51 protein-coding genes and 1 pseudogene (1 of these 52 cut by a window edge) are annotated in these 57331 nt (G+C 60.3%); 32 read left to right on the forward strand and 20 right to left on the reverse strand.

Annotated elements, in window-relative coordinates; all coding sequences use genetic code 11:
- Window positions 1–148: 148 nt before the first annotated feature.
- Both ACXAH0_RS00005 and ACXAH0_RS00010 read left to right on the forward strand, forming a co-directional pair.
- A pseudogene (locus tag ACXAH0_RS00005) lies at window positions 149–382 on the forward strand (glutathione S-transferase N-terminal domain-containing protein); the annotation flags it as partial.
- Window positions 383–427: 45 nt separating this feature from the next.
- Window positions 428–787, forward strand: a complete 360-nt coding sequence (locus ACXAH0_RS00010; RefSeq protein WP_475188127.1) for a glutathione S-transferase family protein — start codon at window positions 428–430, stop codon at window positions 785–787.
- 147 nt (window positions 788–934) lie between these two features.
- On the opposite strand, the gene ACXAH0_RS00015 is transcribed toward ACXAH0_RS00010, so the two are convergent.
- Window positions 935–2221 carry a cyclic nucleotide-gated ion channel gene (locus ACXAH0_RS00015; protein ID WP_475188129.1) on the reverse strand — a complete coding sequence of 429 codons (1287 nt, stop codon included), beginning with the start codon at window positions 2219–2221 and terminating at the stop codon, window positions 935–937.
- Between the two features lie 195 nt (window positions 2222–2416).
- On the opposite strand from ACXAH0_RS00015, the gene ACXAH0_RS00020 reads away from it, so the two are divergent.
- Window positions 2417–2542 (forward strand): hypothetical protein, encoded by a 126-nt coding sequence (locus ACXAH0_RS00020; RefSeq protein WP_475172955.1) that lies wholly within the window; start codon window positions 2417–2419, stop codon window positions 2540–2542.
- Between the two features lie 224 nt (window positions 2543–2766).
- Here the strand turns inward: ACXAH0_RS00020 and alaS are convergent, their stop codons facing one another.
- Window positions 2767–5424 (reverse strand): alanine--tRNA ligase, encoded by a 2658-nt coding sequence (gene alaS / locus ACXAH0_RS00025; RefSeq protein ID WP_475188133.1) that lies wholly within the window; start codon window positions 5422–5424, stop codon window positions 2767–2769.
- A gap of 406 nt (window positions 5425–5830) precedes the next feature.
- Window positions 5831–6901 (reverse strand): recombinase RecA, encoded by a 1071-nt coding sequence (gene recA, locus ACXAH0_RS00030; protein WP_475172951.1) that lies wholly within the window; start codon window positions 6899–6901, stop codon window positions 5831–5833.
- A gap of 404 nt (window positions 6902–7305) precedes the next feature.
- On the opposite strand from recA, the gene ACXAH0_RS00035 reads away from it, so the two are divergent.
- The 6 genes from ACXAH0_RS00035 to ACXAH0_RS00060 all read left to right on the forward strand — a co-directional run bounded on the left by ACXAH0_RS00035 (window position 7306) and on the right by ACXAH0_RS00060 (window position 14109).
- Window positions 7306–8265, forward strand: a complete 960-nt coding sequence (locus ACXAH0_RS00035; RefSeq protein ID WP_475188135.1) for a PfkB family carbohydrate kinase — start codon at window positions 7306–7308, stop codon at window positions 8263–8265.
- Between the two features lie 90 nt (window positions 8266–8355).
- Entirely contained in the window at window positions 8356–9294 is a 939-nt protein-coding gene (locus tag ACXAH0_RS00040; protein ID WP_475188138.1) for a pseudouridine-5'-phosphate glycosidase, read from the forward strand.
- Between the two features lie 414 nt (window positions 9295–9708).
- Window positions 9709–10914, forward strand: a complete 1206-nt coding sequence (locus tag ACXAH0_RS00045) for a cell surface protein (protein WP_475188142.1) — start codon at window positions 9709–9711, stop codon at window positions 10912–10914.
- Window positions 10915–10977: 63 nt separating this feature from the next.
- The gene (locus ACXAH0_RS00050; protein ID WP_475172939.1) at window positions 10978–11916 is read left to right on the forward strand and encodes a DUF6384 family protein; all 939 of its coding nucleotides are present in this window, start codon (window positions 10978–10980) and stop codon (window positions 11914–11916) included.
- Between the two features lie 79 nt (window positions 11917–11995).
- A complete protein-coding gene (locus tag ACXAH0_RS00055) occupies window positions 11996–13450 on the forward strand; it encodes a hypothetical protein (protein WP_475188144.1) in 1455 nt (484 codons plus the stop codon).
- A gap of 164 nt (window positions 13451–13614) precedes the next feature.
- A complete protein-coding gene (locus ACXAH0_RS00060) occupies window positions 13615–14109 on the forward strand; it encodes a hypothetical protein (protein ID WP_475188145.1) in 495 nt (164 codons plus the stop codon).
- 124 nt (window positions 14110–14233) lie between these two features.
- Here ACXAH0_RS00060 and ACXAH0_RS00065 read toward each other — a convergent pair whose 3' ends face one another.
- Window positions 14234–15106, reverse strand: coding sequence for a LysR family transcriptional regulator (locus ACXAH0_RS00065; protein WP_475172931.1), 873 nt, complete (start codon window positions 15104–15106; stop codon window positions 14234–14236).
- Window positions 15107–15220: 114 nt separating this feature from the next.
- Between ACXAH0_RS00065 and ACXAH0_RS00070 the strand changes: the two genes are divergently transcribed.
- From ACXAH0_RS00070 to ACXAH0_RS00095, 6 genes are all read left to right on the forward strand, one after another.
- Window positions 15221–16075 carry a putative hydro-lyase gene (locus ACXAH0_RS00070; protein ID WP_475172929.1) on the forward strand — a complete coding sequence of 285 codons (855 nt, stop codon included), beginning with the start codon at window positions 15221–15223 and terminating at the stop codon, window positions 16073–16075.
- 8 nt (window positions 16076–16083) lie between these two features.
- Window positions 16084–17130, forward strand: a complete 1047-nt coding sequence (locus tag ACXAH0_RS00075) for a TRAP transporter substrate-binding protein (protein ID WP_475188148.1) — start codon at window positions 16084–16086, stop codon at window positions 17128–17130.
- A gap of 10 nt (window positions 17131–17140) precedes the next feature.
- Entirely contained in the window at window positions 17141–17674 is a 534-nt protein-coding gene (locus tag ACXAH0_RS00080; protein ID WP_475172923.1) for a TRAP transporter small permease subunit, read from the forward strand.
- Complete coding sequence (locus tag ACXAH0_RS00085; RefSeq protein ID WP_475172921.1) at window positions 17671–18951, forward strand: TRAP transporter large permease; 1281 nt, start codon at window positions 17671–17673, stop codon at window positions 18949–18951. Before ACXAH0_RS00080 ends, ACXAH0_RS00085 begins: the two co-directional genes overlap by 4 nt.
- An 81-nt stretch (window positions 18952–19032) precedes the next feature.
- A complete protein-coding gene (locus tag ACXAH0_RS00090) occupies window positions 19033–19686 on the forward strand; it encodes a DUF2848 domain-containing protein (RefSeq protein ID WP_475188150.1) in 654 nt (217 codons plus the stop codon).
- 40 nt (window positions 19687–19726) lie between these two features.
- Entirely contained in the window at window positions 19727–20995 is a 1269-nt protein-coding gene (locus ACXAH0_RS00095) for an amidase family protein (protein ID WP_475188153.1), read from the forward strand.
- A gap of 88 nt (window positions 20996–21083) precedes the next feature.
- Here ACXAH0_RS00095 and ACXAH0_RS00100 read toward each other — a convergent pair whose 3' ends face one another.
- Window positions 21084–23147, reverse strand: coding sequence for a M10 family metallopeptidase (locus ACXAH0_RS00100; protein WP_475172913.1), 2064 nt, complete (start codon window positions 23145–23147; stop codon window positions 21084–21086).
- Window positions 23148–23740: 593 nt separating this feature from the next.
- Here ACXAH0_RS00100 and ACXAH0_RS00105 point away from each other — a divergent pair.
- From ACXAH0_RS00105 to ACXAH0_RS00120, 4 genes are read left to right on the forward strand one after another with little or no spacing between them, the layout of a single operon-like run.
- Window positions 23741–24655, forward strand: coding sequence for a LysR family transcriptional regulator (locus ACXAH0_RS00105; RefSeq protein WP_475188155.1), 915 nt, complete (start codon window positions 23741–23743; stop codon window positions 24653–24655).
- A gap of 55 nt (window positions 24656–24710) precedes the next feature.
- Window positions 24711–26402, forward strand: coding sequence for a sulfatase-like hydrolase/transferase (locus tag ACXAH0_RS00110; RefSeq protein WP_475188725.1), 1692 nt, complete (start codon window positions 24711–24713; stop codon window positions 26400–26402).
- Window position 26403: 1 nt separating this feature from the next.
- Window positions 26404–28533: a TRAP transporter permease gene (locus tag ACXAH0_RS00115; RefSeq protein ID WP_475188159.1), complete on the forward strand. Its 2130-nt coding sequence runs from the start codon at window positions 26404–26406 to the stop codon at window positions 28531–28533.
- Window positions 28534–28550: 17 nt separating this feature from the next.
- On the forward strand, window positions 28551–29528 hold the full coding sequence (locus ACXAH0_RS00120) for a TAXI family TRAP transporter solute-binding subunit (RefSeq protein WP_475188164.1): 978 nt from the start codon (window positions 28551–28553) through the stop codon (window positions 29526–29528).
- A gap of 80 nt (window positions 29529–29608) precedes the next feature.
- Here ACXAH0_RS00120 and ACXAH0_RS00125 read toward each other — a convergent pair whose 3' ends face one another.
- The 8 genes from ACXAH0_RS00125 to flgB form a co-directional block, all read right to left on the reverse strand.
- Window positions 29609–29944 (reverse strand): cupin domain-containing protein, encoded by a 336-nt coding sequence (locus tag ACXAH0_RS00125; RefSeq protein WP_475172904.1) that lies wholly within the window; start codon window positions 29942–29944, stop codon window positions 29609–29611.
- Window positions 29945–29999: 55 nt separating this feature from the next.
- The gene (cckA, locus tag ACXAH0_RS00130; protein ID WP_475172902.1) at window positions 30000–32549 is read right to left on the reverse strand and encodes a cell cycle histidine kinase CckA; all 2550 of its coding nucleotides are present in this window, start codon (window positions 32547–32549) and stop codon (window positions 30000–30002) included.
- 162 nt (window positions 32550–32711) lie between these two features.
- Window positions 32712–33791 carry a flagellar biosynthesis protein FlhB gene (flhB, locus tag ACXAH0_RS00135; RefSeq protein ID WP_475172900.1) on the reverse strand — a complete coding sequence of 360 codons (1080 nt, stop codon included), beginning with the start codon at window positions 33789–33791 and terminating at the stop codon, window positions 32712–32714.
- 9 nt (window positions 33792–33800) lie between these two features.
- Window positions 33801–34574: a flagellar biosynthetic protein FliR gene (gene fliR, locus ACXAH0_RS00140; protein WP_475188168.1), complete on the reverse strand. Its 774-nt coding sequence runs from the start codon at window positions 34572–34574 to the stop codon at window positions 33801–33803.
- Between the two features lie 33 nt (window positions 34575–34607).
- The gene (gene fliQ / locus ACXAH0_RS00145) at window positions 34608–34874 is read right to left on the reverse strand and encodes a flagellar biosynthesis protein FliQ (protein WP_475172895.1); all 267 of its coding nucleotides are present in this window, start codon (window positions 34872–34874) and stop codon (window positions 34608–34610) included.
- A 23-nt stretch (window positions 34875–34897) separates the two neighbouring features.
- Window positions 34898–35212, reverse strand: coding sequence for a flagellar hook-basal body complex protein FliE (fliE, locus tag ACXAH0_RS00150; protein WP_475172893.1), 315 nt, complete (start codon window positions 35210–35212; stop codon window positions 34898–34900).
- A gap of 32 nt (window positions 35213–35244) precedes the next feature.
- The gene (flgC, locus tag ACXAH0_RS00155; protein WP_475172890.1) at window positions 35245–35655 is read right to left on the reverse strand and encodes a flagellar basal body rod protein FlgC; all 411 of its coding nucleotides are present in this window, start codon (window positions 35653–35655) and stop codon (window positions 35245–35247) included.
- A 31-nt stretch (window positions 35656–35686) separates the two neighbouring features.
- The gene (flgB, locus tag ACXAH0_RS00160; RefSeq protein ID WP_475188173.1) at window positions 35687–36103 is read right to left on the reverse strand and encodes a flagellar basal body rod protein FlgB; all 417 of its coding nucleotides are present in this window, start codon (window positions 36101–36103) and stop codon (window positions 35687–35689) included.
- Window positions 36104–36533: 430 nt separating this feature from the next.
- Between flgB and ACXAH0_RS00165 the strand changes: the two genes are divergently transcribed.
- From ACXAH0_RS00165 to ACXAH0_RS00175, 3 genes are all read left to right on the forward strand, one after another.
- Window positions 36534–38588, forward strand: a complete 2055-nt coding sequence (locus tag ACXAH0_RS00165; protein ID WP_475188176.1) for a hypothetical protein — start codon at window positions 36534–36536, stop codon at window positions 38586–38588.
- A 74-nt stretch (window positions 38589–38662) separates the two neighbouring features.
- The gene (gene fliP / locus ACXAH0_RS00170; RefSeq protein WP_475173011.1) at window positions 38663–39352 is read left to right on the forward strand and encodes a flagellar type III secretion system pore protein FliP; all 690 of its coding nucleotides are present in this window, start codon (window positions 38663–38665) and stop codon (window positions 39350–39352) included.
- Window positions 39353–39362: 10 nt separating this feature from the next.
- Window positions 39363–39755 carry a hypothetical protein gene (locus ACXAH0_RS00175; protein WP_475172882.1) on the forward strand — a complete coding sequence of 131 codons (393 nt, stop codon included), beginning with the start codon at window positions 39363–39365 and terminating at the stop codon, window positions 39753–39755.
- Window positions 39756–39768: 13 nt separating this feature from the next.
- On the opposite strand, the gene ACXAH0_RS00180 is transcribed toward ACXAH0_RS00175, so the two are convergent.
- The 5 genes from ACXAH0_RS00180 to ACXAH0_RS00200 all read right to left on the reverse strand — a co-directional run bounded on the left by ACXAH0_RS00180 (window position 39769) and on the right by ACXAH0_RS00200 (window position 47475).
- Entirely contained in the window at window positions 39769–44244 is a 4476-nt protein-coding gene (locus ACXAH0_RS00180) for a tetratricopeptide repeat protein (RefSeq protein WP_475188181.1), read from the reverse strand.
- 129 nt (window positions 44245–44373) lie between these two features.
- Window positions 44374–45114 carry a MotE family protein gene (locus ACXAH0_RS00185; RefSeq protein WP_475188187.1) on the reverse strand — a complete coding sequence of 247 codons (741 nt, stop codon included), beginning with the start codon at window positions 45112–45114 and terminating at the stop codon, window positions 44374–44376.
- The gene (locus ACXAH0_RS00190; protein ID WP_475172875.1) at window positions 45111–45725 is read right to left on the reverse strand and encodes a DUF6468 domain-containing protein; all 615 of its coding nucleotides are present in this window, start codon (window positions 45723–45725) and stop codon (window positions 45111–45113) included. Before ACXAH0_RS00190 ends, ACXAH0_RS00185 begins: the two co-directional genes overlap by 4 nt.
- A complete protein-coding gene (fliM, locus tag ACXAH0_RS00195) occupies window positions 45722–46954 on the reverse strand; it encodes a flagellar motor switch protein FliM (protein ID WP_475188191.1) in 1233 nt (410 codons plus the stop codon). Before fliM ends, ACXAH0_RS00190 begins: the two co-directional genes overlap by 4 nt.
- A gap of 8 nt (window positions 46955–46962) precedes the next feature.
- On the reverse strand, window positions 46963–47475 hold the full coding sequence (locus ACXAH0_RS00200) for a flagellar basal body-associated FliL family protein (RefSeq protein ID WP_475188195.1): 513 nt from the start codon (window positions 47473–47475) through the stop codon (window positions 46963–46965).
- Between the two features lie 280 nt (window positions 47476–47755).
- On the opposite strand from ACXAH0_RS00200, the gene flgF reads away from it, so the two are divergent.
- The 5 genes from flgF to ACXAH0_RS00225 all read left to right on the forward strand — a co-directional run bounded on the left by flgF (window position 47756) and on the right by ACXAH0_RS00225 (window position 52065).
- Entirely contained in the window at window positions 47756–48496 is a 741-nt protein-coding gene (gene flgF / locus ACXAH0_RS00205; protein ID WP_475188197.1) for a flagellar basal-body rod protein FlgF, read from the forward strand.
- 21 nt (window positions 48497–48517) lie between these two features.
- Window positions 48518–49300: a flagellar basal-body rod protein FlgG gene (gene flgG, locus ACXAH0_RS00210; protein WP_475172865.1), complete on the forward strand. Its 783-nt coding sequence runs from the start codon at window positions 48518–48520 to the stop codon at window positions 49298–49300.
- A gap of 14 nt (window positions 49301–49314) precedes the next feature.
- Window positions 49315–50298 (forward strand): flagellar basal body P-ring formation chaperone FlgA, encoded by a 984-nt coding sequence (flgA, locus tag ACXAH0_RS00215; protein ID WP_475172864.1) that lies wholly within the window; start codon window positions 49315–49317, stop codon window positions 50296–50298.
- Entirely contained in the window at window positions 50298–51047 is a 750-nt protein-coding gene (gene flgH / locus ACXAH0_RS00220) for a flagellar basal body L-ring protein FlgH (protein WP_475188203.1), read from the forward strand. Before flgA ends, flgH begins: the two co-directional genes overlap by 1 nt.
- A 211-nt stretch (window positions 51048–51258) precedes the next feature.
- Window positions 51259–52065, forward strand: a complete 807-nt coding sequence (locus tag ACXAH0_RS00225) for a lytic murein transglycosylase (RefSeq protein WP_475188207.1) — start codon at window positions 51259–51261, stop codon at window positions 52063–52065.
- A 145-nt stretch (window positions 52066–52210) separates the two neighbouring features.
- Here the strand turns inward: ACXAH0_RS00225 and dksA are convergent, their stop codons facing one another.
- Together dksA and ACXAH0_RS00235 are read right to left on the reverse strand one after the other, a co-directional pair.
- Complete coding sequence (gene dksA / locus ACXAH0_RS00230; protein WP_475172853.1) at window positions 52211–52627, reverse strand: RNA polymerase-binding protein DksA; 417 nt, start codon at window positions 52625–52627, stop codon at window positions 52211–52213.
- A 162-nt stretch (window positions 52628–52789) separates the two neighbouring features.
- Complete coding sequence (locus tag ACXAH0_RS00235; RefSeq protein WP_475172851.1) at window positions 52790–53215, reverse strand: flagellar assembly protein FliX; 426 nt, start codon at window positions 53213–53215, stop codon at window positions 52790–52792.
- Between the two features lie 332 nt (window positions 53216–53547).
- Between ACXAH0_RS00235 and ACXAH0_RS00240 the strand changes: the two genes are divergently transcribed.
- From ACXAH0_RS00240 to ACXAH0_RS00260, 5 genes are all read left to right on the forward strand, one after another.
- On the forward strand, window positions 53548–54684 hold the full coding sequence (locus ACXAH0_RS00240; protein ID WP_475188208.1) for a flagellar basal body P-ring protein FlgI: 1137 nt from the start codon (window positions 53548–53550) through the stop codon (window positions 54682–54684).
- Window positions 54684–54995 (forward strand): rod-binding protein, encoded by a 312-nt coding sequence (locus ACXAH0_RS00245; RefSeq protein WP_475172845.1) that lies wholly within the window; start codon window positions 54684–54686, stop codon window positions 54993–54995. Before ACXAH0_RS00240 ends, ACXAH0_RS00245 begins: the two co-directional genes overlap by 1 nt.
- The gene (locus tag ACXAH0_RS00250; protein WP_475172843.1) at window positions 54992–55486 is read left to right on the forward strand and encodes a flagellar protein FlgN; all 495 of its coding nucleotides are present in this window, start codon (window positions 54992–54994) and stop codon (window positions 55484–55486) included. Before ACXAH0_RS00245 ends, ACXAH0_RS00250 begins: the two co-directional genes overlap by 4 nt.
- A 241-nt stretch (window positions 55487–55727) precedes the next feature.
- A complete protein-coding gene (locus ACXAH0_RS00255) occupies window positions 55728–56123 on the forward strand; it encodes a flagellar protein FlaG (RefSeq protein WP_475172840.1) in 396 nt (131 codons plus the stop codon).
- Between the two features lie 922 nt (window positions 56124–57045).
- Window positions 57046–57331: the 5' portion of a flagellin N-terminal helical domain-containing protein gene (locus tag ACXAH0_RS00260; protein ID WP_475172838.1), read on the forward strand. The gene runs 872 nt beyond the window's last position; the window shows 286 of its 1158 coding nt (coding positions 1–286); the start codon lies at window positions 57046–57048; the stop codon falls past the right edge of the window.

Genomic DNA, 57331 nt, shown 5'->3' on the forward strand with positions numbered 1-57331 from the left:
GTCCACAAGGCAAACAACATCACCGTGCCGTTGAAACGCCTCGCCGCCGTCGCCGGAAACCACATCCACAACTTATGCGACATAACCCGACTGCTAAATCCAAACGACAGGGTCGACAAACAAAATCCGGAATATCAATTCCAATTCAATTTTCCCGGACAGTAGTGGTTCTGATTATTCCGTTTACCTGCGCTCTGCCCGGCTTGCTCTGGAAGAAAAAGGCGCAGCCTATGAGCTCGTTCCGGTTGATGTCTTCGCGCCGAACGGCCCGCCAGAGAGCTTTTTAAAGCTGAACCCGTTTGGCAAGATCCCGGTCTTCAGCCACGCAGACCTGACCCTTTACGAGACCAGCGCCATTCTGCGCTATGTGGATGAAGCCCTGGACGGCCCGCCGTTACAGCCTGAAGAGCCCCGCCAGCGGGCGAGGATGAACCAGATCCTCTCCCTTCTTGATTCCGAGGCCTACCCGATCCTTGTCTGGGAAATCTATGTAGAGCGGATGGTGAAGACCCGCGGCGGGCACGCGGCCGATGAGGTCAGGATCTCCTCTGCCATCGGCCGGGCCCGGGTGATTGTCAGCGCCCTGGAAAGCTTGTGCAGCCAAGGCCTCTTTCTGCTGGGCAGCCACCTCACCCTTGCCGATTGCCATGCCGCCCCGATGCTGCATCTGTTTGACCAGGCCGAAGAAGGCCAAGTGCTCTTGAAGAGCGCTCCCAAACTGTCCGGCTGGCTGGACCGGATTCGTCAGCAAAAGAGTTTTGAGGTCACGACCCCCGGGAGCGATTAATTATTATTATCAGATTCTTATTTACCTTTTTTCATTTTATAAATAAGCACGAAAACTGCAAGAGGACAGACGCCTCGTTCAGGGGACCCAGCGAGCCTCAAGCCGCTTTTCCCAATCTCGCATGATAAAAGCGTCAGGTGCCTTCCCTCAAGAGGCTGGCGTCTTGCCCGGAGCCGACTCATCGGGGAAGGACAGTTCCGGCTCGTCCCTGTCTTCCTCGACAGACGCATAGACCCCGGCCTGTTGCAGTTCTTCTTCCGCCAGCTCCCCAAGCACCTTCTTGCCTGCTGCAACCCGGTGCCGGGCTTCCTCCATGATTTTCCGGGCAAGGGATTCGTCCTTGTCCATCAGGTGCTGCAGCGCCCCCGATTCCAGCACAAGCAGCTGGCAATCCCGGTAGGCGGTCACGGTTGCCGTGCGCCGGGTCTGGTTCAACAGGGCCAGTTCCCCGAAAAACGCGCCCTCGCCCAGATAGACCGTATCGTGTTTCAGCTGGATCGCCACTTCGCCTTCGGCAATGAAATACATCCGGTCGGCAACGGCGCCCTCTTCGGCAATGGTGCCGCCCTTGCGGATCTTCTGTGCCTGCAGCAGCTTCGACACTTCCGCAATTTCAGTTGCCTTCAGATCCTCAAACAAAGGCACACGGGCCACCATCGACCAGGTGATGACAAAATCCCGGCTGTGGATCTCCCGGGCAAAGGCGGAGGCAATGATGCCAACCGGCAAGGCAATCAGCCCATAGCCCATGAGCATGACCACACCGCCGACCATTTTGCCCAGATTGGTCACAGGCACCACATCGCCATAGCCCACGGTGGTGATGGTGGTAATCGCCCAGTAAATGCCGTGCAAAATGCTGCGGAACTTCTCCGGCTGGGCCTCATGCTCGATCAGATACATCACCGTTGCGGCCATCAGGATCACCCCGAAGATGATCATGCTGGAGCCAAGCAACGCCTTGCGCTCGCCCACCACCGCCGAAATCAGCGAGCGCAGCGCCGGGGAATACCGCGCCAGCTTCAGGAACCTGAGCAGCCGCAGCACCACAACCACAGTCACCGCCTGGTTGGGCAAGAACAGGACAAACAGCAGCGGCAGGGCACCGATCAGGTCAATCGCCGCATCGGGATGCACCGCATAGCGCAGGCGGGACCAGACCGGACCATAGCGGCGCAGGGGCGGATGCAGATCGGCAACATACATGCGCAGCACATATTCCAGCAGAAACACAAAGCCGCTGCCCAGTTGGATGAATTTCAGATGAGGCGCGTAGCTGTTGCGGATTTCCGGCACCGTTTCCAGAACCGCCAGAACCAGGTTGAGCACAATCAGGGCCACCAGAAAATGACGCAGCGAACGGGCAGCCAGCCGTTGTTTTCCCGTGTCTTCAAGCACTTCGTAAAGCATCCGCTTGACGCTGTTATCCTGCACCCTGTGCTCCCTGAAAAAAGTTTCGCGTCATGTTTGAATAGCCGATGTTGAGACAAGCGCAAAATCCACAACGGCCCCAAGCCTTCACGCAATCTGCGCAAAGCCGTGAGCGCCCGCGCTGAAAACGTGATTGGGAAAAATTGCCGCAGCCCTCACCTAAAGTTTGTGGGCACGACAAACCCAAGGACAGCCATCATGACGATTGACACCGACAAGGCCCGCGCAGCGGAAACCTCCCCGCATCATGTGGTCCTGAAAATGCTGCTTGTCTCGACAACGCTTGCCGCCTTTGCCATGACAGCAGCCGCCTGGCTCCATTGAGGCCAGTCTCAATTGATAGAGACCCGTCAACCACAGAAAATTCGCGTTTGGCTGGATGTGTCTTTCGCTGCCTGACATCCGTGATGTCAACGCAAAAGACAGAGCGGTTTGCCCTCCGGCTAAGCGCAGTCCACTCACACAATCAAAAAAAAAGCCGGGGCCTCGAAGGCCCCGGCACGGCAACATACCTTCATCCTGCAGACCGTCCAGCGGGCTCCAATGTCTCAGAGCCCGGCCAAATGGCTTTCAATCGCGGCAATGGCGCCGTCCGCCCTGGATCCGTCCGGCCCCCCGGCCTGGGCCATATCCGGGCGGCCGCCGCCGCCACGCCCGCCAAGGGCTTCCGACCCGATCCGCACCAGATCGACCGCGCTGACCGTCCCGGTCAGGTCCTTGGTGACCGCCGTGACAATGGCCGCCTTGCCGTCTTCGGCAACATTGATCAAAACGACCACGCCGGAACCGAGCTGGGTCTTGGCTTCATCCGCCATGCCCTTCAGATCTTTCGGGTTGATGCCTTCTACGGTGCGCGCCATCAGTTTGAAGGCACCAGCCTCCTTGACCGGCGCAGCCCCGTCTCCGCCCCCGCCCATGGCAAGTTTCTTCTTCGCATCCGCCAGCTCTTTTTCCAGCCTGCGCCGCTCGTCCACCAGCTGGGCCACCCGGGCTGGAACCTCATCGGCGCCGGTCTTCAGCAGTGCCGCCAGGCCGCGCATGCGCTTGTCCTGGGCATCGAGATAGGCCCTGGCTTCTGGGCCAGTTAACGCCTCGATCCGGCGCACACCAGCGGCAACCGCACCTTCGGAGACCAGCGTCACCAGGCCGATATCGCCCGTGCGCGAAACATGTGTGCCACCGCACAATTCCAGAGAATAAGGCTTGCCGGCCTTGTCCCCGTGCAGCGCCGTGCCCATGGACACAACCCGGACTTCCTCACCGTATTTTTCGCCAAACAGCGCCATGGCACCGGCTTCAATGGCGTCATCGACAGCCATCAGGCGGGTGTCGACCGGGGCATTCTGAAGGACAATCTCGTTGGCAAAGGTTTCCACTTCAGCCAGTTCCGCATCGCTGACCGGCTTGGGATGGGAGAAGTCGAAACGCAGGCGCTCCGGGCTCACCAAAGAGCCCTTCTGGGCCACATGAGACCCCAGCACTTCCCGCAACGCCTCATGCACCAGATGGGTGGCGGAATGGTTGGATCGGATAGCGCCACGGCGGGCAGGGTCGACTTTCAGCTCCAGCGCCGTGCCGGGCGTAACCTCGCCTTCGACCACCGTGACACTGTGCACGAACAGGCCGTCAGCTTTTTTCTGGGTGTTGGTCACGGTGATGTGCAGGCCCGGGGCCAGCATCTTGCCAGTATCGCCCACCTGACCACCGCTCTCGCCGTAAAACGGCGTCTGGTTGAGGATCAGGAAGCCGCTGTTGCCTGCCGTCAGTTTGACCGTTTCCGCGTCATCTGCAACGAGCGCTGCGACAACCCCTTCCGCAGTCTCTGTCTCATAGCCGAGGAAATCCGTGGCACCGTGCTTTTCCTTCAGCGCAAACCAGATGGCTTCGGTCGCAGCCCCGCCCGATCCGGACCAGGCCGCGCGGGCTTCCGCCTTCTGACGGTCCATGGCCGCGTCAAAGCCGTCCGTATCAACCGAAATGTCCCGGGCCCTGAGGGCGTCCTGGGTCAAGTCAAGCGGAAAGCCATAGGTGTCATAGAGCTTGAAAGCGGTTTCGCCGTCGAGCTGGCCACCGGCCGACAGGTCTTCCGTGGCCGTATCCAAAAGGCCAAGGCCCCGCTCCAGGGTCTTGCGGAACCGGGTTTCTTCCAGTTTCAAAGTTTCGGTGATCAGGTCCTCGGCCCGGCCGAGTTCCGGATAGGCACGGCCCATTTCCCGCACCAGCGCCGGCACCAGCTTGTGCATCAGCGGCTCGCCGGCCCCGAGCAGATGCGCATGGCGCATGCCCCGGCGCATGATCCGGCGCAGCACATAACCACGGCCTTCATTGGAAGGCAGAACCCCATCCGCAATCAGGAAACTGGTGGAGCGCAGGTGATCGGCAATCACCCGGTGGCTGCCAAGCGCATCGCCTTCAGCCTCAACACCGGTTTCATGTTCGGAGGCGGAAATCAGAGCCCGGAAGAGGTCGATGTCATAGTTGTTGTGAACACCCTGCAGCACGGTAGCCAGCCGCTCAAGCCCCATTCCGGTGTCAATCGAGGGGTGCGGCAGATCCAGTCTGGCTTCCGGTGTCTGCTCATATTGCATGAAAACCAGGTTCCAGATCTCGATGAACCGGTCCCCGTCTTCTTCCGGCGTGCCCGGAGGGCCGCCCCAGATGTGATCGCCATGGTCATAGAAGATTTCCGAACACGGTCCGCAAGGGCCCGTGTCGCCCATGGTCCAGAAATTGTCCGACGTCGGAATACGGATGATCCGGTCGTCGCCGAGCCCGGCAATCTTCTTCCAGAACCCGGCCGCCGCCTCGTCCTCGGAATAGACCGTGACCAGCAACCGGTCCTTGGGCAGGCCATATTCCTTGGTGATCAGGGCCCAGGCGAGCTCGATCGCCCGTTCCTTGAAATAGTCGCCAAAGGAAAAATTGCCCAGCATTTCAAAGAATGTGTGGTGCCGGGCCGTATAGCCGACATTGTCTAGATCGTTGTGCTTACCGCCGGCCCGCACCACCTTCTGCGCGGTGACTGCCCGGGAATAGGGACGGGTCTCCAGACCGGTGAACACGTTCTTGAACTGGTTCATGCCCGCATTGGCGAACATCAGCGTGGGATCATTGCGCGGAACCAAAGGCCCGGACTCGACCACTTCGTGATCGTTTTTCTTGAAATAGTCCAGAAATGTGGAGCGGATTTCATTTACGCCGGTCATTCGGGTCTCGCATTACGTCCTTGCCCGGAAAATCGGGCCTAGTGAAAGTCAGCCAGCCGGACAGAACCCCTGAGGCCCCGCAGCCGGAACAGCTTTTTAACTTTGCGCTCAAACCCTGTCCAGCGGTTGCATGCGTTCTGGGCAAGTCTGCGGGGCGGGAGCCACGGCTTCCGCTTGCCGCAAAGGCGCTCCACCGGTCTTTCCGGGTGTTTTGACCTTGCCTCCAGATCTCCCAGCGCCGGTCTGGATGGCGGCCAAAAGAAAAGCCCTCTCCCGTCCGGAAAGGGCTTTGCCTCTTGGTGATACATCTTTCAGCCGGGTTCCCGGTCCGCCCGCCGCAAATGACGGGTAAGGACAGCCCCCCGTCTGGGCCGAGGGGCGTCTGAGAGCACGTCTTTTGGCGGTCTCAGTCGCCCTGCTCTTCGTCCCCACCTTCCGGGTCAATGATCGCTTCAGCGATCAGGCCCGCATTCTGGCGAATCGCGAGTTCTATTTCATCGGCAATTTCCGGATTGTCCTTCAGGAACTGCTTGGCATTCTCGCGTCCCTGACCAAGCCGCTGGCTGTTATAGGAGAACCACGAGCCGGACTTTTCCACCACATTGCCCTTCACGCCCAGGTCGATCAGCTCGCCCATCTTGGACACACCCTCGCCATAGACAATATCGAATTCAACCTGACGGAATGGCGGGGCCAGCTTGTTTTTGACCACTTTTACCCGTGTCTGGTTGCCGACCACCTCGTCCCGGTCCTTGATAGAGCCGATCCGGCGGATATCGAGGCGGACAGAAGCATAGAACTTCAGTGCGTTGCCGCCGGTCGTCGTTTCCGGAGATCCGAACATCACACCGATCTTCATGCGGATCTGGTTGATGAAGATCACCATGCAGTTGGACTTGGAAATCGACGCGGTGAGTTTGCGCAGCGCCTGGCTCATAAGACGTGCCTGCATGCCCGGCAGGCTGTCGCCCATTTCACCTTCCAGTTCGGCCTTGGGGGTCAAGGCGGCCACGGAATCAATCACCAGTACGTCGATTGCCCCGGAGCGCACCAGCGTGTCGGCAATTTCCAGCGCCTGCTCGCCCGCATCGGGCTGGGAAATCAGGAGATTGTCGATATCAACGCCGAGCTTGCGCGCATAGACCGGATCAAGTGCGTGTTCCGCGTCCACAAAGGCGCAAATACCCCCATCCTTCTGGGCCTCGGCCACCGTGTGCAGGGCCAACGTTGTCTTACCGGAGGATTCCGGTCCATAGATCTCCACAATCCGGCCACGCGGCAACCCGCCGATCCCAAGAGCGATGTCCAGTCCGAGAGACCCGGTCGAGACGGCTTGAATCTCAACGGCCTGCCCCTGCCCCATCCGCATGATGGAGCCCTTGCCAAAGGCCCGTTCGATCTGGCTGAGCGCTGCATCCAGCGCTTTTGTCTTATCCATCTGGCTGCTTTCTACGAGACGAAGTGTACTTTGCGACATGGGTCACGCTCCTTATTCCACGACGGACGCGTTGTTTCAATGACAGGGTTTGTACCTTATTTGTTCTCTTTTTGCAATCTTCTAAAAGCATCTGTTTTCAAAGCAGTATTTTAACTTTGTTTCCAATATGTTCCTAAAGCCAACAAAGAAAATTACGTTACGTTAGAAAAATCTGGAAACATACGATTTTCCCGTGGCAAACCAGAATCGCCCGGGCCGGAGCCAAGATCCGGTACGGTTGCCCGGCCAGGCCGGATCTGATAGCCCGCCCCACGGCGTGGCCGGTGGCTGATCCCGCGCGGCCCGACATCACCGAACGAAACCGCGTGTCAGAAAGACCTGACAGCTGCTGACACGGGCGTCCCTTAAAGTCCGTCCTGAAAGAAACCGGAAGAGCGATCCCCGTGCCTGACTTTCCTTCCCAGCGACTGGTTGCCATCGGCGCGGTTCACTATGACACGATCGCCCATGGCCGCGAGACGATCTGCCGGGACACCTCAACCCCGGCCCGCTTTACCGCAAAACCCGGCGGGGTCGCCACCAATATTGCCCGGGCCGCCTGCCGTCTTGGGGTTGCGACCACACTCATCGGCGCGGTCGGCACCGATGGGGCCGCCGCTTTTTTGAAGGAGCTGCTGGCCGCAGAAGGCCTTGATCTGGCCTTTCAGACCCGGTCCGGCTGCGCGACGGGGCAATATCTGGCCCTGCATGATCCTGATGGCAGCCTGGCGGCCGCCTGCGTTGATGACCGGGTCTTGAGCGAAGCCCCGGCCGGTTTTTTTGCCGCCGCCCTGGCACAGGAGCTGCAACGGACGGCGCCTGCCCCTCTGTGGCTGCTGGATGCCAACTTGCCCGAACCGATGCTGCACGCTCTTGTTCAGCAAATTCGCAGCTCCCGCCCCGACTGCGGCGGGGTCCTGACCGCCAATGCGGTCTCCAATGCCAAGGCCCCGAGGCTCAAAGGCCTGTTGGCAGAGCTGGACTGCCTGACCCTGAACCGTGGGGAAGCCGCCGCTTTGACCGGCCTTGCGGACACCTTGCCCGCCGACACCCTGGCAAACGCCCTCACACAGCAGGGTCTAAAAGCTTTTGTCCTGACCGATGGCGGCCGTGAGGCCCTGGTCTCGTCCGGAGGGGTGTTGCACCGTCTTACGCCGCCCAAGACCGCCATTGTGGATGTGACCGGGGCTGGAGATGCCCTGACAGCTGGCATTCTGGCGGCCCTGGCCCGGGGCCACGGTCTTCTCACCGCCGCCCGCTGCGGCCTTCAGGCGGCAACCCTGACGCTGCAATCGACAGGCGCGCTTGCCGAAGGGCTCCGCTGGGATCAAATTCAAAGATTTGACCATACGGACAAATTGTAAGCTTGGCGCTGCGGCGCCCGGCTCCTATAAAGCGCTCAAAAGGGCAGCAGACCGAAGCTGCTGCTTCCTCTTAAAAGAAGGCCAGACCCTGTGACACGCAAACCTGACGCCGCCGCCCTGAAGTCTCTTCTCGTTTATAGTGACGAGGTCCACGCCGCCTTGGACCGCTCCGCCCCGGTCGTTGCCCTGGAAAGCACCATCATCACCCATGGCATGCCGTTTCCGCGCAATGTGGAAACCGCCCGGCAGGTGGAAGCAGATATCCGCGCAGAAGGGGCGGTGCCCGCAACCATTGCGGTCATGGACGGCAAGATCCATATCGGTTTGAGCGATGCGGAGCTCGACCGGCTGGCCAAGGCCGGTTCCGTGATGAAATGCTCGCGCGCTGATCTCACCTTCGCGCTTGCCACCGGCTCTTTCGGAGCAACCACCGTGGCAGCCACCATGATGGCCGCCCATCTGGCCGGCATCCAGGTGTTTGCCACCGGCGGCATCGGCGGCGTTCACAAGGGCGCTGAGGAGAGCTTCGACATTTCCGCTGATCTGGATGAACTCGGCCGCACTCCGGTCTGTGTTGTCAGCGCGGGGGCCAAGGCCCTGCTCGACATTCCCAAGACCCTTGAAGTGCTGGAAACCCGGGGCGTGCCCGTCATTGCCTATGGCACGGAAGAATTGCCGGCCTTCTGGTCCCGCGAGAGCGGCCTCAAGGCTCCCTACAGCCTCGCCAGCGCCGCCGAGATCGGCAATCTTCTGAAGATGCGCGAAAACTTTACGGATCATGGCGGTGTTCTGATTGCCAATCCGGTGCCCCTGGCAGACGAAATTCCGCGCGCCGAGATGGCTGGCTATATCAGCACTGCCATTAAGAAAGCCACGGCGGAGCGGATTACCGGCAAGGAGGTCACCCCCTTCGTGCTCGGAACCATTTTGGATCTGACCGATGGGCGCAGCCTTGACACGAATATCGCACTCGTGCGCAACAACGCCCGTCTGGCAGCCAAAATCGCCACCTCGCTTGCCGGGTCCTGACGCCCCCGGCCCCTTGTCTCCGCCGTGCCCGGGAAAAGCCAGGACAATACAGCACGCCGCTGGCCGCAAAACGGCAGCGCCTGAGCGCGCCCCTTGAATGATGGAGACAGCGGGTCTGCTGACACGGGCCAAACGGCAGGAAAACCGGCGTTCCCGCACCATGCGGGAGGGCTTGCCAGGCTGGCCGGACCTGAGACGCGCAATCGATATGTTTCTGTCGCAATTTCCCCCTAAGGATGGAGCTGCCCGAACGGCTTCGAGGCTTTGCGTCAATCGCAGGGGCCCTAAGCCGTTGACAGAGCGGCGTTAGCCTGCCCTTACTGACGGCATGAATTGACAGGAACGGGAACGGCCGGGCAGACCCATTAGACTTGCCCCAGAAGGCAGAGCCGTTGCCCACAAGGAGGCCAGACTATGACAGATGCGTCCGCAGCCCAAGACAGCACCCCGAAAACAGCCCCGGCAGGCGGGTTTTCGCCGCTTCAATACCTTGACCGGGCGCTCTCCACCTTGCGGGACATCGGCATCACGCCGCAGTCGGAAACCGATGCGCCGATCAATGCCCTGCTGGAACAGATCTCCGACCTGTCGCCGGACAAGGTTCTGGTGATCTCGCGGACCCTCAGCCAGGCCTCCAATTTCAACGAAGTCGTGCGCACCCAGGTCCAGCAGATGGACATTGGAGAGCGCTATGAAGACATCACCAACGCGTTCAATTCGATCCGGGACGATGCCAAGGCGCTGGTTGACCAGCTGGCCGACGGCAAGATCTCCTTCACCGAAAACCTTGCCAACACATGGCGCGACATGCGCCGGGGCACGATTTCCGACCGGTTCCAGGATATTCGCAGCACCTATAAGGAGGTGGCCAGCGCCACCAAGGACCAGATTGAACGGGAGCAGACAATCCTGGAAGCGTACCGGGATTTCCGCGGCGCACTGAAACAGGCCGAGGTGACCGCGCTGGAGCTGCTCAACATGGCCACCGAAACGCTGGGCGGCAAGAAAAAGGCCCTGGAAGCCGCCTCCGGCGAGGTCGAAGCCTATGCGGGCGATGATCCGGCCCAGAAGGCCCGCCTGGAACTGGCGCGCGATGAACGCATGCGCGAAATGCAGGACGAGGAAAAGCGCTACCAGATCGCCAAGGATCTGTCGGACAATCTGACCATCGGCTACAACACCTCAGAAGTGATTATGGCCCGGCTGGTGCAGACCACCAATGCCAAGGAGCGCGTCTATGCCCAGTCCGTCAGCTTCTTCTCCACCAACGAATCCGTTCTGACTGCCCTTAACGCGTCCTTCACCGGACTGCAGGGCCTGCATGAATCGACCGAAACGCTGAACGCGATGAAGGACGGCATCAACAAAAGCCTGGAAACCCTGGCCGAAATCGGCGACGCTGTGCAGCAGGAAGCCCTGAAAGCCGGATACGGACCGACCGTGGCGGCCGCCTCGGTCAAGAAACTGGTGGATTCCGTCGTCAATTTCCAGGTTCAGTCCCGGGAGATCATCACCGAAATGCGCGAGATGTCGACCAAGAATTCCGAAGAGATCCGCTCGGCGGTTGAGGATGGCAAACGCCGTCTGGCCAAACTGACCGCCCAGGGTCAGGGGCTCTGACAAAGGCCGGTTTCGGGCCGGTGCTCCACCGGCCCTTTTCCCTTTCACAAAAGACAGGTTTTGATGGACAGCAGGGCAGACACATCTGACGCTCCCCTCGATGATCTGATGATGGCGATGGACGTGGTCGACACGCTGCGCCACGAAGAGGGCCAGATTGCGCGGGAACTGAAAGCCGATGACCGCGACGCCGCCATGGTGGAGCGTCTGCGCCAGGTCTATGCGTCCCAGGGGATCGAGGTTCCGGACCATATCCTGAAAGCAGGCGTTGAGGATCTCAAGCGCGACCGGTTCGTCTATGTCCCGCCCAAGGCCGGCCTGCAGCGCAGCCTGGCCATGATCTACATTTCCCGCAGCACCTGGTCGAAATGGCTGGCGGCTGCCACCGCCGTGCTGATCGTGGCCGTGACTGCCTGGTATGTGCTGGTCTCCTTGCCCGAGCAGCGAGCCGCCGCCAATCTGGCCGCCCACCTGAAGGCGCTTCCGGGCACCTTGAACGAGCTGGTGACGCGGATCGATACGCTCACAGACGATGAGGCCATTGAAGCCAAGGCCAAGACCCTTGGCGACGATGGCAGCCTTGCCCTCGCCGACGGGCGAAACGAGGCGGCTTTCAAAGCGGAAGCGGATTTGCGCCAGCTGGCCGCCCGTCTGCAGGAGGTCTTCGAGGTGCAGATCGTCTCGCGCGAAGGCGAGCCGACCGGTCTCAGCCGCGTTCCGGAAGCCAATCCGAGTACTGAAAACTATTACATCTTCGTGGAGGCCATCGCCCCGGACGGCAAGGTGCTGAAACAGACCATCAAGTCCGAAGAAACCGGCAAATCCGAGACGGTCGACAAATGGGGCCAGCGGGTGTCCAAGACTATCTATGACGCGGTGCGGCGGGACAAAATGGAAGACGGCATCGTCCAGAAAGGCGTGCTCGGCCACAAACGGCGGGGCGATCTGGAGATCAAGTGGCGCAGCGGTGTGCAGGAAGGAGCGATTACGCAATGGCAGTAAGGCTCAAGGCGGACCCGTTCGTCACACATCTGAAGGAAGCTCGCCTGCATGACCGGGGGCGGCAGCCGGAGGAGGCCTCATGCTGAGCGGCCGCCAAACCCTTGGGAGCATTGAACAATCCCTGTCCGACCTAAAACGGGAAGAGGCCGAGCTCAGCAAGCGCATTGAGCGCTCGACCCGGGCCCTGACCGACCTGCAGGAACGGCAAAGCGAAGCCTACCGGGATCTGGCCCGGTTCCGGCTCGACACGGACGCCGCCGGTACGCTCAACACCCGTCTGGACAGCGCGGCGCGGGAAGCCCGCCGCCTGCTCGACAAGCGCAGCGACGACTACAAGGTCTTGAGCGAGCAGCTGCGCCAGAGTGAAACTGAACGCAGCCAGCACCAGAAAAAGCGCCAGGACCTCGACATCGCGCGCGATGCCGCCGAAGGCCAGATGGATGAGCTGATGGAGGCGGTGGACAGCCGCCTGGAACAGGACAGCGCCTATCTGGCCCAGCGGGAGGCTGCCGAAGAGGCGCACAGGACCGCCGAAGCGGCTGCGGAAAAGGCCAGAACGTCGGAAGAAGCCCGGCTGGAAAAAGGTAAGGCCTATGATGCGGACCCGCTTTTTGTCTATCTGTGGCAACGCGGCTATGGCACGCCCACCTACGACCATCGCGGGCTGATCCGCTCCCTTGACCGCTGGGTGGCCGGACTGATCCGCTTTGAGGACGCCCGGGCCAATTACGCCATGCTGACCGGCATTCCCGAGCGGATGGCAAGACATGCTGAGCGCTGTGCGGACATCGCGGACCGGGAAGAAGACAAGCTCGCCGAGTTCAGCCGCAACGCCATGACCGACGCGGCCGGAACCGATCTGGTGGGAACGATCGAGACCTATAGCGACGAGATCGGCCAGATCGATGAGGATCTGGACAAGCTGGACCGGCAGATAGAGACCCTTGCCGGAGCGCTCGCCGATTTTTCCAGCGGCGAAGACACAGACTTTCAAAAAGCGGAAGACTTCTTGTCCAGGTCCCTGCAGGCTGACGACCTCCACGACCTGTGGCAAACCGCGCTCAACACCCCCTCCCCGGAGGACGAGAAAATCGTCCAGCGTATCGAGGATTTCCGGGATCGGATCGAGCAGGTGTCCAGGGAAATCCGGCAGGACCGGGAACTGCAACGGGATATCAGCCGTCGGCGGGGGGAGTTGTCCGAAGTCATCAGCCGCTTCCGCTCAAATGGCTATGGCAACTGGGAAACGACCTTTTCCGACGACAATCTGGCCACGGTTCTGCTGGGTGAGCTGGTCAAGGGGGCGATCAGCGGCGCAGACTACTGGTCCCGGGCGGAACGGGCCCGCCAGCGCCGCAAGCCGCGCGGGCGCAAGGTTGCCTTTCCAAACGGCACCGGCCTGCCGAAATCCATGGGTGGTTTTGGCCGCGCTGGCCGCAGGCGCGCAGGCGGAGGCTCCTCGTTTGGCGGCGGCGGCTTCAAAAGCGGCGGCAGCTTTGGCGGGGGCGGCTTCAAGACCGGCGACCGGTTCTGACCGAAAAGGAGCCTGGACATCTCACAGGCCGTTTCCAGAGCTTTTCCCCGCAGATCGGGCTTGTGGCCGCAAGAAATGCCGGTTTTGGTTCGCTCAGGTCTGGACCTGACCGAAAACTTGGGTATGACCGATTGTAGCAACGGATATTTACTTTGGACTCTCAAATGCGACACTTTCTCGTTCTCGGCCTTTGCGCATTTGCCGTCAGCGCCTGCCAGTCCGGCTCCAACCGGTCGGCGTCACTCGGGGATCAGCCCAGGCTGGAAGTCCCTGCTGGCGCCCAGAGCGTGAAGATCGCCGCAAGCCCGGACGCCGTGCGCAGCGCCCTTGTCTCCAGCGCCCAGGAACGCGGAACGATTGTCCTTCAGGATCAGCCGAACATGGTCGTGCTTGAGCGTCCGATGACCGGGGCGAACCCGACCCTGGATTCAGAATTCGGCCCGTCCGACAATGGCCAGCGGGTGATCCGCATAAGGGTCCGCTTCACCGGAACACCCTGCCAGACCCTGGCGGTGCAGGATCTCGCAGTCATCAACAATGTCCGCACCGCCCTGGAGCAAAGCTTCGTGCTGCCAGGCAACCCCAACACATTGCAAAGTCTGCAAGGGCTAAAGTCGCGGGCTGAGCAAACCAGCTCCTGCCCGCCGATTGCGTCCTAACGCACAGTCCCGAAGCAGCCTGCCGTAGCGGATCTTCATCGTTTTTTTAGATCCGCACGCCCGCCGGCTGTGTCACGCCGCTTGCCCGGCCAACCCAGGCCAATCACAGGCTGGTATGGGGTGCCTAAAGGGAATTTCCATAGGAACGGGCAACCTCCTGAGAGACACGGGCGGCCTTTGCGATCAGGTCATTGCGCGGCTCGCCGATATAGGTGGCGGTGAAGCGCAGCGGCGTCGCCTGCCAGCCCGGATCAAACGTCGCAATCCGGTTTTCCTCCACCAGTCTGCGGCCCAGAATGTGGGGCAAAATGCCAACTCCGATGCCCGAGGCCACCATATCGAACCCGGTCGACAGGGAATTGGTCGGAAACACCTGCGCGGTATTGCCATAGCGGTCGCGCAGTTCCTGGGTCAGTTCCCGGTGCGGACGCGAATTGCGGTTGTAGGTGATCACCGGTGTCACGCTGAGATCCGGCTCTTCCAGATCGATGGGCCGGTACCAGGCCAGCTCAAAGGGCGGCAGGTCGAGATTGTCTGCACTGTAGTCGGAAACCGGTCCCATCAAAATCGCCAGATCGAGCGACCGGTCGAGCAGCATCTCCCGCAGATTGTGGGAAATGTCCACCGAGATCTCGATGGTCAGTTTGGGAAAGCTGCGGTGCAGTGCCCGCAGGAAATCCGGCAGCCAAGTCTGGGCGACGGTTTCAGCCACCCCGAGACGCAACAGGCTGCTGATGCTGTCATCGGCCATCACGTCGCCCTTGATCCGCTCCATCAGATCCATGATCTGCTCGGCATGATTGCGCAACAACACACCTTTGCGCGTCAACACGACCCCGGTGGAGACCCGGCTGAAAAGCGGGGTTCCAAGGTATGTTTCCAGGCTGGAGATGCGCGAGGACACGGCGGGCTGGGAGACATTCATCTGCTCGGCAGCCTTGCGCACACCACCCATGCGCGCAACAGTCAGAAACGTCCGGAGCTGTTCAAATGTCATGCTGTCCCCTAAAGGCGAGGTGATCATATTTTCTGATCACTTTTTACAAAAAAACACGATTTGACTTGATAATAGATCCGCCGCAGCATTTTCCCACTGACTTTTGAGGTGACCATGACCTGCGGCCTTGCCGAGCTTCCCGATCTGTTTGATATGGAGACAGCGGCCCAGCGCCAGCTGATCCGCGATGGGCACTATGACGGCCACACGGCCGGGCTCGCCAAAGGCAAGCTGCAATGCAATCTGGCAATTCTGCCTGCAGATTTCGCAGACGATTTTCACACGTTTTGCCGCCTGAACCCGAAAGCCTGCCCGCTGGCTGGTGTGTCCGAGCCGGGCAGCCCCTTCATTCCAAGGCTCGGCGCCGATGTGGACATCCGAACCGATGCAGCCCGTTACAACATCTACCGCGACGGTGTTCTGGACGGTCAGGTGCGCGACCTGCACAACTTGTGGCGCGCGGATCTGGTCGCCTTTGCCATCGGCTGTTCCTTCAGCTTTGAAACCGCCCTGCGCAAGGCCGGAATTGCCATGCGTCATATCGACCGCAATGTGACGGTGCCCATGTACCGGACCACGATCGCGACACAGGAAAGCGGCCCGTTCAAAGGTGGTATGGTTGTCTCCATGCGGCCCGTCTCCGCGGACCGCATGGAAGAGGTGTTTGCCATTTGCAAAGCCTACCCGCTGGCCCATGGTACCCCTGTCCATACTGGCGCGCCGGAAGACATCGGCATTCCCGATCTGGCTGCGCCTGACTGGGGGACTGCCGTTCCGGTGGAAGACGGCGAGATCCCGGTCTTCTGGGCCTGCGGGGTCACCCCGCAAGCTGCCATCATGGAAGCCCGCCCGCCGCTTTCCATCACCCACGCACCAGGTGCCATGCTGATTGCCGATGTCGGCAGCGGCACGGCGCCCCTTTACGCCTACAACGACAAGAACCTTCAAGATCACCAAACCAGAGGATGACCAACATCATGAATAGACTGGCACTTGTTTCTGCAATCTCACTGATTGCAGTCACCGCAGGCACCGCCGCCCAGGCTGAAGAGCTCTCTGTTGTCGGCAGCTGGAGCGGCCTGCCGCTGCACAAGGAATATGAAGCGCCGTTCTGGACCAAGAAGCTTCCGGAACTCTCCGGCGGCGATCTGACCGCCACACTGACCACCCATGACCAGATGGGCATTTCCGGTGGCGATGTTTTCCGCCTTCTGTCCCAAGGCGTCTTCGATGTGGGCATGACCGTGGCCGACTACGCCGTTTCCGACAGTGTTCCCCTTGAAGGGCTTGACGTGCCGCTGATCGCCACGGATGCCGCCACCGCGCAAAAGGCCGTGGAAGCAGCCCGCCCGATGGTGGACGACATCTACCGCGATGTTTTCAACGCCAAGGTTCTGGGCATTGCTCCCTATCCGCCGCAGGTGGTCTTCTGCAACGCGGAGATCAGCTCGCTGGATGACCTGAAAGGCAAGAAAGTGCGTGCTTCTGGCCGCATGACCGCCAAGTTCCTGGAAGCTCTGGGCGCGGAAGGCGTCAATGTCAGCTTCGGGGAAGTTCCTGGCGCCTTGCAGCGCGGTGTTGTCGATTGCGCCATCACCGGCGCAGGGTCGGGCTACAATGCCGGCTGGTGGGAAGTCTCCACCCATCTGATGCCGCTGCCGCTTGGCGGCTGGGATCCGGTGGTCACCGCCATCAATCTGGACAAGTGGAACAGCCTCACCGACGCCCAGAAAGACATTCTGGAAAGAGGCGTCAAAGAGAATCTGGAAGCCCCGGCCTGGGAAACCGCACAGAACGCGCTGGAAAACGACGTGGCCTGTCTGACCGGCAATGGCGAATGCCCCTATGGGGAAGCACATAGCATGACACTGGTCGAAGCCAGTGCGGCTGACGAGGCCAAGGCCAAGGACGTCCTGATCACCCAGGTTCTGCCGGACTGGGCGGAACGTGCGGGCGGCGACTGGGGCAAGCGCTGGAGCGATACGGTTGGCAAAGTGACCGGCGTCACTTTGAACTCGAACTGAGGCCAGCCAGATGACGTCCCTGGTATCCCTCATTCGACGGATCAATGACCGTCTCGCCATCGGGGTTGGTCTGATCCTGCTCGGATGCGTGATATTCACGCTTGTGGAGATTGCCGCCCGCAAACTGGGCGGCTCTCTCGGGGGCGTTGACGAAATCTCCGGCTATGTCATGGCTGTCACCACAAGCTGGGGCATCAGCTACGCCCTGACGGAACAGGCCCATGTGCGCATCGACCTGCTCCGCCAGCGCCTGGTCCCACCGGGCCGGGCCGTTTTCGACCTGCTGTCACTGGCCTGTCTGGCCGGAACCGCCATCGTCGTAGCTTATCGGGGCTGGGATGTTGTGGCTAAAACCCTGGCCACCGGCGCTCGCGCCAACACCCCGCTGGAGACGCCCTTGTGGATTCCCCAAATGCTCTGGTGGGGGGGCTGGCTCTGGTTTGCCCTGTCCGCCAGTCTCTTACTTGTATCCGTTGCCGTGAAGCTGGTCCGCGCCGATTACAAAGCTGTTGATGCCATTGCCGGCGCCCGGGGGGAAGCATGATCGCCTTTACCTCTGTTGGTCTGCTCGGCCTGTTGGCCCTCTCGATCCCTGTCGGGATTGTGCTCTTTCTTCTGGCCTTCGGCATAGACACCTTCTTCAGCCCGTTTCCGCTGATGCGCGGCCTTGGCCAGGTGGTATGGTCCTCGTCCAACAGCGCCACCTTGATCGCCATTCCCCTGTTTGTGCTGCTGGGCGAGATCCTGGTGCGCAGCGGTGTTGCCAAACGCACCTATGCAGCTCTGGAAAAATGGGTGGCCTGGATGCCGGGCGGCCTGATCCACGCCAACATTGCCACCTCGACCATGTTCTCAGCCACGTCCGGCTCCTCGGTGGCAACGGCGGCAACCGTGGCAACCGTGGCCATGCCCCAGGCGCAAGCACTGGGGTATAACCAGAAGCTGTTTTCCGGCGCGATTGCTGCGGGCGGCACATTGGGGATCATGATCCCACCGTCGATCAACCTCATTGTCTATGGCTTTCTGACCGAAAGCTCCATTCCCCAGCTGTTTCTGGCCGGGCTGATCCCGGGCCTGTTTCTCGCCGGGTTGTTCATGCTGATCACCGTGATCCTGTGTGTACTCCATCCGGCGCTTGGCGGACCGCGCCGCCAGAGTTCATGGTCCGAAAAGCTCAAGGGCCTGAGCGACCTTCTGCCCATCCTGGGTCTTTTCACCGCAATTGTCGGCTCGATCTATGCGGGCTGGGCGACCCCCACAGAAGCTGCCACCGTGGGCGTTGCCATCGCCCTCCTGATTGCAGCCCAGCGCAAGGCGCTGACCTTTGCCATGCTCGCAGATGCCCTGCGCGGCTCGGTCCGGACCTCGGCCATGATCTCACTGGTGGTGATTGGCGCCTATGTGCTCAATTTCGCGCTGACAGCCGCCGGGGTCAGCCGGGCGCTCCAGGGCCTGCTGACAGATCTCGGCCTCGGCCCTCTGGAAACCTTGCTGGTTATTGTGCTGATCTACATCATTCTGGGTTTCTTCATCGAGACCTTGTCGCTGATGGTGGCCACCATTCCGATCGTCGTGCCGATCATCGTTCAGCTTGGCTATGACAAGATCTGGTTCGGCATCCTGATGATCATTCTGGTGGAAATGGCCCTGATCACACCGCCTGTCGGCCTCAATCTCTATGTGGTCCAGTCGGCGCGCAAATCCGGCAGTTTCAGTGATGTCATGCTGGGCTGCATCCCCTATGCACTGGCCATGCTGGCCATGGTCGGTCTGCTGATCCTGGTTCCTCAACTGGCCTTGTTCCTGCCCTCAACACTCTGACCGGATTGCCTAAGCCGCGGCGCGACGGGCGCCCGGCTGCGGCCCGGCTTCCATAAAATTAAGACGTCCGGAGACCCTTTCATGATTTTTCAAACCAGCACCGGAGCGCTGACCTGCACCCCAGACCGGCTCGTTGTGGCAGGCTGGACCGGCCGGGACCGGGCCGCCGTGGACCATCATATCGAGGAACTGGCCGCCATCGGTGTGCCCGCCCCCTCAACAGTGCCACTCTATTATCAATGCGCCCCGTCTCTTCTGACCCAGGAGGAGCACATACAGGTTCTGGGTACGCAGACCTCCGGCGAGGCAGAGCCCTTTGTTCTGCGCCATGAGGGAACCACCTGGCTGGGGCTCGCCTCCGACCATACGGACCGTGCATTGGAAGCCCATTCCGTCGCAGCCTCCAAACAGATCTGTGCCAAACCTGCCGCAAAGACACTCTGGTCCTTTGACGAGGTTGCCCCCCATCTTGACCAGCTTGAGCTGCGCTCCTGGATCAAGGAGGACGGCAATTGGGTGGCCTATCAGGACGGCACCCTGGCCTCGATCCTGCCGCTGGTCCAGCTCATGGAGGGGGCCGCTCTGGCCGATGGCACAGCCCTTTTATGCGGAACCTTGCCGGCGATCGGTGGTGTACGTCCGGCTGCCACCTTCAAAATGTCCCTGACCGACCCGGTGCGGGACCGGTCGATGGAAGCGCAATATCAAACCGTTTCCCTGGAGATCATTTCGTGATATCCAAATCACCCCCAAGGCATTGACAGGATAATAACCCATGAGCGCAGCGTTTCCCTGGACACCTGAAACCGCCCCTGCCCGGCTGGAGGCGGCTTTGGACAAAGCCTGCGGGGACGCGGCAAAGGGCGTTTTCCTGAAGCTCCTGTCCGGGCGCGCCCGGACACAGGCCCAAGAGGCTGTTCGCACAGACAGCCCTCTGGCAGGCGCCCTCGTCAGCGTGAAGGCCCTGTTCGATGTGGACGGCGAGGTCACCACATCGGCAACGAAAGTGCTGGCAGACGATCCCGCCGCCACAGCCGATGCGCCTGCCATCGCCCGCCTGGACGCGGCTGGAGCGGTCTTGACCGGCCTCACCAACATGTCCGAGTTCGCCTATTCCGGACTTGGTCTCAACCCCCATTACGGCACCCCGGCCAACCCGGTTTTTCCGGGCTGTGCGCCCGGAGGGTCCACCAGCGGCGGCGCGGTCTCCGTTGCGCTGGGCCTGTCCGATATTGCCATTGGCAGCGACACTGGCGGATCCTTGCGCATTCCGGCCGCCTTCACCGGGATCACGGGCTTCAAGCCGACCCAGGCCACGGTCCCCCTGACCGGCGGCAAGCCGCTGTCGGACAGTCTCGACAGTTTCGGGCCGATGGCCCGCTCCGTTGCGGCCTGCGAGCTTGCCTGGCAGGTCATGGCAGGCAGGAACACGGTCCCCGTGCCCCCCGCCGCAGCCCGGCTGATCATTCCGTCAAATTTCGGCTTTACCGAGATGGAACCAGCCGTTGCCGAAGGGTTTCAGGCGGCGGTGCAGGCCTTGCGCGCAGCCGGGCTGGACATCATCGAAAAGCCGCTGGATACCATCGCCCTTTATGACACGGTCCCGCCCTTGCACATGACGTCCGTGGAATCGCGCGCGCATTATGAAGCCCATTTCCAGGCCTCCCCCGGCCAGTTCGACCCGCGGGTGCATGCGCGCATGGGCCGGGCTGCGGAAATCTCCGCCATCGAATACCGCCAGACGCTGAACCGGCGGACGGAGTTCATTGCAGCCTTTGCGCAAGAACTCGGCAATGACATGCTGCTGCTGCCGACAACGCCCATCCTGCCGCCGAAGATTTCCGATCTGTCAGACGATGATGCCTTCAACCGCCTCAATCTTCTGGCCCTGCGCAATCCGTCTCTTGCCAATGTGGCCGATGCCTGCGCCATCGCTCTGCCCTACACCCATGCGGGCACAACCTTGAGCGCCATGCTGATTGCACCGGGGGGGCGGGACGAGAACCTGCTGGCCTGCGCAAAGACACTTGAAGTAAATTTTTAGGAAAACCAATGAGAAATCTGTTTTAAATAAGAAAATCCCTGCGCAAGCCCCATCAGGCATGCGCAGGGATTCAGTGTCTCAAACCGGATCACACAAACGCAAAATCATCTGCCTGCATCACCGTGCCATCGGCGAATTCGTAATTGTCGATTTCAGCGCCCAGGTCATTGACCCGAAGCTGCCCGGCGCCGTTTGCCCAGCTCAGAAGCATGTTGTTGGCCGCATCTTTGGTGGCCACAAGATCATCCAGCGTCAGATCCGTGAACAGCAGCTTGTCGAGGCCATCTCCAACCAGTTCGACAATGTCGATCCAGCCATTGTCAGCGCTGACCACAAAAGTGTCATCGCCAGCACCGCCTTCCATCTTCTGCCAGCCGCCAGACGAAGCGCCGGCTTCCAGCCGGTCATTGCCCGCCCCGCCAACCAGCGTATCTGTACCGCCGCTGCCCGTCAGAATGTCATTGCCGCCGCCTCCGTCCAGGACATAGTCGATGCTGGCATCATTGCCGACCACCCGGTCGTCTTTCTCAGCCCCCTGGAACACTTCAAAGCCGTACCAGGACAGGCCGGTTGTGTTGAACCGGGACCCTGCCTCAACGATCAGCGTGTCCGTACCCGTGCCGCCAATATCAAGCGGTGTGCCATTGTCCCAGAACTTGTCGCCGCTGGCATAATAGACGGTGTCATCCCCGGCGCCGCCAAAGACCGTGTCGCTGCCCCAGCCGCCGCGCAGAATATCATTCCCGGCCCCGCCCAAAAGCGTGTCATCCCCCGCATTGCCGGTGAGGGTGTCGTTGCCGCCGCCGCCTTCCATCACATAGTCCACGGAGCCATCATTGCCGGTCACCCGGTCGTCGCGGCCCGCGCCGATGAATTTCTCAAAGCCGTACCAGGACAGGCCCGAGGTGTTGAAGACGGACCCGTTTTCGATGATCAGCGTGTCGGTTCCGGCCCCTCCAACATCCTTGGGGGTGCCATTGGTCCAGAAATAATCGCCATTGGTGTAATAAACTGTGTCGTCGCCTGCCCCGGCAGACATGTCATCGCGGCCATAGCCACCACGCAGAATGTCATTGCCCGCCCCGCCGGTCAGCGTGTCATCCCCGCTGTTGCCGTTCAGGATATTGCTGGCACTGTTGCCGACAAGAACATCATTGCCCGAGCCGCCATTGGCATTTTCAATCACCGTACCGCGCGCAATGATCAGGTTGCCCGTCTTTCCGGCCACATTGGAAATGGCTTCCTGGTTGAGATCGATCTTCTGGCTGGCCGAATAGTGCGAATAGTCCAGAAGATCCGTCCCGCCATTGTCATAGATCGTCAGGGCCACCGCGGAGTTCGGATCAAATCCGGAGGCCGCTTCGGAGTCGAACACCGCCTCCAGATAGCCACCGGCATTGGAATTCAGGCCATAGACCGTGTCGCCGGTGCGAATGGTGGTCGGCGTGCCGTACAGATCCTGAACCGCGATGATATCGGCGACCATGGGCGTGACCGTATAGGCAAAGCTGGCATTGACGGAAGTGTTTGCCGTCTGGCTGAAATAGGACATCACACTGGCCTGCCAGCTGTCATTGGCATAGTGGTTGTCGACGCCATAGGTGGCAGAGCCATTGTAATTGCCCGCGTGGGTAAGCCCCAGCGCATGGCCGATTTCGTGAATATAGGCCTGGAAGGAATAGCTGTTGACACTCGTCCCGTAATTGCTCAGCCACGCCTTGGACACGTTCACATTTGCGGAAATCAGATCCCCGTTGCCATACCAGGAATAATTGGCGTAAGCCCCGCTGTCCTCGTCATCAAACGTGATCTGCGCCCCGCTGCTGACAAAGGAAAACGTCAGTCCGGTGACATTCTCCCAAGCTTCCAGAGCATAGGTCGCAAGGGTCTTGGCGGCGCTGGTCAGGCCGGTGATATCAACCGTGATCGTGCTACCGGGTCCTGCATTGAACGAAATCGGCGCCCCGCTGGAGGTTTGCTGTTTCAGCTCATTTGCAATCTGGTCATTGGTGTAGACGGGCAGCGGAGCCGACGACACGCCGCTGGATGGGGCGCCCTCATTGGCCTGGGGTCCGCTGCCGTCATCGCAGCTGAACCCGGCCACGACCGGAAAGTCTTTGGTTCGGCCGGTGGCGGAACAAAGTTCACACATATCGATCTTGCCTCATGTGACTGTGTCAGATCCGATGAATTGCAGGGCGCTTGAACCTCCGGCCACGGATAACCGGCCCTGTCTGTGCAGATCCGGTTATAAAGCTCACCCTCGCCATCCGCTCCCGTGGGATGTTCCCACCTCAGAGGGATTGCACTTCATCGGGCGCAGCCTAGGAAGAGGACGGCAAGAACTCAAGTGAAAAACAAATAAATTTACACCACTTTAAAATATAAAATACATAATCAACGATTCTTGTTCTATTTTTATTTCAAAATAAATACATAAAACAAAACAATGACATAAACATATCAAATTCCAGAACGGAAACTCTCTCAAAAACACCAAAAACCCCTTGCGCACCGGTTACATTTTGCCCCCTGCGCTTCGGCGTGATGCTCCGGAGCCAGGCGCTTTACCTATTACGCCATCCCACAAGGCCCTCTGGCCGGAATTGCTGCTAGGTTCTGAGTCTGACGGCCATGAGCCGAAAACCCGGTTCACAGGACAGGTTCCGGCAATTGCAGCGCTTCTTTTCCGCGCTGCGAGCCCCTATGCTTTGTCAGCACTGCCCGCCTTGTCAGGAGCCTCAGGTGAAACCTCAGCATGTTGAACTGATCGTGGCTATTGCCGAAATGGGCAGCCTGGGGGCCGCCGCAACCCGGCTGAACAGAACCCAGCCAGCCGTCACCAAGGCCTTGAAGGCCGTTGAAACGGAACTCGGCGCTCCGATCTTCTTCCGGGCCTCCTATGGTGTCGTGCCGACGTCCGAGGGTCAGGTGATTGTCGAACGCTGCAAGAAGATTGCCGTCGACATCCGGAAGCTCAGAGAGGAAGTCGCCCAGGTCCAGGGAGACTATGTGGGCGCGCTCGACATCATTGTCTCGCCCCTGGCCGCCATGAAGATTGTCCCGCCGGTCTTGCGGCGGTTCCAGCACCGGTTTCCCAATGTGAAAATCGGGATTTCGGGCGGCCATGCCCCGGCCGCCTTTGCGCCCCTGCGCCGGGGCGAAGCCGATTTTGTCCTGGGGCCCTCTCCCGGCCCGTCAGATTTGCCCGGCCTGGATCCGGCCCCGCTCTTTGAGACCTCGATTTCCATCCTGACGGGGCATGGATCGCGGTTTTTGAAGGCCCGGGATCCTGCCGATCTGCAAGACGGCCGCTGGATCATGATCGGCCCCAAGGAAAGGCGTCCCGTTTATTATCAGTTCTTTGAAGAGCGCGGGCTCCAGCCCCCAGAACCCTTTGCCCGCTCCGACTCCGTCCTCAGCATTCTGGCCATGCTGGAGGGAACCGAGCTCTTGTGTTCCTTTCCGTCCCTGCCGATCCAGGAACTGCGCACGAAGTGGGATGTTGACGTCGTTCCGATTGCAGCGCCGCCGCCCAGGGTTTCAATTGCCCTGACCAGCGCCAGGGACCGCATCCTGACCCCCGCCGCCATCGCCTTTGCAGATCTGGTCAAAACCCATTGCAAGGCATGGGCTCAAGGTGCAGCCACAAGCCCATAACTTTTTCTCCAATTTTGGAAAAATAGTTATTTGTTGGATATGAGTCTTTTTGCGTATGCTCCCGGATGTGGAACTTGGGAGGGATCCGCTGAATATTCTTTTCATCATGTATGACCAGCTGCGCTTTGACTATTTGAGCTGTGCAGGTCACCCGCATTTGCAGACGCCGAATTTTGACCGGGTTGCCAGCCTGGGCGTCCGCTTCACCAACGCCTATGTCCAGTCGCCGATCTGCGGCGCCAGCCGGATGAGCACCTATACCGGCCGCTACACCTCGTCCCATGGCGCTCAGTGGAACGGCTTCCCCTTGCGCGTAGGCGAACTGACCATGGGCGACCACCTACGCGAGCTCGGCATGGACTGCTGGCTGATCGGCAAGACCCATATGGCCGCCGACCGGCAAGGCATGGCGCGGCTCGGCCTCAGTCCGGACAGCGTGATTGGCGCCCGCCAGGAGGAATGCGGCTTCGATGTCTGGGTCCGCGATGACGGTCTCTGGGGCCAGGGCCCGGACGGATTTTATGATGAAAAACGCTCTCCCTATAACGAATATCTGAAATCGAAAGGCTATGAGAGCCAGAACCCCTGGGCCGACTTTGCCAATGCGGGCGTTGAAGAGGGCAAAGTGGCGAGCGGCTGGATGTTCGACAATGCCGACAAGCCCGCCAATATCCGGGAAGAAGACAGTGAAACCCCGTGGCTGACCACCCAGACGATTGACTTCCTGACCCGCGCGAAGGGGCGCTGGTGCGCCCATGTCAGCTATATCAAGCCCCATTGGCCCTATATCGTTCCGGCCCCCTATCACAAGTTGTTCGGCAAGGAGCACATTCAGCCGGCCATCCGCCATCCGGGAGAGCGCACCGCACCGCATCCGGTCTACGGGGCCTATATGGACAACGCCATCGCCAAAGCCTTTCAGCAGGACGAGGTGCGCGACAAGGTCATTCCCGCCTATATGGGCCTGATCAAACAATGCGATGATCAGCTCGGGCGGCTCCTGGATCATCTGGAGGCAACGGACCAGATGAAAGACACGATGATCGTCCTGACCTCCGACCATGGCGATTATCTGGGCGATCACTGGCTGGGCGAAAAGGACCTCTTTCACGAACCGTCGGTGAAAGTGCCCCTGATCATCTACGATCCCCGCACGCAGGCCGAGGGCACCCGGGGCACCACCTGCAGAGCCCTTGTGGAGGCGATTGATCTTGCTCCAACCTTTGTGGAAGCCGCCGGAGGCCAGGTGCCCGGCCATATACTCGAAGGCCGGAGCCTGCAGCCCTTTCTTCACGGCCAGGCCCCGCAGACGCGGGACTATGTGATCAGCGAATATGACTATTCGCCCACCCCGCAATGCGTCAAACTGGGCCTGGAGCCGCGTGATGCGCGCCTGTTCATGGTCTTTGACGGGCGCTACAAGATGATGCACGCCGAAGGCGGCTTCCGCCCCATGCTGTTTGACCTTGAGACCGACCCTCAGGAATTCCATGATCTGGCCGGCCAGCCGGAGCACCAGGACGCAATCGACCGTCTTTATGGCTATCTTGCGGACTGGGGACGGCGGCTTGCACAGCGGGTGACCATGTCAGAAGACGCCATCAAGGCCATGCGCGGACAATCCGCCAGAAAGGGCATCCTGCCTTTCCTGAAGGATGGCAGCGAAGTGCCGGACGAGATGACACAAGCCTATCGCGGGCCAGTCGCGCAGGACCACACGCGCAAGACGGCCCCGGGTGGAGAGTGATGTGACCAAAGAAGAGGACAGACCGGTAACGACCCCGGCCCAGCTCCCCGCACACCCCCTCAACGAACGCCTCTCAGACGGGCTTGCGTTTTGCTTTGCGCTGGTGATCGTCCTCTACGCAGCCTCCGGGCCGATATCGGAATTCGTGCGCTTTGTCATCGAGGTGACCACACCGGCATTTGACGAGCTCTCCCGCAGGGACCAGCGGCTTCTCCTGCGCGCGCACTGGCTGGGCAGCAGCTATCGCAGCTTCGAAAAGAGCTTTCTGCTGCCGACCGGCCTCATTCTGGGCCTGCCCATCCTGTTCGCCTATGCCACCTGCCTGCTGACCTTGCACAAAAAGCCGTCCTGGCACTGGGCGAACTGGGCTCTGACAGCCCTGGCCCTCACCGCCTATCTGTCCTGGATCGTCAAGATCTTCGCCACCGATGGCGGCGCCCTTCCCGCTGCCGAGCCGCTCGACTATGTGATGTTCCCGCTTGCGACCGCCATCACGCTCTATTTGACCTGGCGTCTGTTCGGCGGGTTCATCGTGGCGTTCTGCCTGTTCTGGATCGTGTATTTTTTCATCCGCGGCGTCCTCCCGGACTGGACAGGCATCCTTGCCGGGTCGGAGGCAACCTTTCAGCAAAGCCTGCTGGCCATGGTCCAGAATTTCTGGGCCCAGACCGGCGGCATGTTCGGCCAGCCCCTGCAGGTCGTCTCCGGCAATGTGCTGATCTATATCGTGTTTGGCGCCGTGATGATGGCCTCCGGCGCCGGGGACCTTTTGCTCAAGATCGCCAACCGGCTTACCGGCGGACTGGTCGGGGGGGCCGCCCATGCGGCCATCGCCAGTTCGGCCCTATTCGGAACGCTGTCCGGCGCGGCGATCTCCAACGTCGTCTCGACCGGCGTCATGACCATTCCGGTGATCAAGAAATCCGGGTTCCGGCCCGCCTTTGCGGGGGCCGTGGAAGCGGCCGCATCGACCGGCGGGCAGGTGATGCCGCCGGTCATGGGCGTCGTTGCGTTTTTTGTCGCCGGTCAAATCGGGCTGGAGTACCGCTACATTGTCGTCGCAGCGATCCTTCCCGCCATCTTCTATTATTTCGGCACCTTCCTGACGGTTTTCTTTGAAGCCAGGAAACTCGGGATCGGCAAACTGCCGCTGTCAGACCGGCCGCCCCTCACCGGCCGGGACCGGGTCCAGTGCCTGGTCTTCATCATTCCCCTTGGCGTGCTTACCTATTTTCTGTTTGCCCAGCCATCTGTACCCAAAGCAGGGTTCTTCGGCCTGGTTGCAGCGCTTGCCACCGCGCTTGTTCTCTTTCCCGGTTTCCGCTCCGGCCGCGCCCTTTGGGCAGCCTTTGTGGCCGCCGGGCGCATGTCCGCCTCCATTGTTGTCATTGTGACGGCGATCGGGCTGATCGTAGGCCTCATTCAGGTGTCCGGATTCTCCGGACGTCTTGCCCAGCTGCTCACCGAGCTGGCCAGCGGCCCACTGCCCATGGTGCTTGCGGTGGTCGCGCTTGGCTCCATCGTGCTGGGCATGGGGCTGCCCCCTGGAGCCACCTATTTCATCATCGTGATTGCGCTCAGTTCGGGAATCGAGACCATAGGTATTCCTCCGCTTACCCTTCATCTGTTTGTCGTTTTCTTTGCCGTCATGTCGACGGTCACGCCGCCAGTCGCCCTTGCGGCCTTCGCTGCGGCCCCTATTGCCGGAGCCGATCCGGTGCGGACCGGATTTCAGGCTGCCCGCATCGGTATTGCCGGTTTCCTGATCCCCTTTGTCTTCGTCTATCATCCGGCCGTTCTGTACAAACTTCAGGTTCTGTTTGTCTGGTTCGGAGAGGACGCACCAGACAGCCGGGCCATGCTGGACATTGCCAGTGTCGGCTGGAACGGGTTCTTCTGGATCATTGCAGCCTTTGCCCTGGCCATGTGGATGCTCGCCTCAGCGCTGACGGGCTTTGACCGCAAATCCCTGCCGGTTCCCGAACGCATCGCCCGCGCCGGGCTCGGCCTTCTTGTTCTGGTTCCAGAGCCCTTTACCGCTGGCAGCGCCGTGACTTTAAGTGCCCTGGTCCTGGCCAGGCACTATCTGCTGGCCCGGCCGGAGCCCAAAGACCAGACAACATACGCATGACTAAGGGAGGACATATCATGCGCAGACTGAGCCTTGCGGCTGCTCTTGCAGCAGCGCTTTTTGCACCCCCATCACAGGCAGAAGACATCACCTTGAAAATGGCCACCATTGCCCCAAGCCTCGGGCAAGCCATTACAATGGCCACCTTCGCCAATATCGTGACCGAAAAGCTCGACGGCGTCACGATTGAAGTTGCGGCAGGCGGCGCGGCCACCGTGCATATGCTGGAGGTTGCCAAAGGCAACCTGGATATGTCCATGGGATCCCCGACGATCCATATGCTGCTCAGCCACAAGAAGGCGATGTACAAGAACACGCAGAACAATGAAGAGCTGGCCCAAAATGTCAGCCAGTTGATGGCCTTTCCCTGGGGCGCCTATCATTTTGCGGTGCGCGCTGACAGCGGCATCGACTATCTGGACGACATTGAAGGCACCACAGTGTTTCTCGGCCCGCAAGGCGGCGGTGCTTTCAACGCGGCAAAGGGATGGATTGAGGCCACCACCGGCCTTAAGGAAGGCGAGGATTATGACGCCATCAAAGCCAACTGGAAAACCGGCTTCCAGGCATTTCTGGACGGCAAGATCGACATGTATGTGAATGGCTGCATCGATCCGTGCCAGCAATTCATCCAGTTCACGGAAACGGAAAAGGTCCGCTTTATCGGCCCGGAAGATGACAGCGGTGCGGCCGTCGACACTTTCCTGGGCAAATTCCGCCACCGGGCCGAGGTCCCGTCAGGGCTTTACGCCAACCAGGTCAATGAAGGCCCCGTCAAATCCAACGACACGGGCGTCAGCATTGCCGTCAGAACGGATCTGGACGAGGAACTGGTATATCAAATGACAAAGACCTTCTGGGAAAACATCGTTTCCATCACCTCCGACGCGCCCTGGGCCAAGGCCCTGACACCGGAATACGCGGCAAAGGCGGAAGGCACCATCAAGCTGCATCCGGGCGCCGCCCGTTACTACAGGGAGATTGGCGCCCTCTGAAGGACCCGTCCAAAAGACGCGGCCGGGCCCGGGAGCGTCCGGCCGCTCTGCCACTCCCCTTATCTGAGCAACCCTGACCATCAGCCCCTGAGGCCATAGCGGTCCGGTTCCTCGAACACATCAATGGCCTTGGATCCGGCCTTGATGACCGCCCCGTGCTCCGTGCCGCTTGGAATGTCCCAGACCGCACCGGGACCCAGGGTTTTCGTTTCACCGCCAATGGTGAATTCTATCTCGCCGTCCACAAGTGTGCCCCATTGAGCCAGATGGGAATGGGGCGGCAGCACCATGTCCTTGTGAAATTCGAAAAACACGACCAAACCGGCCTCTGAGCGGATCGCGTGGGAAGTCACCACATCCTCTGGAAACGGAATATCCAGAGCAGGAAAATTTTTAATAAAATCAGGGAATTGCATGAGTTTCCTCCAGCCGGAACAGATGTTTCAATCCGGCCAGAGTGCCCTTTGACGTCTAGCCGTTCAAGACATCTTTCACCGTGGTCGCCAGCTGCTTGAGCGTGAAGGGTTTGGGCAGGAAGAAGAACTGTTCGCCTTCGGGAAGGTTTTCCTCAAAGGCATCTTCCGCATAGCCGGACACGAAGATGATCTTCAGGTCCGGCTGGGTCTTGCGCAACTCCACCAGAAGCGTCGGCCCGTCCATTTCCGGCATCACCACGTCAGAGACCACCAGATCTATCTGGCCGTCCGTCTCTTCCATCACTTCCAGGGCTTCGTTGCCGGACCCGGCCTCATAGACCGTATAGCCGCGCGAGGCGAGCGCACGGGCGCCGAAGGCCCTGACAGCCTCTTCGTCTTCGACCAGCAGGATCGAGGCGGACCCGGTCAGGTCGGCCACCTTTTCCGTCTCGGCTTCCTTCGGCTCCGGCTTCTTTTCTTCCACGAATTCGGGAATGTGTCGCGGCAGGAACAAACGGAAGGTCGTGCCGAGATCCACTTCCGAATTGCAGAAGATGAACCCGCCGGTCTGTTTCACGATGCCATAGACCGTGGACAGGCCAAGGCCGGTGCCCTTGCCGACTTCCTTGGTGGAGAAGAACGGATCGAAGATTTTTTCCATGATTTCCGGCGGCATACCGTGGCCCGTGTCTTCCACTTCCACCAGCGTATATTCGCCCGCAGGCATGCCCCGTGTGTTGTCGAACTGTGTCGACTCGTCCGCCGACACATTGCGTGTGCGGATGGTCAGGCGCCCGCCCTCGGCCATGGCGTCGCCCGCATTCACGGCCAGATTGACAATCACCTGTTCCAGCTGGTTGAGATCGGCCATGACGGGCCACAGGTCCCGGCCATGGATCACTTTCAGCTCCACTTTCTCGCCCAGCAGCCGGTCCAGCAGGATCGACAGATCCGCCAGCACATCGTTGAGTTCCAGTTGCTGCGGACGGAGCGTCTGGCGGCGCGAGAAGGCCAGCAACTGGCGCACAAGGCCCGCTGCCCGGTTGGCATTCTGCTTGATGTTCATGATGTCCTGGAAAGACGGATCGGTCGGCCGGTGGCTCGCCAGGAGCAGATCGGAGAAGCCGATGATCGCCGTCAGAACATTGTTGAAGTCATGGGCGACCCCGCCCGCCAGCTGGCCGATGGCCTGCATCTTCTGGCTCTGGGCGAACTGGGCCTCAAGGGCGCGCTGCTGGGTCGTCTCCAGGGCATAGACGATGGCCGTTTCCCCGTCGCCCTCTCCTTCCTGCACCGCAGAGACATAGAAGGTTGCGGAGCGCGGATCGTTGCCTTCCACCAGCGGAATGTCGATAGGAGCGATTTCGCCGATTCCCTTGGCAGCAGCCGACAGGGCCTTGGACAGCTCTTCCCGGCCGCTTTCGGCAATATAGGCTTCCAGCTTCGGCGCGCCATCCGTGGAATCGACCGCCCCGAACAGTTTCAGGAACGGTGCATTGGTGCGCAGCACCCGGCCCTCACTGTCCAGCGAGGCAATGGAAATCGGCGTGTTGTTGAAGAACCGGGCAAAGCGGACTTCGGCCGCCCGCAGCGCTTCGGAGGCTTCCTCGCCGCGTGACCGGTTGAGCACGAGCGTGCGGCTGTCGCCCGCTAGGCCGTTTTCCCCGAACGGCACCCGGTGCAGCAGGCGCACGGCCAGCCCCCGGCCATTTCGGGTGACAAAATCAAGATCAAACGTTTCGCTCTTGACCTCGCCCGCCTGCCCTTTCACGGAGCGGATCAGCTCTGTGCCGTCGCCGCGCACGATTTCGCTCAGATCCAGATCGCCCGCGTCGAACTGGGCCAGATCATAGCCAAGCCAGTCGGCCAGCGTTGCGTTCAGATAGACAATGCGGCCGCTGGCATCACAGGAGAAGAACCCGGCCGGGGCATGGTCGAGGAAATTGATAACCCGCTGCAATTCCTGGAAAGAATTTTCCTGCTCCGCACGGTCCCGGGTAATGTCGGAAATCTGCCAGATAGCCATCGGCTTGCCGCCGCGCTCCGCAGAAGCTGGAAGCGGGCGTACAGAGACGCGGTACCAGCGGGCCTGACCTTCAACCCGGCCAAGCGGCACCGACATGCGGATTTCTTCCTGGGCCTTGCGGCCGTCACGCATGGCCTGGGACAGACGGAAAATAGCATCCGCCGCATCCGGATCGGAGGAAAACACCCGCTCGACAACGCGGATGTCCGCGGCCGTATCCGCCCCGGTCAGATCCGCATAGGCCTTGTTGGCATAAACAAGACGGCCGTCCATATCCGTGATCAGCGCGCCGTCATCCATGGTGTCGACAAAGGTGGAGGCCAGCGGATTGGATTCGCCCGGACGGGCGGACAGGCGCAGAAAGCCAATGGCCCCGGCAAACAGGCAGAACACGCCGACCACAGCCAGGATGCCGAGCAGCGCCAGAATGAACGGCTGGGCAACGTCCCGGTCCATAACCGTAAAGGCGGCCGCCGCGCCCACAAGCAGCAGCGCCAGCCCGATCAGCAGGCCAATATTGCCGGACCGCTCCGGCCGATTGATCATCGGCCCGCTTGGCGCCCCGTCCAAATCACTCATTCATCCAGTCTCCCCGGACCGATTCGTCTTAGAAACGGCCATGTATAAGCATTCTGTGCTTGCCCCCCGATTTCAACCGGTATGACAGCTGCGCCGATTGAAATTCACGCGTTTAGAGGCCCTGGCGCCACATACGTCACCGGCAAAGCGCGGCGCTGCGGTCTATTTGGCCCGCCACGCGGCGCGGCGGCGCATCCTGAAGACGAATCCGATCACCTCGGCAACCGCCTTGAAATGCTCTTCGGGCACTTCATGGTCGATCTCAACCGTAGCATATAGCGCACGGGCCAGCGGCGGGTTCTCCACGACCGGGATCTCGTTCTCCTTGGCAACCTCACGGATTTTCAGGGCAACCGCATCCGTGCCCTTTGCCAGGCACAAGGGCGCTCCCATGCCTTGTTCATATTGCAGGGCCACCGCATAGTGGGTCGGGTTGGTCACAACCACGGTCGCCTGCGGCACCGCCGACATCATCCGCTTGCGCGAGCGCTCCATGCGCAACTGGCGGATCTTGCCCTTGACCTGCGGATCCCCTTCGCTCTGCTTGTATTCTTCCTTCACTTCCCGAAGGGACATCTTCTGCTTATTGAACCATTTGTGCTTCTGATACATGAAGTCCGCGCCCGCGACCACAGTCATCACGGCCAGAATCGCGGCCAGCATCTGCAGGACCAGAACCCGGGTTTCCTGCAAGATGATGCCGGTTTCGGCAAAGATGATGATTTCCGCCTCGTCCCGGTGCGGCCAAATCACCGCCACCATGACCGCCCCGACAAGCAGGATCTTCGCCATGCCCTTGGCGAAATTGACCAGACTGTCCCCGGAGAACAGCCGCTTGAAACCGGAGGCCGGTGACACCTTGGACAATTTGGGCTTGATGGTTTCCGCCGTCAGCAAGGGCTGATGCTGCACAAGGTTTCCCGCAACCGCCATGATGACAAGCGCAATCAGCGGCAAGCCGACAATGAGCGCAACCGACTGTCCCGTATCGCGCCACAGGGCTTTCAGGGCATAACCGTCCACAGCGATCTGGTGCGAATGTTCCAGATATCCCTTCATCAACTCACCAAGGGACGAGGCAGCGCCCGGCGCGAAGATCGCGATCATCAGGGTCGCTCCGGCCAGGGTAAACCAGGTGCTGACTTCCTGCGATTTGGGAACGTCCCCCTTGTCATGCGCTTCTTTCAAGCGCTTTTGCGTGGGGTCCTCTGTCTTTTCTGAGTCGTCGCTGTCGTCAGCCATGGCGCAGCTTCACCCTACTATGAATTTGCCGAGCGCACTCTGGAAATGCTCGAGATAGAACATCATCAGGGTTGCGATCAGTGCCATAAGCAGGAAAAAGCCGATGGCAATATTCACTGGCATGGCGATAAAGAAGATCTGCATTTGCGGCATCAGCTTGTTGAGCAGGCCAAGGCCGAAATAGAAGACCAGTCCGATGACAAGAAACGGCGCGCTCATGCGCACCGCAATCGTAAACACATGGGCGACCGTCTCGGTCGCGTTCTGGGCGAAATCCCCGACCGGCGGCAATTTTCCAGGCGGAAAAAGCGTGAAACTGTCGTGGATGGCGGCGATGACCAGGTAGTGGGAATCAGAGACAAACACCAGCGTGATGCCCAGAACAGCCAGGAAGTTGCCATAAAGCGCACCCTGCTGCCCCTCATTGGCAATATCGGTTCCAAGCGCGAATGCCAGACCGGACTGGTTGGCCATGATGACACCGGCAATCTGCAGCACCGAGGTGATCAGCTTGGCACATAATCCAATGCTGAAGCCGATGGCCAGCTCTCCGAACACAAGGGCCAGAAGCTGCGGAAAATTGGAGGTCAGGTCCGCAGGATAAAGCGATGCGGCAACCGGATACATGACAAGCGTAAGTGCAAGGGCAATGGTCAGGCGGAACCGGGTCGGGATCGAACTTTCCCCAAGGGCCGGCAGCAGCATGACCATGGTGCCCAGTCGGGCAAAGATCAGCATGAAGGCAGCCGCCACATCGGGCAGGAAGTCGAGCGTGACCGTCATGGGCGCGCGCTCTCAATGGCAGACGGCACAGCCCTACCCCGTTGTCAGGATCAATTCGGTCACCCGCCCCATGAACGCTTCCAGAAGCTGGCTCATGAAGGGCAGCGTGATCAAAATGGTCACGAAAATCGCCAGGATCTTGGGAACAAAGACAAGGGTCATTTCCTGGATCTGGGTCAAGGCCTGAAACAGTGCGATCACCACACCGACCACAAGACCGACCACCATGACCGGACCGGCCACGAGGATCATGGTCCAGACGCCTTCGCGGGCCAGATCAAGAACTTCACCAGATGTCATTGCACGGCCCCTTCCAGGCAAGATCAGATCGGCATCCGCATGATTTCCTCATAGGCGGAAATAACCCGGTCGCGGACCGTCACCATGGTCTCAAGAGCCACTTCGGTTTCCGCAACAGCTGTCACGACGTCAACCACACCGGTCTTGCCCTCGATCATGCCGATGGCCTTCTGGTCGGCCTGCTGGCCCTGGTCGACAACCGTTTCAACCGCATCTTTCACCATTTGGCCGAAATCCATGGCGGACCGGTCCGCCGGGCTGTCCTCAATGGCCTTGGCCTGCTGCTGCAGCCGTGCGGCCATCTGATACGCATTGTTTGCAATTGACGGCGTGCTCATAGCCCCATGCCCTCTTAACTGAATTTACCGGGTCACGCCCGCAGGATGTCGATGGTCCGCTGCAGCATGCGCCGCGTCGATTCGATGACGTTCAGATTCGCTTCGTAAGACCGCTGCGCTTCGCGCATATCCGTGGTCTCAATCAGCGTGTTCACATTGGGCTGCAACACATAGCCCTTCTCATCCGCAGCCGGATGGCCCGGCATATAGGTGGACTTGAACGGGGACGTGTCCTCGGCAATCTTGCCCAGTTCGACCGTTTCAGCACCAATTTCCTTGTCGAAATGGCTCTGAAAGGTCGGGATCTTGCGCCGGTACGGCTCTTCTTCCGGGGTGCGCGCGGTCGAATTCGCGTTGGCGATGTTCTCCGCGATGACTCGCATGCGCCCGTTCTGTGCCTTCAGCCCGCTGGCTGATATGAACAGGGATTTGATCAGATCCATCGTGCAGATCTCCTCTTATAAATCATCAGCCTCAAGCGTTCTTGGAGAGCGCGGTGCGGATCAGTCCCAGCCCTTTGGTGTACAGCATCGTGGCGGCCTGGAAGTCCATCTGGTTCTGCGTGATGTTCATCATTTGCTCTTCCAGATTGACGCTGTTCCCGTTCGGTGTGATTTCAAAGCCATCCCGTTCTTCCACCTTCGTGGCAATCGTTCCGGTCATTTCTCCTGAAATGTGGCCAACCTCCGTGACGTCCGTGGACAGGCCAGCTTCCTGCAGACCGATATGATCACCGAACGAATAGCTTTTCACGTCCCGGGACTGGTATCCCGGGGTGTTGGCGTTGGCGATGTTCTCCGCCAGAACCCCTTGCCGTGTCTGGTGCCACTGCATTTTTGACTTCAAGGCCTGAAACAGCGGCAGATCCATCGCACCCATGTCATTCACCATTCGTTAACCTGATAGGCAATCATTGCCGACCAAATGGTTAATGAAGGGTTAACGCCAAAAACACACATCGCACGAAACCCTTCAGAAACCGGTGGAGGAGATCAACTTTCCTTTGCATTTCGCAAAATCAAGCCCTCTGGAACGGGCAATATTTGCCTGCTTCTGTTAACTTTCAGGAGTAGTGAGATTCGAAGGGCGTCAGCAAGCACATCAGCGGACCTGTCGACAGAAGAAACGGCGCCAGAGGCGCCGAAACGACCGGCCGGACTGCGGAAAGACAAAAAAGTGCAAGCCAATCGGGGCGAGCGGGGCACCCCGGGACGTCCACCGGAAGAACTGGGGATAAACCGATCGTTCCCCACATCCGGCGAAGGGCCCAGATAACAGGCGATCGACTTGACGTCCGCAGGCGGGGCGGCACGAGGAAAAGATGTACAACTGGATTGAATCGACTTTCAACGTGAGCGGCGGCGTGACCCAGGCAATCGCGGTGGTTCTGGCGCTGGCGGCCGTACTGCTGCTCTTCAGCCTCTTTGTGTTTGTGCTCAAACGGCTGATGGGCACAAACCTGCCCCATCCCAAGAACCGGCAACCCCGGGTGGCGGTCATGGACAGCACCGCAGTCGATGCCCGGCGGCGCCTGGTTCTGATCCGGCGGGACAATGTCGAACACCTGATCCTGATCGGTGGCCCGAGCGATGTGGTGGTAGAACAGCAGATCATCCGTAGCGCGCCCATTGTCCAGCCCCGTGCCGGACAGCACACGAACGCCCAGGCACAGCCCCCCCTGCCCCAGCAGGCAGCCTCAACCTTGCCCGGCGCCCTCAAGATGCCCATGGCTCCGGGACCGGATATTCCGCTGCGCCCGGATGAGACTGCCGTTCAAGCGGCGGGCCCGTCCGCCCCTCAAAGCGGCCTGTCAGGCGCTTCATCGGCAGAGGACACCCTGCAAAGCAGCAGCCTCGCCGATTCTGCCCGCGCCGCCATCGCTTTGAAGGCCTCGGTTCCCGAACTGGACCTGCCCAGAAAAGCGCCCAAGCCGGAGCCACGCTCCTTTGATGCTCCTGCGCAAGCAAGCCCGGTCGAGGCTCGTCCGGCGCCAGCCGGCCCGGCCCTGGAGATATCTTCCGCCCCCACGCCGGAACCCGCTCCGAAAGAAGACACGCCGTCCGCGTCCCGGCTGAAGGCCCCCGTGGTCAATGGGCCCTCCAACCGACAGCGCAACGGCCTTGCCGGGGCGCCCAAAGCCCCCGTCGCAGCCACCCCTGCAGCTGCCAAGGCCACACCGGAAAAAGAGACAGACGCGCCGCAACCTCTCACCCGGGCCGCCGCCTTGTTGCGGGCCGCCACGCAAAACGGGTTCAACCGCGCCAGTCCGGCCACTGGCAAGACCGCAAACGGTCAAACCCCGGCTCCAGCCGAAACCGCCGTTCACGCGGAGGGCAGCGTCCCGAAAATGCCTGGCATCATCCCGGCTCCTTCCGGCAAGCCTGCAGAAACGTCCTCTCAGCAGGGCGGCGCGGCCGGGGCGGCTTTCCAGTCCCTGGCCAAAACCCTTGGCGGCCGCGAACGCGCGCCCCAGAGCAGCCATTCCATCACCCCCCCTGCCTCCGGCCCTGCCGCGCGGGCGAAAACCGCACTGCTAAAGCCAGTGGAACCAGCCCAGGCAAAGAAGGTTGAGCCGGTCCTTGCCGCTTCAGCCAGCCCCGCCGTTGTGCCCCCTGCATTCCGCACAGAGGCAGCAGCGGAAAAAGACACTCCGGAGATCAAAGTTCCTGACGCTGGCCCGGCAACGGCTGCAACTGATGGATCAGATGTTGCAGCCGCCCAGACCGGCCCAGCCTCTGACCCTGCTTTGGTCGGCGGCACGGCAAATGGGAGCGCGTCTCCGGCCTCACTACAAGCCCCGAAAGCGCAAGACACGCCGGATGACGGCGCGCCCTCCCTCAACGGCGCAAGTGCTGCCGAGAACACGGGTCCGGCAACCGCTGACACAGCGATCCCTGAAACAGCGGTCCCTGAAACTCTGGCCCCGGACACTCTGACCCCCGAAAATCCAGCACAGCCAGAGACCGGCGCGTCTGAAAGCAGCGCCCGCCCCGCCGCGCCCCTGGACGCACCAGAAGCTGCGGCCGCTTCAAACGGATCTGAGCCGCCCCCCAAAGACGCTGCCACCGGACAGGTCGATTTGGACCTGGAACTCGGCGACCTGATCGAAACGGAAACGGAAGAGGTTCAAAAAGCCCCCGCCGGCAAGCTGGAGAGTGTGACCGCAACCGAACAGCCCGCGGCCCAGACGCAGAGCCAGATCAAACCGGCCTCCCCCGGCCTGACCTCCAGCGCCGCTGGCAGGCTGGACATTTCTGCTGGAAAGGCCAGCGATCCAAAGCCCCCGCGTGTCGTGCAGGGATTGGGAGACCGCAATCCGATTGAGGATGAGATGGCGAAAATTCTCAACGAACTGGGCGGACAGCCGAACCAATGATCAAGCTCCGATGCGCAGGGGCCCTGTCCCGGGCCCTTAAGATTGCGCTTGCGCTTCTGCCTGTGCTCACGGTTATGGCAGGCGCTGCCTCTGCACAGGAAATCTCCGTTGGCTTTGGTGAAGATGCCAGCCTGACGGAACGGGCGGTCCAGCTTGTCATCCTTTTGACGGTGCTGTCGCTGGCCCCATCCATCCTGGTCATGGTGACCAGCTTCACGCGGATCGTCGTGGTGCTGTCCCTGCTGCGCTCGGCCATCGGCCTGCAGACGGCGCCGCCCAATATGGTGATGATCAGCCTCGCCCTGTTCCTGTCCGCCTTCATCATGATGCCGACCCTTCAGGAGTCATATGATGCCGGCGTGCAGCCGCTGATCGACGGCGATATCGAGTTCGATCAGGCCTATGAACAGGCCTCCGCCCCCTTCCGCACATTCATGCTCTCCCAGGTGCGGGAAAAGGATCTGGCGCTGTTTCAGGAGCTGTCCGGTGAGGACGCCCCCGAAGGACCGGAAGACCTGTCCATGGCGACACTGATCCCTGCCTTCATGATCTCCGAATTGCGCCGGGCCTTCGAGATCGGCTTTCTGCTTTATCTGCCGTTTCTGATCATCGACCTGGTCATCGCCTCGGTTCTGATGTCTATGGGTATGATGATGCTGCCTCCCGTGGTGATTTCGCTGCCCTTCAAATTGATCTTTTTTGTGCTTGTGGATGGTTGGAACCTGGTGGCTGGGTCCTTGGTCAAGAGTTTCGGCGGCGGATAGCCCAAATCGCGTGCAATCGTCGGCCATTGGCGATTTGGAAAGGGACGGCGATATCGAACTCGACGGGGTTCACTACTCCCGCCACGAAGCCAGCATTCAAATTGCCAATGGTGAAGTGTCCTTTGACGCCATCTTGCGCAAGCTGTTCGAAGATGCCCGCGTCGACGCCGCCATCTGGCTGATTGCCCGGAAGATCAATCAGGCCGATGACGTTGTGGCCGACACCCTGAGATCAGACGCCGATGGCGCCATCATGCGGCTAGTGCTGCAAACCGGTTTTGACGACAAGACCTACCGGGACTTCCTGAAAGCCCGCTGCGTCTGGCCGCCACAATTCCGCAAACACAATGTGGTGGACCCGGCGAAATCTCTGCTGTCAGGCCGCGAAAGGCAAAGCCGCTGAAAAGCGATGTGCTCTACCCGGCAGGTGCACCGTCCGCTGGGGCAGCCACGGCCTGATCGTCGGCAGCCTGATTCTCCGATGTCCGGTTAGGAGACATGTACTGGCGCCGGTATTCCTTAAGGAAAGTTTCCAGACTGTCCGTATCCGCCAGCCGGTTGGCAACTTCCAGGAATTCCACACCCTGGGATTCAATCGGACGTGTGACCACCTCAAAGGCCAGGGCTTCGGGACTGTTGGACATCTTGTTCAGGTATTTCGTTTGCAGCCGCTTCAGGCTGAGCTGATCGCCGGCAAGCGAATAGGCAATCCCGGCGCGCAGGATGTCCCGGCGTTCAAGCTCATCCAGCGGAATATTGTCGGACCAGCGCGACCCATGCATGGCTTCAAGCTGCTCGCCCGCATCCCTCCAGCTTTCAGCGGCCCAGAAAGTATCGGCCCGCAGCCGGTCCACATCAGACCCCCGCATGTTGCGCACCAGTTCCAGCGCCAGATCCGGCCGGCCACTTTCTGTCAGCGCCCGCGCTTCAACAATATTGCGCTGCCGCTCCAATGTGGACGGCAGGCTCGCCTGACGGGTCCGGTTCAGCACCCGGAGGGCTTCATCCGGTTTCCGGTCCATCAGATAGATTGCGGCAAGATCGGCGGCGATCTGGGCACGAGCAGCCCCTTTGAGCCGATTGTCGACCTGATGGCGCAGCAATTCCGTTGCCTGATCCAGAAGATCGACCTCCACCAGGCGCTTGGCCAGGAGCCGTACCATCTCGTCGCCCTGGCGCCCAATTGGCGTCAGTTCGCGGAAATCGTAAAAAAGGGACAGGGCCTTGATCGGCGGCATGTCATCGGCTTTGCCGTATAGGAACAGGGAATTGAACAAGCCGTTCATCTCCTCCTGCAACAAACGGGTCGTATCGGACTCAGGATCAGCTTGAACCGCAGATTTCATCGCCTCAAAGGCCTGCCGGTACTGGCCTTTTTCCGCATAAAGCTGCGCCAGGAAGCGTAAGGTCTTCAATTCGATCTCGTCGCCGCGCCATGCGGTGGCAAGACCCGCCAGCCGGTCGATGGCCTGATCTATGTTCAACTCGCCGTCCCGGTAGCGGATGCGTAAGGCACGATACTCGGCCTCGGCCGCCCGCGGCCGGTCATCGGACCGGGTTACCAGATCAAACACGGTCAGGGCTTCCTGGGACCGGCCGGAGGCATCGGCCACCCGGCCCCGCAGAATATCGTAGCGGGCCGCCTGCGCTTTGGTCACTTCGCTTGGCTCGATCTCTGCAAGAACTCCATTCGCGGCACCGAAATCATTCACCTCCACTAGCGCCTTGGCCGCCGCCAGTTTGAATTCTGTCTGGATCGCAGAGGGATAGTTGCCAATTACGGCACGCCCGCGCGGCATAGCGATCCGGGCCGGGGTCCAGTTGCCAAGAGCAACATCCACAATGGTCTGCCAGATCGCCGAATCCGGACTGTGTTTCAAATCAGGGCGGTTGAGGAACTTGTAAGCCTCTTCCGGGCGCCCTGCCAGGGTGTGGGCCGCCCCCACCATCAGATTAAACGAGGGATCTTCCGCCAGCGCCGGCTCTTCTTCCATAGCCAGATTCATCCAGCCGAGTGCCTCCTGCGCAAATTGCTGCGCCAGATAAAACCGGGCCAGATCGATCAGGGCATTGCGCCTTTTGCCGGCCGGCGCCCGCGCAAGCTTGTCCTGCAATTCCATCAGCCGGGAGCGGAAAGCTTCCGGCCCTTCCGCTTTCAGGGACACGAATTCAAGCTTACCTTCGTCCGGGTCAACGATGGTGTTGAAAGCGCCGGTTCCGCCCCTCAAATGCTGGTTCGAAACGGCAAGCCCGCCATCCTTTTCAATGATGACGTCATTGCCGAGGATCTGCATATTGACCCCATCGGCCCGCGGCACAATGGCAATGCCCTGAGCAGAGCTCAGCGCTTCAAGATCCACGAAATTCTGGGACTTCAACAACCCACGGGGCGGTCCGAAACCGGTCACCAGAGAGATGGTGTCGCCGACAAACGGGTCCTCGATCTTGCGGATATTCTGGGGGTCCTTGTAGTAGACGCGCAAAACAGATTCGCCATCGCCCCGGATATTGCGCTCCAGACTGAGCGGCACCGATGGCTCCAGAACCATATCCCCGATGACCAGTGACCAGGCATTGCCGTCCACCCCGACAGTCGCCAGCAACGGGTCATTCATGTCGATCCGCAGGATCTGGTAGTCATCGAATTGTTGGACATCAATATGATCGGACATTTCAGCCAGCGCCGAGATCATGCCCCGGGTATCGATCGTGGCATCCGTATCAAACACCAGCCAGATACTGTTGTTGCGGCGGAAGACCGCGCTGGAAACCGGCTCGGAGAAGGGAAAAACGACCCGGACGGTCTTGCCGATCCGGCGCGCTTCCGCAGACACAAAATTGCGGACTTCATCGGCGAAGTTGTCCGGCGGCTGCTCCGGGGACGGCCTCCTGCCAAAGTCGGCCCCGCCTGTGGCCCGCCACACTTCCGGCACATCCGTTTCTGGCCGCTTGGGAAGCTGAATGGCCGCAGGAACACTGCTTCCGCCCAGGGACGGGGTCTCGTCGACCCGGACCGGCTGCCCCGCCTGCGCACCGGTTTGCGGGGCCTCAAGACTTGAGGCGGTCTGAGGGGTCAGCGTCGGAATGCCGTCAGTTGCACGCCCTGCCTTCTCGCCCCTGGAAGCCGCAGGGGACGCAGACGTCTGCTTTGACAGGTCCAGCATCGGAGCCTGCCGGACCACTTCTTTCTCTTCAGGGGGCAGCTCGGTCAAAGGCATGGCGCCGGGATCAGCCTGCGCAACGGTGGTGACGGGCGGCGTTTCCTGGTGTGGCGCGGCCCGCGCAGCCACAGGCTCTGCCTCGGCCTCAGCCCCGGTCTGGGGCACAGCGGCGGTCAGAAGCTGATCTGCTTGCCGCTCCGACGGGACCAGCGCCGCCGCCTGCGGCGCCTCAGCTGCCTCCGCCACTTCAGGAGCCGGAAGCGTTTCGACCGCCGAAGCGGTCTGTTCCTGATCAGTCTGTCCTGGTGTGACGGGATCTTCCGGGAAAGGTTCTCCGGCCGCAGCTTCGGCCAGATTGACCGGTTCCGGCTCCGGTGGACCCTGAGCCTGCCGCGATGGCTTGCGGCGCGGTGTCATGGCCGCCTCACTGCCTGCCCTTGTGCCCGCTAACTCCGGCTCCGCCTCAGGCACTGCCTGCTCCAGGTTCTGAGGCTGAACGGGCTGCTGCACCCCATTTTCCGGGGCAAGCTCTGCGGTTTGAGCTGTTGTCCCGGACGGGTTCTGTTGCGGGGCCAGCCGCGGCACCTGCTGGGCGGCCTGACCGGGTGCCTGTTCCGGCACAAGGCCAGCCCCTTCAGCCGGGTCCGGCGCCCGCGTGCTGTCTTTTTCGGCCATCCCACCGATCGGAACTGCGGTAAACGCGGCAGATTCGTCGGCCCGGGATTCCTTCAGAACGCCGGAAGAGGACCGGCCGCTCGGCACCGGCGGCAGCCCCCTCGGGTCTTCGACCTCACGGGTGTCCCGCAGGCCCGGGGCAGTGATCATGTTCTTGCGGTTCTCGTTGTCCGCAACGGAGAGTTCCTTGTTGATCAGCGCATTGGCCGGGTCATTGACTTCCATATTTTCCGGCGTCACATCGATCACATAGGTCTTTTCCTCCCGGAAAGCACGGATATCGACCGACGGCTCGACACGCATCAGGAATTTCAGCTTGCCCTTGTCCAGGAAGGAAGTCGCATCAATCACCCCCTGGGGCAAATGCGCCCGCAAATGGGAGATATCCAGCTGGGCCGGGTGATTGAAGGTCAGCTTGATGATGTCGTTTTCCCGCACGAAGGCCGTATCGAATTTGATCGACCAGTCGAACACGAGCCGGGTGAAGGTTGGATGCTCGCCCACATGCAAGGTCACTTCCGGGCCTTCCTGGGCCTTCAGGCGCGCCTGTTCCAGCGCCCGCACCTTGCGCATCGCCGCCTCGGCCCGTTTGGCCAGATCGCGCACCACATCATCGGGAAGCCCCGGCGGCAGCCCCTGCCAGTTCATCGGCAGAATATCGACAAACAGCTTTTCACCCGCTTCAAGCGTGTTGATCTGAAACTGGTTTTTCAGCGCGAAGCGGATGGCGCTGCCATCCGGGTCCCGCCGGGCAATCGTGACATAGTCTCCCAGTTCCAGCGGTACGTCATCGACATTGATATCGACTGGTTCCTCGAAGGAAATCCTCAAAACACCGCCGGTGATCACCGCATCATAGACCGGCAACAAAGTGCGGTCCTTGAAGGTCAAGACGAGGCGGCCGTAGCCCTCTTCAGGCGACACTTGCAGGTCCACCGGCTCCAGCGTCTGGGCAGATGCCTGAGGGGGCAGACACGGAGCCAGAAACGCGCACAGAACCAGGGCCCGGACCAGAAAGATCCAAGCCCCCCACACGCGGCAGGCGCGGGCGGTCATACAGCTTGGTCTCAGTCTCGGGCCGGATGCCTGCAAGTCGATCTGTCCTTAGATGGCGCCAACACTCTATTTTAAGATAAGTGTCCTTAACGCGCCCTTACATATGCCTTTAAAACCGGACCAAACCGCCTAGTTTGACGGGATTTTCGGTAAGTTTTGCTGCGCCGGCGCCCGCGCCTGGACAGGACGGCCCGCGGACGCGCCATCCTTGTCGCTGCTGGCAATCGCGACCGTCAGCCGTTCTGCCGTCTCCGGAGACATTTTCGCCAGAATGGCAGCCATCTTCCGGGGTTTCATCTGGCGTACCACCTTGAGCAGGATCGGCAGGCTCAACCGGTTGAAGATGCGGGCCGCATCCTTTGGCTTCATGGTCTCATACATGGTCACGAGCCCAGCCACTTCCTGCTCTTCCTGTTTCTTCTTCTTGTCGACCGCTTCTTCGATCCGCTGCTCGAGCTTTTTCAGCTCATCAACACGCTTTTCGATGCGCTCCTCGGTCGCCTTAAGCAGCTTTTCCCTGAGATCCAGCTGACCTTCCTGCTGCTGCAGGGTTTCCCGCCGCTTGCCGAGGCTTTCCAGAACGGCGCGCTCCGCAGCCGATCCGCCGATTTCCAAAGAGGACGGCAGGACCGGAGGCTCACTGTCAGCCTCCTTTCCGTCCTGCGCACCATCTTTGGAAGCCGCCATGTCGGGAAGGTCTGCCGTAACTTCTTCACCTGCTGGCGCTGTCGCGTCCCCGGCAGCTTCCTGGGCGACTGCGCCCTTGATAGGAAGCGCGCTGTGGTTGGGGCCTATAGCGAGGCCGAGCAGCTTCAGGGCAAGCAAGGCGCTTGCCGAAATTCCCAACAATGGCAGCAGTCTCAAATTCATGCAGCAGCACCGTTTCGTCTGCGGAATTGCTCAAGCCGTGCTGTCGCCTCTGCCGCCGCACTGCGGATATCCGCGGCCCGGCTGGTGCGCTTGCGCTCCGGCTCATAAACAGGAGCCTGTTCATAGGACGGCGCCTGCGGTGCGGCCTGTTGCCGTTCAGCCTGTTGCGGAGCGGCCGGAGCATATTGACCTGACGGGCGCGCATAAGCCGGTTGTTCGGCCTGAGGCCTGACAGCATATGGATCGCTGCGCGGAGCCGGTTCCGGATGCTGGGACACGGACCGTGCAGCCTCTGCAATCTGGGAAATCCTGGTAAAGATTTTATCACCTTCGCCGATCTGATCAGCCAGAGTGTGCGACATGGTTTCCGCTTGCTTAAGACGGCCACCCAAAACCTTGTCCGCTTCCGACGCGGTGGTTTTCAGGCCCAGAATCGCCCGTTCGGCAATTTCCGTTGCTGTCATCAATTCAGAGATCGTTGCCCGCAGCACTTCTTCATCGGCCCGCAGCCGTTGCAGCCGCCGGTTCAGCATCCAGCAATACCCGATCGTGATCAACAACAGCACAGAAACCAAGGCTTCAATGATCATCCCGATTGGCAAAGTGCTCATGGCTGCTCCATTTCGTTTTGCATGGCACGCTCAAACGCGGCCAGTGTCATCTTGGGTTTGCGCAAGTTCTTTGCAACGCGGATTGCAATGGAATCCTCCACCTTGCCGAGGGTCCCCTCGGTCAGTGGGACGTTCCCGCATTTGATGGTCACCGGATCGGCCGGATCAACGTCGAAGACCAGGGTCTGGCCGACATCAAGGCTCAGCACTCGGCTGAGCGGCAGATAGGTCTCATGCAGAACCGCATCGACCGCGACCTCGGCCGCATGGATTTCACTGGCAAGGTGACCTTCCCAGATCGGATCCCGGCCGAATTTTTCCCCCATGAACATCTGAAGCAGCAGATCGCGGATCGGCTCCAGGGTTGCATAGGGCATCATGATCTCGACCGAGCCGCCCCGGTCTTCCATGTCGATGCGCAATTCCACCAGGATCGCCGCATTGGCCGGACGGGAAATCGCGGCAAAGCGCGGGTTCGTCTCCAGGCGTTCCAGATTGAAATGAACCGGCGACAGCGGTGCAAAGGCCTGTTCGGCGTCCTGCAGGATGAGCGCAACCATCTGCTGGACAAGGCCGGTTTCAATGGTCGTATAAGGACGCCCTTCAACACGCACGGCCGAGATACCACGCCCGCCGCCCAGAAGAACGTCGATGATGGAATAAATCAGACTGGATTCAACGGTAATCAGACCGAAACCGTCCCATTCTTCTGCCTTGAACACCCCCAGGATGGCCGGCAGCGGAATGGAATTCAGATAATCTCCAAAACGCACGGAGCTGATGGAATCCAGCGACACCTCCACATTGTCAGAGGTGAAGTTGCGCAAGGACGTCGTGGTCAGGCGCACCAGCCGGTCGAAGACGATTTCGAGCATCGGCAGACGCTCATAGGAAACCATCGCCGAATTGATCAGCGCCCGGATCCCGCTCTGGTCACCGGCAATCGTATCCTCGATGTTGAAGCCGAGGAGGTTGTCAATTTCCTCCTGGTTCAGGACACGGTCGGCCCCACGGGTCGCGTTTTCAAGGTCGGGCTCACTGTCATCGATCATGGCCGCCCATTGCGCAGCCATGTCGTCGGAGCTTCCAGCCCCCTGCTCTTCTAGGGCAGCCCCCCAGGCCGCGGCCAGGTCGTCATCTTCGTCCCCAGCGCCTTGCTCAGCCAGGGCAGCTCCCCAGGCGTCGGCCATGTCCTCTTCGGACAGATCATCGTCGTCGACGTCAGCCATGCATCATGTCACTGCACAAGGATTTCCTTGAACAGAACCCCTTCTACCTTAGCCGGATAGACCGACATGTTGATCCGTCTAAGCAATTCTTCCTTCAGGCGGAACAAACCGGCAGACCCTTCCAGGTCCGCAGGGCGCAACTCTCGCAAATAGATCTGGAACGCATCCAGGATACGCGGCAGGAACGGCTGGATCTGATCGATCATTGCCCGGTTCTCAACCTCCAGGGCGATGCGTACCTTCAGATAGGTTGTCCGCCCTTCCGTGGCCAGATTGACGGTCATTTCCGGCAGGTCGTAAAAAACGACCGGCTTTTGAACCTCGGCCGGCACCTCACCATCTCCCGGCGCAGGCATCGGAGCGTCCGAGCCCATCAGGAAATAATAAGCAGCCCCGCCTGCGGCGAGCAGGACAACAAGTCCGATCCCACCAAACAGAAACAGCTTTTTCTTTCCGCCTCCTGCGGCGCCATCAGCCCCTTCTTCGGCTTCATCACCGGCAGCAGTGCTTTCATCAGCCATTCCGCACTCCGCATTAAAACAACGCCCGCGCGCGTTATTTATTACTAAAGAGTTAATGGTTAACGAATGGTTACCGCTCCATTAACGCGAGTCACCGGGCAAAAATTGCCAAGTGGTTAACTTCTGCCGGAATCTCTTGCCGCGCGCATCCTCCCCCTTTCGTTTTTACCCAGATTTCCCAAGGATTTAAAAACTGGCATGCCCCGTGCATTAACCATAACCGAGCCCGCAGGTCTGGGGAGACCGGACGGCTCATCGGGGAGCAAAAGGAACCGTTCATATGGAGAACGCACAGCTTATTGGCTTGTCACGGCAGACCGCCCTGCGGAATCAGCTGGATGTCGTCGCCAACAACATGGCGAACATCAACACGGCTGGCTTCAAGTCGCAGAACCTGCTGTTTGAGGAATATCTGATGCCGGTCGCCGAAGCGACCGAGTTTGAGGCACAAGACCGGACCCTGTCCTATGTGCTGGACTATCAGACGCATACCGACTTTGAAAATGGCAGCTTCAAGATGACCGGCAACGAGCTGGACATGGCCCTTGAAGGAGAAGGCTTCTTCGTCGTCCAGATGGATGACGGCACCGAGGCCTATACCCGCAACGGCGCCTTTCATCTGGACGCCAATGGCCAGCTGGTCACCTCTGAAGGACGGCCGGTCCTCACATCTGCCGGTCCGCTGACCTTCAGCCGGGAAGATGGCCAGATCCAGATCGCGTCTGATGGCACCATCGCCACAGATCTCGGCATTCGCGGCCAGGTGCGCATTGCCAGTTTCGAAGATCCGCAGGCCCTCCAGAAACTGGGGGAGACGGCCTTTACCGGTGAGAACCCCCTTGTCCCGACCAATACCAAAGTCGTTCAGGGCGCTCTGGAACAGTCCAACGTGGATGGCGTCTTTGAAGTCACGCGCCTGATTGAAATCACAAGATCATACGAATCCGTGTCGAAGATGCTGAAGGATGCCAATGAACTGCGCCAGCAGGCCATCGCCACACTCGGACAGATCAAGACCTGACGGCTTTAGGGAACCAAGACCATGAAAGCACTCCAGATCGCCGCGACCGGCATGAAGGCGCAGGAAATTAACGTTGAAGTCATCTCGAACAACGTTGCCAATATGCGCACGACGGGATTCAAGAAACAGCGGGCGGATTTTCAGGATCTGCTTTATCAGAACCTGCGCCGCATGGGTACGGAAACCTCCGATGCGGGCACGATCGTGCCGACCGGTGTTCAGATCGGCTCCGGTGTGAAACTGGCCTCCACGACCCGGATCATGTCCCAGGGTTCGCTGGAGCAGACGGACGATCCTCTGGATATGGCCATTCGCGGCGAAGGCTTTTTCCAGATCGACCTGCCGGACGGACGCACAGGCTATACAAGGGACGGCTCGTTCGAGCGGGACGCGGATGGCCAGCTGGTGACCGTCGATGGCTATCCGGTCAATCCGGGCATCACCATTCCGGAAAACATTCAGGATCTGACGGTCGCCAATGACGGCACGGTTCAGGGCGTGGACGACACGGGCGCCACACAGGAACTTGGCCAGGTTCAACTTGCGCGGTTCGTGAACAAGGCCGGCCTTGAAGCCATCGGCGACAACCTCTTCCTGGAAACCGATGCCAGCGGGGCCGCTGAGACCGGCAATCCGGATGACAACGGCTTCGGCAGCGTCCAGCAGTATTTCCTGGAGATGTCCAACGTCGATGCGGTGACCGAGATCTCCGATCTGATTGCCGCCCAACGCGCCTATGAAATGAATTCGCAGATCATCCAGGCCGCCGATGAGATGTATTCCACCACGACCAACCTGCGCTGATCAGGGGGCTTGAAATGATGAAGACTTTTCTGAAATCCGCCCTCGGCCTGGCCTTGTTGGCCCTGGCCGGCAGCCCGGCAGCCGCTGGAGATCCGCCGGTACTGCGCTCACAGGTCATGACCCTGTCGGACATTGTCACCGTTGGCGACTTCTATTCCAATTCAGGCGCATTTGCGGCCAAACCGCTGTTCCGCTCACCGGACATGGGCACCTCTGGCAATGTGCCCGCCAGCCTTGTTGCCGAGCGCGCCCGGGCGGCGGGCCTGGACAGCGCAGGAACCGACGGTCTCAGAACCGTCGTTGTCCACCGGGGCGCTGCCAAATTCGAACGCGACCAGCTGGCCGGGCTTGTGCGCAAGGCTCTGGTAGAACGCCACGCAGGCCTTCAGCCGGAGAACCTTGACATCAAATTGCTGCAAGCCCCGGACCGGGTGCTCGCAGATCCGAGCGTTGAGGAGCCCATACGGGTCACCTCCGTCGACTGGTCCGACGCCAGCGGCAATTTTGTTCTCCGGGCCACGGTGGCCGTTGAGACAGGCACCCGGCAGCTCACTTTGACCGGCATCGCCCAGGAAATGACGGAAGTGCTCGCCCTCGCTCAGCCCCTGCGCCGAGGAGACATTCTGCGGGAAGACGACCTGACCACGATCCGCATGGCCAGGGCCCGTGTCCCCTCAAGCGCCGTCACCCGCGCGCAGGAGATTGTCGGCAAGGAAGCGACCACGAATATCCGCTCCAATTCCCCCCTCTCCCGCAGAACCTTTCAGCGTCCGGTTCTTATCAGCCGTGGGGACAAGGTCACCGTCACATTCGACATGCCGGGCCTGAAGCTCACCTCGCGGGCCAAGGCGCTTGACAGCGGCGCCAAAGGCGACGTGATCGACGTGATGAACCTGCAATCCCGGCGCGTTGTGCCGGCAACTGTCGTCTCCCGCGGTCGAGTACGCGTTCACACCGCAAGCCCCCTTGTCGCCAGCCTGAACAGCGAGACCAACTGATGCCGTTTTCTCTTACAAGCAAAGTGCTGACCAGCCTGACCCTGGCGGCTCTGGCCGCAGGCTGCGGCACGGCTGACCAGCTCGCCCAAGTGGGCAAGCAGCCCGCCCTCAATGCCATCCAGGACCCGACCACCACACCGGGATACCGGCCCGTGCAAATGCCCATGCCGGAACCGCAACAGGCGCATTACAATCCGAACTCCCTCTGGCAGTCGGGCAGCCGCGCCTTCTTCAAGGACCAGCGGGCCAGCCGGGTGGGTGACATCCTGACGGTTGTGGTCACCATCGATGATGAAGCCCAGTTCGACAACAGCACAGAGCGCAGCCGCACAGAATCAAGCGGCGCTGGCGTCGGCGGTGCGGTTGGCACGGCTATCGACACGATCTTCATGCCCGCAGGCATGGCCGCCAGCGATCTTGGCAGCGTCAACAGCAATTCCAGCTTCCAGGGCGAAGGCAAGGTTGACCGGGAAGAAAACCTGCAGACCACCATCGCGGCCGTCGTGACCCAGGTACTGCCCAACGGCAATCTGGTTATCGAAGGGCGGCAGGAAGTCCGGGTGAATTTCGAAATCCGCGAGCTGATCGTCGCCGGGATCGTGCGGCCTGAGGACATCACCGCCAACAACCGCATTGCCAGCGAGCAGATCGCAGAAGCGCGCATCGGCTATGGCGGCCGCGGCCAGATCACCACGGTTCAACAACCGCGCGTCGGCAATCAGGTGATGGACATTCTCCTGCCCTTCTGACCGCGTCTCTTTTTCAGTCCCCCGGCCAGCTGCAGGCCAAGTGTTCTAGAAGCTTTTCCTGCAGCGGCTGATGACGGGCACGGCATCTCGCTCCCCGAGTGCCGTGCCCGTTCTCTTTTGTGATCAGCCGATTTGCAAAGAAGATATGCCGTTGCGGAATTTCGGACTAAACTGAGCCCCGGATCAAATTTGCCCCTTGCCCGGAGGTTTCATGCGCCGTCTGCTTGCATCCGCCATTTGCTTGTGTCTTGTCTCGGCCGGACCCGCCGCAGCAGCCAGCTGCGGTAACGGGCCGGACGGGTTCCAAGCCTGGAAACAGGCCTTTGTCGAAAGCGCGCCCCGGTACAAGCTCAAGACCCGTACGGTCCGCAACGCGCTTCAGAACGTGACCTACAATTCCAAGGTTGTCCGCCTCGACCGCAATCAGAAATCCTTCAAACTGAGCTTCAAGCAATTTTATGCAAAGCGGGTCAATACAGCGATGATCCGCAAGGGGCAAAGGCTCGGCCAGACCTACCGGCGGCTCTTCAGCCGGATCGAGCGGAAATATGGTGTTCCGGCACCGGTCATTCTGGCCATCTGGGGCCTTGAAACCAATTTTGGCGGCTATACCGGCAACATGCCGGTCCTCCAGTCCCTCGCCACCCTTGCCTATGATTGCCGCCGGTCCGCTTTTTTCACCAATGAGCTGATCAATGCGCTGATCATCGTGCAGCGGCGCGACATGGCCCCGGCTGACATGCGCGGCGCCTGGGCCGGTGAAATCGGCCAGACCCAGTTTCTGGCCTCGTCCTATGTCAAATACGCCGTCGACTTCGACCGGGACGGCCGCCGGGATCTGATCCGCTCCATCCCCGATGTCCTGGCATCCACGGCAAACTACCTGCAGAAAAAAGGCTGGCGCAGCGGTCAGCCCTGGGGGCCCGGAACCGCGAATTACCGGGTTCTGAAGGAATGGAACAAGGCCAGCGTCTACGTGCAGACCATTTCGGTCATGGCCGGGAAAATCGGCAATTGAGGTTGCCCGGTTCCTCCCCGGAGCAGCCGGACGCCACCTGCCATCTGCCCCCCCCCGCCCGGACCAAGAAAAAAGCCTTCCCGGGCGGGAAGGCTGAAAAAGTTCTCGGACGCCCCGGGCGGGCACGCCAGCCGTTTTTTGGAAATCAGTCGTCGCGATACACCTTTTCGCGGCGTTCATGGGCTTCCTGGGCCTCGATCGACAAGGTGGCGATCGGTCTGGCTTCCAGACGCCTGAGCGAGATCGGCTCGCCAGTCTCTTCGCAATAGCCATAACTCCCATCTGCAATCCGCTCCAGAGCGTCATCGATCTTCGAGATCAACTTGCGCTGGCGGTCCCGTGCCCGCAGCTCAATCGAGCGGTCCGTCTCAGAGGACGCGCGGTCGGCAAAATCAGGATGGTTCTGGCTTTCTTCCTGAAGGTTGGTGAGCGTTTCCTTGCTCTCCTTCAGAATGTCGTCTTTCCACGCAAGCAGCTTGTTTCGGAAATATTCACGCTGCCTGTCATTCATGAACGGCTCGTCTTCCGAGGGTCGATAGTCAGACTCAATTTCAACCGTCATCGATAGCTCCGGATTACCGTTTGGCCGGGCGCAATATATAGCCGGTTCCGCCAGCCGACAACGGTTCATTTCTGAAAAACAGCATTAAAGAAACGTCATATCTTTCAATTCGTTGCGTAAGATTGGGGTCGTTTTACTGCGATTTTCCGCAATTTGCGGCAATCACGGATCCACGAAACGCCCAAGCTTCGCAAGCTCCACCTTCACGCGCAATTCAATCTCTTCGAGCACCGAATCAACCCGCTCATCGCCACTGCTCTGGCGGTTCTCCACCTGCCGGGCCAAGGCCTCCAGCCGGTCCTCAGATACCACCCCGGCCAGCAGGTCCGCCCGGATGCTCTCCAGAGAATCCAGCAGCGTATGACCGTGCCGGGCCGCCTTGGTGCGGCGGGCCTCCCGCTCATCAACTTCCTGCAGCGCCAGCAGAGCGTCCATCCCCTGAATGGAGGGTCCGCCTGCGGTTTGAGCCGAGTGAGATACGTCGCCCCCGAGATCCGGTGCAAATTCCTGGGAGCCGGAGGACACCCGCTTCTTACCGCCCTTGCTGCCCTGAACGCCGGTAATCGGTTTGTTGCCTGTAATGCGCATGTCTTGTTCCACCTTGCCCGACATCGTTGGGTCTTGCCGGAGTTTTTGCCGAACTGCGCCGCCCGTTGTCAGAAATTGCCCCGAAGGGTAAATGAGTCCTTGCAGGGCAGGCAATATTTGCCGCTCCGGAAAAAGGTTTCATTAACTTAAATCCTCATCTTCCCGGCGCCAAGCTGCAAGTTTACGGGTTTTTCGGCCGAATGCTGCCATTTTTAAAAAAAGACGGCTGCGCCTCACCAAACTGGCACGCCTCTCGCATTCTGCATGCTGCATTCTCTTGAGCCGGCGCATGGCCGGTTCGAAAAACTGGGCTGGAACAGGCGATGCGACACATGAGTGATGTTCATACTTCTTGGCTGGCAGGGCTGTGCCGTCTTGCGGTCCTGGCCACCGTTGCGCTGGGGGTCGGGCTGACAAGCGCCCAGGCGGCCTCCCGCATCAAGGACATCGCCGATTTCGAAGGCATCCGGGAAAACCAGCTGATCGGTTACGGCCTTGTGGTCGGCCTGAACGGCACCGGTGATTCCCTCAACAACACGCCCTTCACCCAGCAGAGCCTTCAGGCCATGCTGGAACGGCTCGGTGTCAACACCCGCAACATCTCGCTGAACACGAACACGGTGGCCGCGGTGATGGTGACCGCCAACCTGCCACCCTTTGCCACCCAGGGCACGCGCATTGATGTGAATGTCAGCGCACTCGGCGACGCCGATTCCCTGCAGGGCGGCACGCTGCTGGTCACGCCGCTGGTTGGCGCGGATGGAGAGGTCTATTCCATTGCCCAGGGCTCCGTTGCCATTGGCGGGTTTTCCGCGCAGGCAGACGCCGCCTCCGTGGTGCGCGGAGTTCCCACCGCCGGGCGGATCGCAAATGGCGGCCTGGTCGAGCGGGAACTGGACTTCAAGCTGGCCTCCCTCACCACCTTGCGCCTGGCCCTGCGCAATCCGGACCTGACCACGGCCCGGCGCGTAGCCCTGTCCATCAACGAGCTGATCGGCCTGCCCACCGCCGAGCCCCTGGATCCGGGCACCGTACAGCTGGACCTGCCCCAGCAGTATGACGGCAACATCGTCGACCTCCTCACCGACATTGAACAGCTGATTGTCGAGCCGGATCTGGCCGCCCGAATCGTCATCGACGAAAACTCCGGGATCATCGTCATGGGCCAGGAAGTAAAAGTTTCCATGGTCGCAATTGCCCAGGGCAATCTCACCGTGACAATTGCAGAATCTCCCCAGGTGTCCCAGCCCCTGCCTTTTGCTGACAATGGCGAGACAGTTGTGGTTCCGCGTTCGGAAGTTTCTGTGAACGAGGACGGCTCCAAACTTGCGATCGTGCCGCAGACGATCACACTGAAACAGCTCGTCGACGGGCTGAATGCGCTGGGCATCGGCCCGCGCGACATGATCTCCATCCTGCAGGCCATCAAGGCTGCAGGGGCACTGCAAGCAGAAATCGAGGTGCTGTGATGCTCAACGCTGTTGCTCCGGTCACCAGCCAACCCAATCCGATGGATTCGCTGCGCGGCGTGAACACGTCAGACAAATCGAGCATGCGGGCCGCAGCAGAAGAGTTTGAAGCCGTGTTCCTGAACACGATGCTGCAGAACATGTTCACCGGCCTTCAGGAAGGCGGCACCTGGGGCGGCGGCACCGGCTCAGACGCCTGGCAGAGCTTTCTGATCGACGAATATGCCCATTCAATTTCTGAAGCAGGTGGTATTGGCCTCGCCGACAGTGTCGAGCGGGAGCTGATCGCCCTGCAGGAGGGATCAAGATGACCGCCCAGACGAGCCCCCACACGTTTCCCTTTTCCCTGGACCGGCCCACCAGCAAGCAGGAAGCCGAGGCCTTCTGCTCGGCCCTGTCCGGAACCATGGAGGCCCTTCTGTCGGTCATCGAGATGGAAACAGATCTTGTGCGCTCCGGAAGGCTGAAGGAAGCCGGAGACCTGCAGCCAGACAAGGCCCGGCTCATCCATGAATATACCAAGGGCATGATGACCGCGAAGGAACATGCCGTTGCGCTTGGCAACCTCTCACCAGCCGCCACCCAGTCCCTGCGCCGCCAGCACGGTGAGTTCCAGCCGGTCCTCAGGATCAATCTTGCCGTCCTGTCAACGGCACGGGATGTGGCCAATTCCCTCGTCTCAACGGTGGCGAAGGCCGCCGGCGCCAAGAACGCCAATGCGCCAACCACCTATGGCCGCACCGGCTCAGCACCAAACGGACCGCACTCAGCTCACGGTATCGCGGTGAACCATTCCCTCTGACCCTTTCCCGGTAAGTTTCTAGAAAACGGCTCCTTTTCGAAGGGGCCTTTTTCCGTTATGGTCCAGAGCTGTCCCCGCAGCGGCTCAGGCGCCTTTTTTATCTTCGGGACAGCCAGCGCGAATCATGTGAAAATAAAAGCGCCTACACATCAAATCCTAATCATTTCGTTAAGAAACGATTCATTCCCCTACGTTATACTCAACAATATACGGGACTGTAATGCGTACCCCGGAGGATGAGATGTTGGATACGGGAATTGCCCGGCCGCCATCGCCGACCTACACGGCGATCACGCCGGTAGCGCGGGCCCCGGAAAAGAACGAGCCCGCCGCGAATACTGATTTGCCGGTCGAAGACACAGTCAAACCGGCTGAGGAAACAAGCGAAGACACGCGGGCGGCCAATAACAGCCGCGAGTCAAAGTCGCTATTTGAAACAGTGGCTCCGCAACTGGAACGCCGCAACGTGGTGGATCCTGAAAGCGACAGCGTTGTCTATACAGCAACGAACACCGATACCGGTGAGGTTGTGCGGCAGGTACCGAGCGAGACTTTGCGGCGCCTGCGGGCCTATACCAAGTCCATCGAGACACAGACAGCCCAGACCACAACCGCCAATTTCCAGCGGACCGCCTAAACCCAAGCGCAGTTGCTCACGCCCCATTTGACCGCGCTCGGAGAGGCCTCGGCCAAAAGCGCGCCGCAGGTCGATACGGGGTCTCGGGCCAGACGTGCGACAACGTCGCAAGCCTCTCCGAGCGCGGCCTCCGGTGCCCCAATTCCTGACAACGGACGCCGTTGCACCGCCTATCCGGTCAACCAGACCGGGTCGCGCGATGCGCTTGGAGCGTGTCGCGTTTTTCCGGATTAAAACTGCTTTGTCTTTTGCGTTGAAATCTCTGATTTCAGGCAGCAAAAGGTAAAGCGGCCTGAAACCGGGCGAGCGCGGTCCGTGCCTGCAAAAACCCGGGCGCAATCCCGCGGTCGAGCGGCGCCCTCCCATACCGCCCCTTCCCCTCAAAAGGCCGGCGCCCTGCCCGGGTGCAGGACATTCTTGCTCAGGGCCGTAGCCCCCCAAGCCTCACCTCATGCCCCATCGGCAGAAGGGCCCGCTGAGCCTTCCGGCCAGGCTGAGAGCCCAAACGGCCGCCTTGCAAAAAGACAGGAAGTTGTAACGGGACAGGGCTGGAAACCAGACCTGCGCCAGCGCATGCTTTGCCTGATGCACCACATTCAGGGGCCCGCGAAGGACCGCACCTGACCAACCACATCGCCCAACCGTACTTTTCCTAAAGTTAGCCACCCCGAAGAACCCGCCCCCCCCTGCTTTAGTTGCAAATGCGGCAAGAAAGCTTATTTATAGTTGCGGCAAAAGGCGACTTAAAACATTGACTTTAAACAAATTAACCAATTAACCAAATATATTTACGATCTTGATTCATAAGTACTTTAGGTTAAGTCGTAATAACCAAATAAATTAGCAGTTAATACAATGTCACGAGACAGAGTTCATCTGTCATTCAGGAAGAATGGCGTCTTAGAACAGAAGGAACTCTGTAATGGCAGGAATTACTCTTTCGAGCGCCGTGCGCACGAACCTCAACTCCCTACAGGCCACCTCCGAGCTAATGAGCTCGGTCCAGGAACGGCTTTCGACAGGCAAGAAGGTCAATTCGGCTCTCGACAATCCGAACTCGTTTTTTACGGCCAAGGGCCTGGAGAACCGTGCGGGCGATCTGTCGACCCTGCTGGATGACATGGGCCAGTCGGTCCAGACCCTGAAAGCAGCGGACAAGGGCATCGAGGCCATCTCCGATCTCGTGGATTCTGCAAAAGCGAAGGCCA

This window comes from Roseibium sp. AWQ4_290 (assembly GCF_056160985.1).

What these genes read in the sequence shown, in the direction of transcription:
- ACXAH0_RS00045 (WP_475188142.1), top strand. Translation starts at nt 9,709, where the DNA reads ATGACAGATGCGTCCGCAGCCCAAGACAGCACCCCGAAAACAGCCCCG.
- ACXAH0_RS00080 (WP_475172923.1), top strand. Translation starts at nt 17,141, where the DNA reads ATGACGTCCCTGGTATCCCTCATTCGACGGATCAATGACCGTCTCGCC.
- ACXAH0_RS00255 (WP_475172840.1), top strand. Translation starts at nt 55,728, where the DNA reads ATGTTGGATACGGGAATTGCCCGGCCGCCATCGCCGACCTACACGGCG.
- ACXAH0_RS00050 (WP_475172939.1), top strand. Translation starts at nt 10,978, where the DNA reads ATGGACAGCAGGGCAGACACATCTGACGCTCCCCTCGATGATCTGATG.
- ACXAH0_RS00235 (WP_475172851.1), bottom strand. Translation starts at nt 53,215, where the DNA reads ATGCGCATTACAGGCAACAAACCGATTACCGGCGTTCAGGGCAGCAAG.
- ACXAH0_RS00200 (WP_475188195.1), bottom strand. Translation starts at nt 47,475, where the DNA reads ATGGCTGATGAAAGCACTGCTGCCGGTGATGAAGCCGAAGAAGGGGCT.
- ACXAH0_RS00110 (WP_475188725.1), top strand. Translation starts at nt 24,711, where the DNA reads ATGCTCCCGGATGTGGAACTTGGGAGGGATCCGCTGAATATTCTTTTC.
- ACXAH0_RS00190 (WP_475172875.1), bottom strand. Translation starts at nt 45,725, where the DNA reads ATGAGCACTTTGCCAATCGGGATGATCATTGAAGCCTTGGTTTCTGTG.
- fliE (WP_475172893.1), bottom strand. Translation starts at nt 35,212, where the DNA reads ATGAGCACGCCGTCAATTGCAAACAATGCGTATCAGATGGCCGCACGG.
- ACXAH0_RS00225 (WP_475188207.1), top strand. Translation starts at nt 51,259, where the DNA reads ATGCGCCGTCTGCTTGCATCCGCCATTTGCTTGTGTCTTGTCTCGGCC.
- ACXAH0_RS00070 (WP_475172929.1), top strand. Translation starts at nt 15,221, where the DNA reads ATGACCTGCGGCCTTGCCGAGCTTCCCGATCTGTTTGATATGGAGACA.
- fliP (WP_475173011.1), top strand. Translation starts at nt 38,663, where the DNA reads ATGGCAGGCGCTGCCTCTGCACAGGAAATCTCCGTTGGCTTTGGTGAA.
- flgH (WP_475188203.1), top strand. Translation starts at nt 50,298, where the DNA reads ATGCCGTTTTCTCTTACAAGCAAAGTGCTGACCAGCCTGACCCTGGCG.
- ACXAH0_RS00240 (WP_475188208.1), top strand. Translation starts at nt 53,548, where the DNA reads ATGAGTGATGTTCATACTTCTTGGCTGGCAGGGCTGTGCCGTCTTGCG.
- alaS (WP_475188133.1), bottom strand. Translation starts at nt 5,424, where the DNA reads ATGACCGGCGTAAATGAAATCCGCTCCACATTTCTGGACTATTTCAAG.
- flgB (WP_475188173.1), bottom strand. Translation starts at nt 36,103, where the DNA reads ATGGTGAATGACATGGGTGCGATGGATCTGCCGCTGTTTCAGGCCTTG.
- ACXAH0_RS00065 (WP_475172931.1), bottom strand. Translation starts at nt 15,106, where the DNA reads ATGACATTTGAACAGCTCCGGACGTTTCTGACTGTTGCGCGCATGGGT.
- ACXAH0_RS00060 (WP_475188145.1), top strand. Translation starts at nt 13,615, where the DNA reads ATGCGACACTTTCTCGTTCTCGGCCTTTGCGCATTTGCCGTCAGCGCC.
- ACXAH0_RS00245 (WP_475172845.1), top strand. Translation starts at nt 54,684, where the DNA reads ATGCTCAACGCTGTTGCTCCGGTCACCAGCCAACCCAATCCGATGGAT.
- ACXAH0_RS00180 (WP_475188181.1), bottom strand. Translation starts at nt 44,244, where the DNA reads ATGACCGCCCGCGCCTGCCGCGTGTGGGGGGCTTGGATCTTTCTGGTC.
- ACXAH0_RS00120 (WP_475188164.1), top strand. Translation starts at nt 28,551, where the DNA reads ATGCGCAGACTGAGCCTTGCGGCTGCTCTTGCAGCAGCGCTTTTTGCA.
- flgA (WP_475172864.1), top strand. Translation starts at nt 49,315, where the DNA reads ATGATGAAGACTTTTCTGAAATCCGCCCTCGGCCTGGCCTTGTTGGCC.
- ACXAH0_RS00185 (WP_475188187.1), bottom strand. Translation starts at nt 45,114, where the DNA reads ATGAATTTGAGACTGCTGCCATTGTTGGGAATTTCGGCAAGCGCCTTG.
- flgF (WP_475188197.1), top strand. Translation starts at nt 47,756, where the DNA reads ATGGAGAACGCACAGCTTATTGGCTTGTCACGGCAGACCGCCCTGCGG.
- fliQ (WP_475172895.1), bottom strand. Translation starts at nt 34,874, where the DNA reads ATGACATCTGGTGAAGTTCTTGATCTGGCCCGCGAAGGCGTCTGGACC.
- ACXAH0_RS00055 (WP_475188144.1), top strand. Translation starts at nt 11,996, where the DNA reads ATGCTGAGCGGCCGCCAAACCCTTGGGAGCATTGAACAATCCCTGTCC.
- flhB (WP_475172900.1), bottom strand. Translation starts at nt 33,791, where the DNA reads ATGGCTGACGACAGCGACGACTCAGAAAAGACAGAGGACCCCACGCAA.
- flgG (WP_475172865.1), top strand. Translation starts at nt 48,518, where the DNA reads ATGAAAGCACTCCAGATCGCCGCGACCGGCATGAAGGCGCAGGAAATT.
- recA (WP_475172951.1), bottom strand. Translation starts at nt 6,901, where the DNA reads ATGTCGCAAAGTACACTTCGTCTCGTAGAAAGCAGCCAGATGGATAAG.
- ACXAH0_RS00095 (WP_475188153.1), top strand. Translation starts at nt 19,727, where the DNA reads ATGAGCGCAGCGTTTCCCTGGACACCTGAAACCGCCCCTGCCCGGCTG.
- ACXAH0_RS00075 (WP_475188148.1), top strand. Translation starts at nt 16,084, where the DNA reads ATGAATAGACTGGCACTTGTTTCTGCAATCTCACTGATTGCAGTCACC.
- ACXAH0_RS00090 (WP_475188150.1), top strand. Translation starts at nt 19,033, where the DNA reads ATGATTTTTCAAACCAGCACCGGAGCGCTGACCTGCACCCCAGACCGG.
- ACXAH0_RS00100 (WP_475172913.1), bottom strand. Translation starts at nt 23,147, where the DNA reads ATGTGTGAACTTTGTTCCGCCACCGGCCGAACCAAAGACTTTCCGGTC.
- dksA (WP_475172853.1), bottom strand. Translation starts at nt 52,627, where the DNA reads ATGACGGTTGAAATTGAGTCTGACTATCGACCCTCGGAAGACGAGCCG.
- cckA (WP_475172902.1), bottom strand. Translation starts at nt 32,549, where the DNA reads ATGAGTGATTTGGACGGGGCGCCAAGCGGGCCGATGATCAATCGGCCG.
- ACXAH0_RS00250 (WP_475172843.1), top strand. Translation starts at nt 54,992, where the DNA reads ATGACCGCCCAGACGAGCCCCCACACGTTTCCCTTTTCCCTGGACCGG.
- ACXAH0_RS00125 (WP_475172904.1), bottom strand. Translation starts at nt 29,944, where the DNA reads ATGCAATTCCCTGATTTTATTAAAAATTTTCCTGCTCTGGATATTCCG.
- fliR (WP_475188168.1), bottom strand. Translation starts at nt 34,574, where the DNA reads ATGACGGTCACGCTCGACTTCCTGCCCGATGTGGCGGCTGCCTTCATG.
- ACXAH0_RS00085 (WP_475172921.1), top strand. Translation starts at nt 17,671, where the DNA reads ATGATCGCCTTTACCTCTGTTGGTCTGCTCGGCCTGTTGGCCCTCTCG.
- ACXAH0_RS00010 (WP_475188127.1), top strand. Translation starts at nt 428, where the DNA reads ATGAACCAGATCCTCTCCCTTCTTGATTCCGAGGCCTACCCGATCCTT.
- ACXAH0_RS00165 (WP_475188176.1), top strand. Translation starts at nt 36,534, where the DNA reads ATGTACAACTGGATTGAATCGACTTTCAACGTGAGCGGCGGCGTGACC.
- fliM (WP_475188191.1), bottom strand. Translation starts at nt 46,954, where the DNA reads ATGGCTGACGTCGACGACGATGATCTGTCCGAAGAGGACATGGCCGAC.
- ACXAH0_RS00020 (WP_475172955.1), top strand. Translation starts at nt 2,417, where the DNA reads ATGACGATTGACACCGACAAGGCCCGCGCAGCGGAAACCTCCCCGCAT.
- flgC (WP_475172890.1), bottom strand. Translation starts at nt 35,655, where the DNA reads ATGGATCTGATCAAATCCCTGTTCATATCAGCCAGCGGGCTGAAGGCA.